51 protein-coding genes are annotated in these 56,376 nt (G+C 68.0%); 27 read left to right on the forward strand and 24 right to left on the reverse strand.

Annotated features, from left to right (window positions below; all coding sequences use genetic code 11):
• The first annotated feature begins 419 nt into the window (after window positions 1–419).
• Window positions 420–752, forward strand: a complete 333-nt coding sequence (locus tag MMB92_RS08270; RefSeq protein WP_006496978.1) for a hypothetical protein — start codon at window positions 420–422, stop codon at window positions 750–752.
• A 21-nt stretch (window positions 753–773) separates the two neighbouring features.
• On the opposite strand, the gene MMB92_RS08275 is transcribed toward MMB92_RS08270, so the two are convergent.
• From MMB92_RS08275 to MMB92_RS08285, 3 genes are all read right to left on the reverse strand, one after another.
• Entirely contained in the window at window positions 774–1,646 is an 873-nt protein-coding gene (locus MMB92_RS08275; RefSeq protein WP_006483527.1) for a LysR substrate-binding domain-containing protein, read from the reverse strand.
• A gap of 106 nt (window positions 1,647–1,752) precedes the next feature.
• Entirely contained in the window at window positions 1,753–2,652 is a 900-nt protein-coding gene (gene bla, locus MMB92_RS08280) for a class A beta-lactamase (RefSeq protein ID WP_034202207.1), read from the reverse strand.
• 211 nt (window positions 2,653–2,863) lie between these two features.
• A complete protein-coding gene (locus MMB92_RS08285) occupies window positions 2,864–3,733 on the reverse strand; it encodes a peptidoglycan DD-metalloendopeptidase family protein (protein ID WP_006489809.1) in 870 nt (289 codons plus the stop codon).
• A gap of 499 nt (window positions 3,734–4,232) precedes the next feature.
• On the opposite strand from MMB92_RS08285, the gene MMB92_RS08290 reads away from it, so the two are divergent.
• From MMB92_RS08290 to MMB92_RS08300, 3 genes are all read left to right on the forward strand, one after another.
• Window positions 4,233–5,129 (forward strand): LysR substrate-binding domain-containing protein, encoded by an 897-nt coding sequence (locus MMB92_RS08290; RefSeq protein WP_006496975.1) that lies wholly within the window; start codon window positions 4,233–4,235, stop codon window positions 5,127–5,129.
• A 46-nt stretch (window positions 5,130–5,175) separates the two neighbouring features.
• Window positions 5,176–5,562: an ester cyclase gene (locus MMB92_RS08295; RefSeq protein WP_077021519.1), complete on the forward strand. Its 387-nt coding sequence runs from the start codon at window positions 5,176–5,178 to the stop codon at window positions 5,560–5,562.
• Between the two features lie 510 nt (window positions 5,563–6,072).
• Window positions 6,073–8,223, forward strand: coding sequence for a hypothetical protein (locus MMB92_RS08300; protein ID WP_277562642.1), 2,151 nt, complete (start codon window positions 6,073–6,075; stop codon window positions 8,221–8,223).
• Window positions 8,224–8,306: 83 nt separating this feature from the next.
• On the opposite strand, the gene MMB92_RS08305 is transcribed toward MMB92_RS08300, so the two are convergent.
• Together MMB92_RS08305 and MMB92_RS08310 are read right to left on the reverse strand one after the other, a co-directional pair.
• Window positions 8,307–9,047, reverse strand: coding sequence for a sulfite exporter TauE/SafE family protein (locus MMB92_RS08305; RefSeq protein ID WP_006496972.1), 741 nt, complete (start codon window positions 9,045–9,047; stop codon window positions 8,307–8,309).
• 131 nt (window positions 9,048–9,178) lie between these two features.
• Window positions 9,179–10,180: an aldo/keto reductase gene (locus MMB92_RS08310; RefSeq protein WP_058903229.1), complete on the reverse strand. Its 1,002-nt coding sequence runs from the start codon at window positions 10,178–10,180 to the stop codon at window positions 9,179–9,181.
• 141 nt (window positions 10,181–10,321) lie between these two features.
• Between MMB92_RS08310 and MMB92_RS08315 the strand changes: the two genes are divergently transcribed.
• Entirely contained in the window at window positions 10,322–11,233 is a 912-nt protein-coding gene (locus MMB92_RS08315) for a LysR family transcriptional regulator (protein WP_034202203.1), read from the forward strand.
• 43 nt (window positions 11,234–11,276) lie between these two features.
• Here the strand turns inward: MMB92_RS08315 and MMB92_RS08320 are convergent, their stop codons facing one another.
• Window positions 11,277–12,431, reverse strand: a complete 1,155-nt coding sequence (locus tag MMB92_RS08320; protein WP_006489833.1) for a porin — start codon at window positions 12,429–12,431, stop codon at window positions 11,277–11,279.
• A 380-nt stretch (window positions 12,432–12,811) separates the two neighbouring features.
• Here MMB92_RS08320 and MMB92_RS08325 point away from each other — a divergent pair, with 380 nt between their 5' ends.
• Window positions 12,812–13,909 (forward strand): OpgC domain-containing protein, encoded by a 1,098-nt coding sequence (locus MMB92_RS08325; protein WP_006489829.1) that lies wholly within the window; start codon window positions 12,812–12,814, stop codon window positions 13,907–13,909.
• A 61-nt stretch (window positions 13,910–13,970) separates the two neighbouring features.
• Window positions 13,971–14,909, forward strand: a complete 939-nt coding sequence (locus MMB92_RS08330) for an alpha/beta hydrolase-fold protein (protein WP_006489813.1) — start codon at window positions 13,971–13,973, stop codon at window positions 14,907–14,909.
• Between the two features lie 64 nt (window positions 14,910–14,973).
• Here the strand turns inward: MMB92_RS08330 and MMB92_RS08335 are convergent, their stop codons facing one another.
• The 3 genes from MMB92_RS08335 to MMB92_RS08345 are packed head-to-tail and all read right to left on the reverse strand — an operon-like array spanning window position 14,974 to window position 18,404.
• Window positions 14,974–16,575 (reverse strand): GMC family oxidoreductase, encoded by a 1,602-nt coding sequence (locus MMB92_RS08335; protein WP_006489815.1) that lies wholly within the window; start codon window positions 16,573–16,575, stop codon window positions 14,974–14,976.
• Window positions 16,576–16,601: 26 nt separating this feature from the next.
• Entirely contained in the window at window positions 16,602–17,135 is a 534-nt protein-coding gene (locus MMB92_RS08340) for a sugar dehydrogenase complex small subunit (RefSeq protein WP_277562643.1), read from the reverse strand.
• 15 nt (window positions 17,136–17,150) lie between these two features.
• Window positions 17,151–18,404: a c-type cytochrome gene (locus MMB92_RS08345; protein WP_227739699.1), complete on the reverse strand. Its 1,254-nt coding sequence runs from the start codon at window positions 18,402–18,404 to the stop codon at window positions 17,151–17,153.
• Between the two features lie 342 nt (window positions 18,405–18,746).
• Between MMB92_RS08345 and MMB92_RS08350 the strand changes: the two genes are divergently transcribed.
• On the forward strand, window positions 18,747–19,505 hold the full coding sequence (locus MMB92_RS08350) for an SDR family oxidoreductase (RefSeq protein ID WP_069351879.1): 759 nt from the start codon (window positions 18,747–18,749) through the stop codon (window positions 19,503–19,505).
• A gap of 264 nt (window positions 19,506–19,769) precedes the next feature.
• Here the strand turns inward: MMB92_RS08350 and MMB92_RS08355 are convergent, their stop codons facing one another.
• The gene (locus tag MMB92_RS08355; protein ID WP_062910421.1) at window positions 19,770–20,642 is read right to left on the reverse strand and encodes an NmrA family NAD(P)-binding protein; all 873 of its coding nucleotides are present in this window, start codon (window positions 20,640–20,642) and stop codon (window positions 19,770–19,772) included.
• 95 nt (window positions 20,643–20,737) lie between these two features.
• On the opposite strand from MMB92_RS08355, the gene MMB92_RS08360 reads away from it, so the two are divergent.
• Window positions 20,738–21,658, forward strand: coding sequence for a LysR family transcriptional regulator (locus MMB92_RS08360; RefSeq protein ID WP_277562670.1), 921 nt, complete (start codon window positions 20,738–20,740; stop codon window positions 21,656–21,658).
• Window positions 21,659–21,712: 54 nt separating this feature from the next.
• On the opposite strand, the gene MMB92_RS08365 is transcribed toward MMB92_RS08360, so the two are convergent.
• On the reverse strand, window positions 21,713–22,807 hold the full coding sequence (locus MMB92_RS08365; protein WP_012493390.1) for a potassium channel family protein: 1,095 nt from the start codon (window positions 22,805–22,807) through the stop codon (window positions 21,713–21,715).
• 61 nt (window positions 22,808–22,868) lie between these two features.
• Window positions 22,869–24,203 carry an FAD-binding oxidoreductase gene (locus tag MMB92_RS08370; protein WP_048988016.1) on the reverse strand — a complete coding sequence of 445 codons (1,335 nt, stop codon included), beginning with the start codon at window positions 24,201–24,203 and terminating at the stop codon, window positions 22,869–22,871.
• A gap of 200 nt (window positions 24,204–24,403) precedes the next feature.
• Here MMB92_RS08370 and MMB92_RS08375 point away from each other — a divergent pair, with 200 nt between their 5' ends.
• On the forward strand, window positions 24,404–25,051 hold the full coding sequence (locus MMB92_RS08375; protein WP_058903236.1) for a hypothetical protein: 648 nt from the start codon (window positions 24,404–24,406) through the stop codon (window positions 25,049–25,051).
• Between the two features lie 118 nt (window positions 25,052–25,169).
• On the opposite strand, the gene MMB92_RS08380 is transcribed toward MMB92_RS08375, so the two are convergent.
• Window positions 25,170–25,445: a hypothetical protein gene (locus MMB92_RS08380; protein WP_012493391.1), complete on the reverse strand. Its 276-nt coding sequence runs from the start codon at window positions 25,443–25,445 to the stop codon at window positions 25,170–25,172.
• A 177-nt stretch (window positions 25,446–25,622) separates the two neighbouring features.
• Window positions 25,623–25,832 carry a hypothetical protein gene (locus MMB92_RS35255; RefSeq protein ID WP_011547465.1) on the reverse strand — a complete coding sequence of 70 codons (210 nt, stop codon included), beginning with the start codon at window positions 25,830–25,832 and terminating at the stop codon, window positions 25,623–25,625.
• A 486-nt stretch (window positions 25,833–26,318) separates the two neighbouring features.
• Here MMB92_RS35255 and MMB92_RS08390 point away from each other — a divergent pair, with 486 nt between their 5' ends.
• Together MMB92_RS08390 and MMB92_RS08395 are read left to right on the forward strand one after the other, a co-directional pair.
• On the forward strand, window positions 26,319–27,173 hold the full coding sequence (locus MMB92_RS08390) for a helix-turn-helix domain-containing protein (protein ID WP_006485970.1): 855 nt from the start codon (window positions 26,319–26,321) through the stop codon (window positions 27,171–27,173).
• A 118-nt stretch (window positions 27,174–27,291) separates the two neighbouring features.
• Window positions 27,292–28,959, forward strand: coding sequence for an ATP-binding domain-containing protein (locus MMB92_RS08395; protein ID WP_275524298.1), 1,668 nt, complete (start codon window positions 27,292–27,294; stop codon window positions 28,957–28,959).
• Window positions 28,960–29,023: 64 nt separating this feature from the next.
• Here MMB92_RS08395 and MMB92_RS08400 read toward each other — a convergent pair whose 3' ends face one another.
• Window positions 29,024–30,583 (reverse strand): methyl-accepting chemotaxis protein, encoded by a 1,560-nt coding sequence (locus MMB92_RS08400; protein WP_006496958.1) that lies wholly within the window; start codon window positions 30,581–30,583, stop codon window positions 29,024–29,026.
• 236 nt (window positions 30,584–30,819) lie between these two features.
• Between MMB92_RS08400 and MMB92_RS08405 the strand changes: the two genes are divergently transcribed.
• Window positions 30,820–32,334 (forward strand): MDR family MFS transporter, encoded by a 1,515-nt coding sequence (locus MMB92_RS08405; RefSeq protein WP_105866439.1) that lies wholly within the window; start codon window positions 30,820–30,822, stop codon window positions 32,332–32,334.
• Window positions 32,335–32,398: 64 nt separating this feature from the next.
• Here the strand turns inward: MMB92_RS08405 and MMB92_RS08410 are convergent, their stop codons facing one another.
• The gene (locus MMB92_RS08410) at window positions 32,399–33,397 is read right to left on the reverse strand and encodes a quinone oxidoreductase (RefSeq protein WP_060211204.1); all 999 of its coding nucleotides are present in this window, start codon (window positions 33,395–33,397) and stop codon (window positions 32,399–32,401) included.
• 131 nt (window positions 33,398–33,528) lie between these two features.
• Between MMB92_RS08410 and MMB92_RS08415 the strand changes: the two genes are divergently transcribed.
• The 5 genes from MMB92_RS08415 (at window position 33,529) to MMB92_RS08435 (ending at window position 36,981) form a co-directional block, all read left to right on the forward strand.
• Window positions 33,529–34,401, forward strand: coding sequence for a LysR family transcriptional regulator (locus MMB92_RS08415; protein WP_059720759.1), 873 nt, complete (start codon window positions 33,529–33,531; stop codon window positions 34,399–34,401).
• Between the two features lie 80 nt (window positions 34,402–34,481).
• The gene (locus MMB92_RS08420) at window positions 34,482–35,042 is read left to right on the forward strand and encodes a GNAT family N-acetyltransferase (protein WP_062884803.1); all 561 of its coding nucleotides are present in this window, start codon (window positions 34,482–34,484) and stop codon (window positions 35,040–35,042) included.
• 9 nt (window positions 35,043–35,051) lie between these two features.
• Window positions 35,052–35,891, forward strand: coding sequence for a MerR family transcriptional regulator (locus tag MMB92_RS08425; protein ID WP_006485961.1), 840 nt, complete (start codon window positions 35,052–35,054; stop codon window positions 35,889–35,891).
• A gap of 381 nt (window positions 35,892–36,272) precedes the next feature.
• Window positions 36,273–36,476, forward strand: a complete 204-nt coding sequence (locus MMB92_RS08430; protein WP_006485974.1) for a cold-shock protein — start codon at window positions 36,273–36,275, stop codon at window positions 36,474–36,476.
• A 280-nt stretch (window positions 36,477–36,756) separates the two neighbouring features.
• Window positions 36,757–36,981 (forward strand): hypothetical protein, encoded by a 225-nt coding sequence (locus MMB92_RS08435; RefSeq protein ID WP_006485967.1) that lies wholly within the window; start codon window positions 36,757–36,759, stop codon window positions 36,979–36,981.
• A gap of 95 nt (window positions 36,982–37,076) precedes the next feature.
• On the opposite strand, the gene speB is transcribed toward MMB92_RS08435, so the two are convergent.
• Window positions 37,077–38,039, reverse strand: a complete 963-nt coding sequence (speB, locus tag MMB92_RS08440; protein WP_062910418.1) for an agmatinase — start codon at window positions 38,037–38,039, stop codon at window positions 37,077–37,079.
• 361 nt (window positions 38,040–38,400) lie between these two features.
• Here speB and MMB92_RS08445 point away from each other — a divergent pair, with 361 nt between their 5' ends.
• The 5 genes from MMB92_RS08445 (at window position 38,401) to MMB92_RS08465 (ending at window position 43,683) form a co-directional block, all read left to right on the forward strand.
• Window positions 38,401–39,072 (forward strand): lysoplasmalogenase, encoded by a 672-nt coding sequence (locus MMB92_RS08445; protein WP_077189433.1) that lies wholly within the window; start codon window positions 38,401–38,403, stop codon window positions 39,070–39,072.
• 246 nt (window positions 39,073–39,318) lie between these two features.
• A complete protein-coding gene (locus MMB92_RS08450; protein WP_277562644.1) occupies window positions 39,319–40,902 on the forward strand; it encodes an NAD(P)/FAD-dependent oxidoreductase in 1,584 nt (527 codons plus the stop codon).
• 21 nt (window positions 40,903–40,923) lie between these two features.
• A complete protein-coding gene (locus MMB92_RS08455; RefSeq protein WP_006496951.1) occupies window positions 40,924–41,862 on the forward strand; it encodes an SDR family oxidoreductase in 939 nt (312 codons plus the stop codon).
• Entirely contained in the window at window positions 41,859–42,764 is a 906-nt protein-coding gene (locus MMB92_RS08460) for a metal-dependent hydrolase (RefSeq protein WP_034202192.1), read from the forward strand. Before MMB92_RS08455 ends, MMB92_RS08460 begins: the two co-directional genes overlap by 4 nt.
• Window positions 42,765–42,768: 4 nt before the next feature.
• Window positions 42,769–43,683 carry an alpha/beta fold hydrolase gene (locus MMB92_RS08465; protein WP_277562645.1) on the forward strand — a complete coding sequence of 305 codons (915 nt, stop codon included), beginning with the start codon at window positions 42,769–42,771 and terminating at the stop codon, window positions 43,681–43,683.
• Here MMB92_RS08465 and MMB92_RS08470 read toward each other — a convergent pair.
• Window positions 43,635–44,198, reverse strand: coding sequence for a putative glycolipid-binding domain-containing protein (locus MMB92_RS08470; RefSeq protein ID WP_006496948.1), 564 nt, complete (start codon window positions 44,196–44,198; stop codon window positions 43,635–43,637). The genes MMB92_RS08465 and MMB92_RS08470 overlap by 49 nt on opposite strands.
• Window positions 44,199–44,322: 124 nt before the next feature.
• Between MMB92_RS08470 and MMB92_RS08475 the strand changes: the two genes are divergently transcribed.
• The 4 genes from MMB92_RS08475 to MMB92_RS08490 all read left to right on the forward strand — a co-directional run bounded on the left by MMB92_RS08475 (window position 44,323) and on the right by MMB92_RS08490 (window position 51,254).
• A complete protein-coding gene (locus MMB92_RS08475; RefSeq protein WP_277562646.1) occupies window positions 44,323–45,216 on the forward strand; it encodes an urea transporter in 894 nt (297 codons plus the stop codon).
• Window positions 45,191–45,967 (forward strand): class II aldolase/adducin family protein, encoded by a 777-nt coding sequence (locus MMB92_RS08480; RefSeq protein WP_062884805.1) that lies wholly within the window; start codon window positions 45,191–45,193, stop codon window positions 45,965–45,967. The genes MMB92_RS08475 and MMB92_RS08480 overlap by 26 nt, the downstream gene beginning before the upstream one ends.
• 65 nt (window positions 45,968–46,032) lie before the next feature.
• Window positions 46,033–46,221, forward strand: a complete 189-nt coding sequence (locus tag MMB92_RS08485; protein ID WP_006487223.1) for a 4-oxalocrotonate tautomerase — start codon at window positions 46,033–46,035, stop codon at window positions 46,219–46,221.
• Between the two features lie 191 nt (window positions 46,222–46,412).
• Window positions 46,413–51,254 carry an NAD-glutamate dehydrogenase gene (locus MMB92_RS08490; protein ID WP_109342563.1) on the forward strand — a complete coding sequence of 1,614 codons (4,842 nt, stop codon included), beginning with the start codon at window positions 46,413–46,415 and terminating at the stop codon, window positions 51,252–51,254.
• 22 nt (window positions 51,255–51,276) lie between these two features.
• Here the strand turns inward: MMB92_RS08490 and MMB92_RS08495 are convergent, their stop codons facing one another.
• From MMB92_RS08495 to MMB92_RS08520, 6 genes are all read right to left on the reverse strand, one after another.
• A complete protein-coding gene (locus tag MMB92_RS08495) occupies window positions 51,277–52,140 on the reverse strand; it encodes a class I SAM-dependent methyltransferase (protein WP_006487235.1) in 864 nt (287 codons plus the stop codon).
• Window positions 52,141–52,147: 7 nt separating this feature from the next.
• Window positions 52,148–52,498 (reverse strand): glyoxalase/bleomycin resistance/dioxygenase family protein, encoded by a 351-nt coding sequence (locus MMB92_RS08500; protein WP_058903245.1) that lies wholly within the window; start codon window positions 52,496–52,498, stop codon window positions 52,148–52,150.
• 1 nt (window position 52,499) lies between these two features.
• Window positions 52,500–52,676 (reverse strand): ribbon-helix-helix protein, CopG family, encoded by a 177-nt coding sequence (locus MMB92_RS08505; protein ID WP_006487211.1) that lies wholly within the window; start codon window positions 52,674–52,676, stop codon window positions 52,500–52,502.
• A gap of 100 nt (window positions 52,677–52,776) precedes the next feature.
• A complete protein-coding gene (locus tag MMB92_RS08510) occupies window positions 52,777–53,607 on the reverse strand; it encodes an arylamine N-acetyltransferase (RefSeq protein WP_012493396.1) in 831 nt (276 codons plus the stop codon).
• A gap of 132 nt (window positions 53,608–53,739) precedes the next feature.
• Window positions 53,740–54,426, reverse strand: a complete 687-nt coding sequence (locus MMB92_RS08515; protein WP_012493397.1) for a hypothetical protein — start codon at window positions 54,424–54,426, stop codon at window positions 53,740–53,742.
• A 337-nt stretch (window positions 54,427–54,763) separates the two neighbouring features.
• Window positions 54,764–56,248 carry an amidase gene (locus MMB92_RS08520; protein ID WP_006487199.1) on the reverse strand — a complete coding sequence of 495 codons (1,485 nt, stop codon included), beginning with the start codon at window positions 56,246–56,248 and terminating at the stop codon, window positions 54,764–54,766.
• Between the last annotated feature and the right edge of the window lie 128 nt (window positions 56,249–56,376).

The following is a 56,376-nucleotide window of genomic DNA, read 5'->3' on the forward strand; positions in this document are numbered from 1 at the left end:
AGTGTCTTGGTGCCGGCCTCTCCAGCCAGGTACGCCTGAACCACTCGACGCCGAAAACGTTCGTCGTACTTCGTCATGAAAAACACCCCAAAGGTTGGATCTAGTCCAACTTTTGGGGTGCAGTTCAATCACGAGCGGCCGTTTTGCTTTCCGGACGACGCTAACCGTTGCCGGCGCAACGGTTACCGCGATCGTTCGTCATGCGATCTTGTCCCATCCGGCGTTTCCCCACCTTGCGGATGCGCAGATCCGGCCTACATTGGTTGAAGCACTGCGCGGTCATTTGCTTATTACCTATATTTTCGTTTTTTGATTCAAGAGGTCCGATGGTTTTGCCGTTTACGCAGATAGCATCGCAGCGTTGACGGACTGCCACCCGAGCGGCCCCGCTGCGACGCGCTTCCTCTCTGGAGCCTGTCATGAAGCATCGCGTGTTCGCCTCGTTCGCCCTGGCTGCCTCGCTTCTGGCCTCGTCCTCGTCATTCGCCGCCGGCGCGTCCGGCATCATCTACTTTTCCGGCATGATCGTCGAGCCGCCCTGCTCGTTCGCGCTCGACACGACCAACGCGGTCCGGGCACACGTGCGCCCCGACTGCCCGCGTCCGGCCGCCGGCCAGATCGCGTTCGTCGACGCGGCGACCCAGCGCTCGCTGAAGACCGCGCTCTTTACGCAAGCCTCCCGCGCAATCGTTTTACCTGACCGTCCGGGCAACGACCATGCACCGATGATCGCCGTCGTGACCTACCAGTAAAGCCCGCCGCGGCGCCGCGCGTCAGTCGCGGTGACGCGCGATCCAGTCGCTGAACGCGCGGATCTTCTGCTGGCTGCCGAGGTTCTCGGGGTAGACGAAGAAGTAGCGTGCGCCCGTTTCGAGCACGATGTCGAACGGCCGTTCGAGCCGGCGCGCGCTCACGTCGTCGTCGACGAGCGTCACGTCGCCGATCGCGACGCCGAAGCCCTGCATCGCCGCGTTCGTCGCGAGATCGAGCGTGTCGAACGTCGGTCCGCGCGCGGGATCGACGCCGCGCTCGCCCGCATGGTCGAGCCATGCACGCCAGTCGCGGTGGTCACGCGTCGGGTGCAGCAGCGTGTGATGCGCGAGATCGCCGACCGCGCCGAGCGGCGACGCCTGCCGCAACTCGGGCGCGCAAACGGGTGTCAGCCGCTCGTCGAACAGCGGCAGCGCGACGACGCCCGGGCCCGGCGACGTCCCGTAGACGATCGCCGCGTCGAACGGCTCGCTCGAGAAATCGACGACGTGCTGCCACGTGGTCGTGATCTGCACGTGGAGATCGGGATGTTCGCCCTGGAAGCGCATGATGCGCGGCAGCATCCAGCGCATCACGCAGGTCGGCACCTTCAGCGCGAGATCGGTGCGCTGCCGCGTGAGCTTCATCGAGATGTCCTCGATCCGCGCGAAGCTCTCGTCGACCACCGGCAGCAACTGCTCGCCTTCGGCCGTCAACGTGAGGCCTTTCGCGTGCCGCCTGAACAGCGGAAAACCGTAATGCGCCTCGAGCGTCTGGATCTGGCGGCTCACCGCACCCTGCGTGATGCACAGCTGCTCGGCCGCGCGCGTGAAGCTGCGGTGGCGGGCCACCGTCGAGAAGATCTGCAGCGCGTGCAGGGGCGGAAGTCGGCGCATGGCGAACGGGAAACGGAAAACGGCGCGGAAGGACCGCGCGCCGACGCCGGCGCGCGCTGACCGACACGATAAGCCAAACGCCGGCTTTGCGCGAGACGCCGGGTACTCAGGCCGTCGCGGTGAGCGCGCCCGCCGCGATGCGCGCCGCCGAGGCGACGACGTCCGCGCGCGCCGCGGCATCGGCCTGCGGCTGCGTGAACGACACGGCCATCACGATCGGTGCGCGCGCCGGCGGCCACAGCACCGCGACGTCGGTCGTCGTGCCGAAGCCGCCGGTCCCGGCCTTGTCCGCGACGCGCCAGCCGGGCGGCACGCCCGCCGCGATGCCGGTCGCGCCGCGCGCGCCGCCGACCATCCACTCCGTCAGTTGCGCGCGCTGCGGTTCGCGCAGCGCGTCGCCGAGCAACAGCCGCTGCAGCGTGTCGACCATCGCGACCGGCGTCGACGTGTCGCGCTCGTCGCCGGGCGCGGCCTTGTTCAGTTCGGGTTCCCAGTGATCGAGGCGGAAGGTGGTGTCACCGCTTTCGCGCGCGAACGCGGTGACGGCCTGCGGGCCGCCGAGCACGCCCATCAGCAGGTTGCCCGCGCCCTTGTCGCCCGACTGCAGCATTGCGGCGCACAGCTGCGCGATCGTCATGCCGGTGTCGACGTGGCTCTCCGTAATCGGCGAGCCGGACACGATTTCATAGCGGCGATACAGGATGCGACGCGGCAGCAGCGATGCGTCGAGCGAACCGCGCGCGAGCATCGCGGCGGCCGCCATCACCGCATACGTACCGCACAGCGGGAAGCGTTCGCGTGCGTGATGCGCGATGCGTACGCCGTTCGACGTATCGAGCGCGGCGACGCCGAGCCGCCCGTTCGAGGCCTTTTCGAGCGCGGCGAGTTCGGCTTGTGCGGTGTGGGCGCGCCCCTGGTCGGCGACCGGCGCGGACGTGCACGCGGCAACGAACGGTGCGGCAACGGCGGCAAGCAACAGCGAGCGGCGTGTCGGAGAGTGTTCCATGAATGAGGTCTGTTCTGTCGGAAACGGTGGCTCGAAGCAACGCGGCCGCGCATCCGCGACGCGCGACCGTTCACGCCGACGGCCGGCCCGCGACGGCATTCGCCGCGCATCCCCGAAAGACGCCCGTCGGCCCCGCGCGATGGCGGGATTCGCATGAACAGACCCTAGCGTAGCAGCGACCGCCGTCGCGTTCCAGCGAAACGGCCCCGCCTCACCCTTGCGACGAAGGCAGGTACGGCATCGGATTCACCGGCTTGCCGTCGCGTCGCACCTCGAACAGCAGCGCGACGCGCGAGTTGTCGAGATCGCCCATCTCGGCGATCGCATCGCCCTGATGCACGATGTCGCCCGTCTTCACGAGCAGCTTGCGGTTGTGCGCATAGGCGGTCAGGAAATCCGCGTTGTGCTGGACGATGATCAGGCTACCGTAATCGTTCAGGCCGGTGCCCGCGTACATCACGCGGCCGTCGGCCGCGGCGCGAACCGGGTCGCCCGGCCGGCCGGCGATCTGGATGCCGCGGTTCTGGCCGGGCCGGAACCCGTCGACGATCTTGCCGGTTGCCGGCCACTTGAGCGCGACGCCGCCCGCATGGCGACGGGTTTCCTTGACGACCTGACGGTCGCTCGCGCTCGATGCGCCGGCCTGCGAAGTGGCTTGCGCGGTTGTCTGCGAATTGCCCTGACTACCCGCCGCGCCATTGCTCGCGACGGCCTGCGTGGCGGCCGCTCCCGCGGGCGGCAACGGCTGCTGCCTGACGATGCGCAGCACCTGCCCCCTGCGCAGCCTGCCGTTCGCGGCCAGCTTGTTCCAGGTGCGCAAGTCGGCCACGCTGCAATCGTTCGCGGAAGCGATGCCCGTCAGCGTGTCGCCGCGTTTCACGACGTACTTCTGCGCGACGAGAATCGGCGCGGGCGGCATCGCGGCGGCCGACGGCGCGGCAGGCGGGCTCGAATCAGCGGGTTTTCCCGCCAGCGTGTCGCTCGGCGGAACGGACTGCGGACTTGCACAACCGGCCATGACGAGCACGGCGGCCAGGCCCGACAGCCACGCCGCCTTGCGGTGAATCTCGCGCGTTTTCATGGACGATCCGACTCCGGTTTGACAATCTTTCAAGCATCTCAAAAACGGAACGGCCGACGTGTAACCGGATGCAAACAATGATGACAAACGATCACGGACCGGATGCCGGCCGGCATTCGCTACCGGTAATACGGTCCGATCCGGAAAAACTTGATGGTGTTTTCGCAGAAAAACGGAAGAATTTTCGTCGCAAAAAACTATGGCTCATTTATTTCAATAGACATGCACCACGACGTTCATCGCCACCACGCGACAAGTTCGGCACCGGCCCACGCGACGCCGATGCACAGGAACAGCAGATGCAGCGCGATCTTGAACGACACGCCCCATGACGAATCGATCTGCATGACAGGCTCCCGGTTGATGTGCGTCCATGATCGACCATCGATCGCGCCCCGAAAATGCGGAAGCGGCGAACCGGGTCTCAGGCCAGCCCTGAGACCGGCGCCGCGGTTCCTGCTAACTTATCGGCCATTCCCCACCCATCGCTCCGCCCATCATGCGCTTCGACCTGACCGACCTGCGGCTCTTCCTGAACATCTGCGAAGCCGGCACGATCACGAGCGGCGCCGAGCGGACACACATCACGCTGCAGGCCGCGAGCGAGCGCATTCGCGGAATGGAGGACGAGCTCGGCGTGCCGCTGCTGCACCGGACCAAGTCGGGCGCACAGGCCACCGATGCGGGCCGTGCGCTCGAACACCACGCGCGCACCGTGCTGCAGCAGATCGATCACATGCGCGGCGAACTGCAGCAATACGGCCAGGGACTGCGCGGCCATATCCGGCTGCTGTGCAACACCGCGTCGCTGAGCGAATACCTGCCCGACGCGCTGGCCGATTACCTGCCGCGCCATCCGAAGCTGTCGATCAGCGTCGAGGAGCGTTCGAGCCAGGAGATCGTCCATGCGATCCGCAACAAGACGGCCGAGGTCGGCATCGTCGCCGATTCGGTCGGACTCGGCGGGCTCGAGCAGAAGCCGTTCCGCGAAGACTGGCTGATCGTCGTCGTGCCGGTCGCGCATCCGCTCGCGTCGCGCGACAAGGTCGCGTTCGACGACATCGCCGGCGAGGACTTCATCGGCCTCACCGACGGCAGCGCGCTGCAGGTGCATCTCGCCGACCAGGCGCGCGCGCTCGGCAGGCGGATCCGCTATCGCGTGCAGTTGAAGAGCTTCGACGCGATCTGCCGCGTGATCGCGAGCGGCGTGGGCATCGGCATCGTGTCGCGGCATGCGGCCGAGCGCGCGATGCAGACGATGGACGTGCGGCTCGTCGAGTTGTCCGATCCGTGGAGCCACCGGAAACTGACGCTCTGCGCGCGATCGTTCGACGCGCTGCCGAAGTACACGCGCGAGTTCGTCGCGTTCCTGTCCGGCGACGCCCCGCCGCAATGACGCGCGTCGCGTTCGACCTGCCCCATCGACTGACGGAGACATGACCATGACCGACACCGATCTCGCCACCCGCTATCGCGCGTATATCGACTGCCTGAACCGGCAGGACTGGTCGTCGCTCGGCGAGTACGTGTCCGACGACGTGATCCACAACGACCGGCCGCTCGGCCTCGCCGGTTACCGCGCGATGCTGGAACAGGACTTCCGCGACATTCCCGATCTCCGCTTCGACATCCGGCTGCTCGCGTGCGAGCCGCCGCACGTCGCGTGCCGCCTTCGCTTCGCGTGTACGCCGACGGGAACGTTCATGGGGCTCGCCGTCGACGGCCGCAAGGTCACGTTCGCCGAGAACGTGTTCTACGAATTTCACGAAGGCAAGATCCGCCAGGTGTGGTCGGTGATCGACAAGGCGGCGATCGAGCAGCAACTGTAGCGCCGTCGAAACGGCGGGTCGGCGCGCACGGCGGGCGGTGGCTGACAGCCCGCCGTGGCAGGTCGAACGCACCTCGACCCTTATGGATAACGTTTTCTTTCAGAAGGCGTCGGAGACCCGCCTCCATCCGATGCGCTCGCCCGCCGCTTCAAAGCCCTTCTCGCGTGCAATGACAGCCCAGCCACCGAGAAAAATCCCCGAGATTTTCGCGTAATTCCGATTTACCGTCCGCACCATTCCCTCCCGTCATTCGGGTTTCTACCGGCGCATCCGATGTGAAAGTTCATTGACATCGCGTCGATCGATGCCTAAATTTGGAAAACGTTTTCCACTACTGGAGCGCGACGCCGGTGACGGCCCGCGCAGGGGGAACGCTCGCGCGCTCGATTTGTGATTCAGGCCGTCCGTCTTCAGGGATCAGGGTTGCAAGGCGGAGGCCGGGTACGGGCATCGTGCGCCGCATCGGCTACATGTGCCCGGCCCTCACCACTATTCAAAACTGGAGACACCATGCATCCGCGCAGCAGATTCACGCTCGGCGCCCTTTCCGTCGTGTTCGTCAGCGCCTGCGGCGGCAACGACGTGACCGATACGCCGCAGCCACCTCCTTCGTCCAGCACGCCCGCGCTCGCGGCGAACTCGCTGCAGGCGCTCGTCTACGGCGCGCCCGACACCAGCGTGCCGGCCGGCACGAACATCCCGGTCACGATGATGGGCCAGATGCGCGCGCTGTTCGACCTGATCCGGAAATCGCCCGATTTCACGCAGGTCGTGATGGATCTCGGCGACGGCACGCCCGTCCACGTGCTCGACACGAATACCGGCGACAAATTCCTGCCCGGCAAGCTCGCGCTCGGCCTGTCGTACATCCTGACCGACATGAAGTCGAAGAACGACCCGCAATACGCAAGCTACCTCGCGACGTACCAGACGATCACGACCGCGATGATGGCGCAGTCGGGCAGCAACTACACGTATGCGAACACGTCGTGGGGCGAGTACTACTACCTCGTCGCGCTGAACAACCTGAAGGCGCACGGGATGCTCAACGAAGTCTTCAGCGACGCGATGCTCGCGACGCTGCAGCAGCGGCTCACCTTCTGCGACATGTTCGGCCCCGATGCAAGCGGCAAGACCAGCACGTGCCCGGCCGCCGGCACGCCGATCGACATCGCGTCACTCAACACCGCGCAGAACTACTATGCGGTGTCCTACGGCATTGCCGGGCTGCGCCAGAAGCTCGGCTGGAGCAGCCCGTCGTTCGCATCGAAGACCGACCCGGCGGTCGCGACGATGAACGCGCGCGACGCACTGCTGTACACGCTGACGAACCACATTCGCAACGACTCGTCGGGCGGGTTCTCCGACGAAGCATCGAACACGCACACGACCTACTACGACCAGGCGCGCTTCGACCGCTACAGCACGCTGCTGTTCGGCGAAGTGGTCGAGCGCACGTTCGAGATGGGCAACGAAGCGAACCTCACGCCGGAGCTGAAGGGCTATCTGCGCAAATCGGTCGACCTGATCCTGCCGCAGCTGAACCCCGACGGCCAGGGCTTCAACTACGGCCGCTCGATCGGCCCGTACGGCGATTCCGCGTTCATGGAGGTGCTGACGGCCGCGGCCAATGCCGGCGTGCTGACCGACCGGGAGAAACAGGTTGCGTACGCATTCATCTACCAGGCCGCGCGTCGTTTCGACACGTACTGGTACGACCCGTCGCTGCCGACGCCGTCGGTGAACATGTGGGTCAAGGGTCGCGGCACCGACACGTATCGCGGCAAGCCGCGCGTGATGGGCGAGAACTTCAGCCTGTTGCACCAGTACCTGTACGTGAACGCGTGGTGGAACAAGCTCGGCTTCGGCGGCCAGGCGCCGATGGCCGATGCCGACTACCGCGCGTGGCTCGACGCGCTGCCGCGCTACACGCTCACCTGGTACAACCAGCCGGGCGATGCCGCGCATCCGTACAGCGCCGCGCTGCTCACAGTGCGCGACGGCCGTCGCGTGATCAACCTGAATCTCAGCCAGGCGCCCGACTACAACTCGTACACGCCGTATTACCCGGTGCCGTTCTCCGACAAGCTGATCTACGGCACGACCGACCTCGGCTATGCGCTGCTGGTGCCGCAGGTGACGTACAACGCGAAGACCTACATTCCGGTCACGTACTACAGGAACCTGAACGTGCAGCAAGGCAACGGCCAGGTGATCGTGTCGTTCGATACGACGAAGTTCCGGCTCGCGTCGAAGAACGCCGCGTACACGACGGATCTCGACCTGCAGGTGCACACGGTGCTGACCTTCGCGCACGGCTCGGTCTCGCGCAGCGATACGCTGAGCTCGGGCACGCTCGCGGGCAACCTCGCGGTCGAGACGGATTTCACGTCGTTCGCGGATTTCGCGTCGACGCAGGCCAATGGCGACGGCGTGTCGGTGACGTACGCGAACAGCGCCGCGACCGGCTATGCGGCATCCGGGTTCGACACCTGCGCGCTGTCCGCCTTCGACACGGTGAACGGCGCGACGAATCCGTTGTCGACGACGCCGGTCGGGCAACTGCATTCGAACTTCGCGTGCACGACGAAGCCGTTCGCACTCGGCGCAGGCGCGACCCGCACGGTCGGATGGACGCTGAAGTACGCCGATCCGGCGTGAGCAGGGCAAGCACCATCCCGTGACCGTTCCCGAAGCCGGTTGCCGAAACCGGCTTCGGGATCATTCAGCATCCGGGCGCGCGCTCACCACCACCCCGACCCCGCCATATACGCGCCGAGCGCGATCAGCCCGACGAAGAAGCAGCGCTTGAACGTCTTCTCGCTCATCACGCGCCGCGCATATTGCCCGCCGGCCATCCCCGCCAGCGCGGGCACGAGCGCGAGCGCCGACACGCCGAGATCGACCGTCTGCAGCGCGCCCGTCACGCGCAATTGCAGGCCGAGCACGATCGTCGACGCGGTAAACGACAGCCCGAGCGCCTGGATCAGATCGTCCTTCGACAACCGCAACGCCTGCAGGTACGGCACCGCCGGTACGACGAACACGCCGGTCGCGGCCGTCACGACGCCCGTCAGGTAGCCGACCACGGCCGACAGCCATTTTTCGTGGCGCCCCGGCGCGGGCAGCCGCGCGGCCGCCAGCCCCCACAGCCCGTAAAGCACCAGCACCACGCCGAGCGCCGCGTGCGTCCACGTGCTGCCGGCCGCGAGCGCCGGCAACCCGCCCGTCAGCGTGCCGACCGTCAGGCCCGCGAGCAGCGGCCACAGCCGGCGCAGCAGCGCGCCGAACGACGGGCCGAGCCACAACTGCCACACGTTGGTGATGAACGACGGCACGAGCAGCAGGCTCGCCGCGGCCGACGGCGGCATCGCGAGCGTCAGCAGCCCCATCGCGATCGTCGGCAGCCCGAGCCCGATCATGCCCTTCACCGCGCCGGCCAGCAGGAAGACCAGCACGATGATCGTCAGCGTATGAATTTGCATGGCAGGCATTCCGTCCGTTGAGTACGGCGCCGATGGTGCCTGCCCGCCATGCCGCCCGCCATCTGGTTTTGCCTGAGGCTGGCTCGGGCCCGCCCGCCGGGTCTGTCAGCCCGGCGATTCGACCCCGTGGATCACCCCCGGCCCTGCTCGCTGTCGAGGTGGGCCATCTGAGCGGCCGGATAACGCTCGCCGGCAGCCGCCCCGGCGGGAACCGCCGCTTCGATGCGGATGAGATCATTGACCGTTAGTTGCAACTCAGTCGCCAGCAAACCGTCCTGCAGTTGCGAGCGCTTGCGGGCGCCGACCAGCGGCACGATGTCGGTTCCGCGCGACAGCGCCCAAGCGATCGCGACCTGCGCCGGATTGCTGCCTTTCTCGTCGGCGATCGCGCGTAGCGCGTCGACGAGCGCGAGGTTGTGCGCGAGGTTTTCGCCCTGGAAACGCGGGCTCGCCGCGCGGAAGTCGCGCTCGCCCTGCCGCGCCGCGGTCCAACGGCCGCCCAGCAGCCCGCGCGACAGCACGCCGTAGGCCGTCACGCCAATGCCGAGCTCGCGGCATACGGGCAGGATCTCGGCCTCGATCCCGCGCGACAACAACGAGTATTCGATCTGCAGGTCGGCAATCGGCGCGACGGCCGCCGCGCGGCGGATCGTGTCCGCGCCGGCTTCCGACAGCCCGATATGGCGCACGTAGCCGGCCTTCACGAGATCGGCGATCGCGCCGACCGTTTCCTCGATCGGCACCGCCGGATCGACGCGGGCCGGGCGATAGATGTCGAGGTAGTCGGTGCCGAGCCGCTTCAGCGAGTACGCGACGAAGTTCCGGATTGCCGCGGGCCGCGCGTCGTAGCCGGCAAACCCGCCGGCCGGATCGCGCAATGCGCCGAATTTCACGCTGATCCGCACCTGGTCGCGCGTGCGGCCGCGCAGCGCGTCGCGAATCAGCATCTCGTTGTCGCCCATGCCGTAGAAATCGCCGGTATCGAGCATCGTGATCCCGTGGTCGAGCGCCGCGTGCAGCGTCGCGATGCTTTCGTCGCGGTCGGCCGGCCCGTAGAAATCCGACATCCCCATGCAGCCGAGTGCGATCGCCGATACCTGCGGGCCCGTGCGGCCCAGTTGACGCCTGTCCATGTCCGTTTCCTTCAAATGGTGAGTGGATGAAACGGATTCTGGACGCGCGACGCCGCGCGATAAACGCGAAACGCTCCACCAAACCATTCGACGCTGATTAACAATGGAGCCTGGTTTCCTCCCGCCAAGGTTCTCGCCCGCATGGATCATCTGCAAGCAATGCGCATCTTCGCGCGCGTCGCCCATCTCGGCAGCTTCACGAAGGCGGCCGAGCAACTCCAGTTGCCGCGCCCGACGGTCAGCAACGCCGTCCAGTATCTGGAAAAACACCTGAAGATCCGGCTGCTGCAACGCACGACGCGACGCGTCGCGCTGACCGCCGAGGGCGCGACCTACTACGAACGCTGCGTGCAGTTGCTGGCCGATCTCGACGACGCCGAAACGCTGTTCGAGGATGCCGGCGCGTCGCCGCGCGGCGTGATCCGCGTCGACCTGCCCGAACGGTTCGCGCTGAACCAGGTGATTCCGGCGCTGCCGGATTTCCACGCGCGCTACCCCGACCTGCGCGTCGCGATCAGCACGACCGACCGCTTCGTCGATCTCGTCGCGGACGGCATCGACTGCGCGGTGCGGGTCGGCGCGCTGTCCGACACGTCGCTCGTCGCGCGGCGCGTCGGCGAGATGGCCCAGATCAATTGCGCGTCGCCCGCCTATCTCGCGCGCCACGGCACGCCGCGCTCGCCGGACGATCTGCCGGACCACGTCGCGGTCGGCTATTTCTCGAGCCGCACGGGCCGCGAGCTGGACTGGGAATATGCGGACATGGATTCAGGCGAGATGCATACGGTGAAGATGCACAGCGTCGTGTCGGTCAACAGTTCGCAAGCGTATCTCGCGTGCTGCCTCGCGGGCCTCGGGCTGATCCAGGCGCCGCGCGACGGGCTCGCGCCGCTGCTCGCCGACGGCTCGCTGGTCGAGGTGCTGCCGGAATGGCGTGCCGGGCCGCTGCCCGTATCGGTGGTGTTTCCGACCGGCCGGCATCTCGCGCCGCGTGTGCGGATCTTCGTCGACTGGCTCGCGGAAACGCTCGGCGGCCTGCGCCGGGCGGACTGACGACGGTCGTACCGGGGGCCGTGCGCCCCGGCACGACACCCGGTCAGAACTTGTGACGGATCGCGGCGCGCACCGAGAACTGGTTCGCCGACGCGGACGGGCCATCCGTCCCGACGACATAGCCGCCGTCGGCCGCCGTGCCCGTCTTGTCGCCGGCCACCTTCTGCCATGCACCCTGCAGGTACACGTCGGTGCGCTTCGACAGGCTGTAGTCGGCCATCAGGCCGACCGTGTGGTACTTCGGCTTGAACGAGCCGGCCGCCGCATCGTACTTGCCGTCCGTGTACACGTACTGCGCGCCGAGATAGAAATCGGGCGTGAGCTGGTACTTGCCGTTGACCTCGAAATTCTGGAACTTCGTCGCGGTCAGCCCGAGGCCGGCGAACGTCGACGCCGGCAGGTAGACCGTCGATACCGGGTTCTTCACGTCGGTCTTCGTATAGACGAAGCCGACCGTGGCCGGGCCGAACGTGTAGTTGACGCCGCCGCCGAAGATGCGCAGCCGGTCGGCGACGAAGTTCGCGTCGTCGGCCGCGATCGCGCCCGCGCTGCCGATGCCCGGGTTGTTCGCCTGCAGGTACGCGGCCGCGACCTGCAGCCCGGCCAGCGAATACTGCGCGCCGATGCTGTACTGGCGGTTGTTCGAGAAGCCCGTGCTGTTGCTGAAGCTGTACGTGCCGCCGAACGTCAGGCCGTTCCAGTCGGCGCTCGCGTACTTGACCGTGTTGTTGACGCGGAACGAGTTGTCCGTGTTGTCGTTGTCGAACGGGTGCGAGAACAGCGTGCCGCCCCAGTTGCCGTTCGCGGTCAGCGGCGCGAGATAGTCGACGACGGAATCGTACTGGCGGCCGAACGTCAGCGTACCGAAGCGCGATTCGGACAGCCCGACGAACGCCTGACGGCCGAACATGCGGCCGCCCTGGCCGAGCCGGCCGTTGTTCACGTCGAACCCGTTTTCCAGCGTGAAGATCGCCTTCAGCCCGCCGCCCAGATCCTCGCTGCCCTTCAGGCCCCACCGGCTGCCCTGCGCATACCCGCTCGCGAGCTGGTAATTCGTCTTTCCGACCCCATTGACGTTGACGTTGTTCGTGTAATTGAAGCCTTCGTCGATCAGGCCGTACAGCGTCACGCTGGTCTCGGCAAAGGCCGGCGCGGCGAAGGCAGCGAGCGCGGCGGCAAAAATGACGTGCTTCTTCATGACGGATCTCCGGAGCCGAGGGCCGGGCAGGCCGAGCGCCCGGCGAATGTTGGTCTGTTGTATGTGTGGCCCGCAGGGCGGACGACGCGGTGTGCGGCCGCGTGAGGACAAAATGGTGTCACGTCGGAAACCGTCCGTCCATCGGGTGCGGGTCGTCGCATGCAAAGCGTTGCGCTCGCCCAACTGCGCCGTTGCGCGGACAGCCTGACCGGGCTTATCGGCAGCGGCAGGCCGGACCGACATCCGCGTAAACCCGGCAGGCGTCGCTTCGATGGCACAATGCCCATCCGTTCGCCATTTCTTCACGAAGTCATGCTTCACCCCGATTCATGCGCGGCGCGTGCCGGCCGTGCACGCGGCCCGCGCCGGAAGGCGCTCCGATGACCGCGCCGGCCCGGGCCGGCCGCTACGCCGAGCTCGATTTCTTCCGCGGCCTCGTGCTGCTCGTCATCGTCGTCGACCACATCGGCGGCAGCATCCTGTCGCGCGTCACGCTGCACGCGTACGCGCTGTGCGACGCGGCCGAGGTGTTCGTGTTCCTCGGCGGCTTCGCGACCGCCATTGCGTACAACTCGCTCGCCGAGCGGCACGACGAGGCCGCCGCGCGCCAGCGCTTCATCCGGCGGGCGTTCGAGATCTACCGCGCGTTCCTCGTGACGGCCGGCCTGATGCTGCTGATTACCGCCGCGCTGAATGCGTTCGCGATCGACGGCCCGAACATGCCGACCAACGATCTCGACGGGCTGCTGCACAAGCCGCTCGCCGCGCTGCGCGACATCCTGCTGTTCCGCCGCCAGCCGTACCTCGCGTCGGTGCTGCCGATGTACGCGTTCTTCGCGCTGCTCGTCCCGCTCGCGCTGCCGCTCGCCCGCACGCAGCCGTGGCTGATGCTCGCGTTCAGCGGATCGCTGTGGTACGCGGCGCCGCACGTCGCGCGCTTCTTGCCGACCGTCGAAGGCGCGCCGTGGGACTTCAACCCGTTCGCGTGGCAGTTCCTGTTCGTGCTCGGCGTGATCGCGCGCTGCCAGCCGGTCTACCAGACGCTCGCGCCCCGGCCGCAGGGCTGGCTGCTGACGGCCGCGTCGCTCGCGATCGTCGCGGCCGGCGCGTACTACCGGCTGCGCATCGAGCCGTTCCCGACCGATCCGTCGATCAAGCAGAATCTCGGCGCGCTGCGGCTCGTGAACTTCCTCGCGATCGCGTGGCTCGCCGCCAAGCTCGTGCACCTCGGCTGGATGAAGAAGGTCGCGCACGCGATGCCGTGGATCGGCACGATCGGCCGGCAGGGGCTGCTGTGCTTCGTCGCGGGCACCGGCATCTCGCTCGCGGTCGATTCGCTGCTCTACCAGGCGACCGAAGGCTATCTCGACGTGCCGCTCGGCCTGACCGCCGACGCCGTCGCGATGGGGCTGCTGTATCTCGTCGCCAAGCTCTACGGTCCGCTCGTCGCGCGGCTGCCGTTCCGTTCGCGGCCATGACGCGCCGCGCCGTCATGCGCCGCTGCTACGATAGCCGGCGCCTCCCCTGAAACGATTCGCCATGCGCCGACTCGCCCTTCCGTTCGCCCTCGCCCTGATCGCCGGCGCGATCGCCACCGCCCATGCCACGCCGCCGGCACCGGCGCCCGCGGCATCGCCCGCGCAGCCGCCGGCCGTCCAGACCGCGACGACCCCGTCGACCGCGCAAGAGCCGTCCGTCAATCCGGGCAGCAGCGTCGTGCTGCGCACGTTCCGCTCGGCGTCGCTGAAGCGCGACTGGTCGTACACGGTCTACCTGCCGCCCGGCTACAACCCGGAAGGCGCGCGCTACCCGGTGATGTACCTGCTGCACGGCAACGCGGGCAACGCGAACGACTGGGTCACGCAGGGCCGGCTGCAGGCCACCGCCGACACGCTGATCGAGCGCCACGACATCCCGCCCGTCGTGATCGTGATGCCGCAGGGCGGCACCGACTGGTACGTCGACCGCAAGGAGAAGATGCAGAGCGCGTTCCTCAACGACCTGCTGCCGGAAGTCGAAGCGCACTTCGCGGTGTCGAACCAGCGCGCGGGCCGCGCGATCGGCGGCGTGTCGATGGGCGGCTTCGGCGCGCTGCGCTTCTCGCTGCTCGAACCGGGGCTGTTCTGCGGCGCGATGCTGCTGAGCCCCGCGATCTATGCGAACGAGCCGCCGCTCAATTCCGCCGCGCGCTACGTCGGCGTGTTCGGCGATCGGCAGTTCGATTCACGCGTGTGGCACGAGTTGAACTACCCGGCGCTGCTGCGCGGCTATTTCGCGCGCAGCTGGCGCGTGCCGATGTTCATCGCGGCCGGCGACGACGACCTGACGATCCAGGCGGAGTCGAGCGTGCTGTATACGCATTTGCGCCGCGCGCAGAATCCGGCCGAACTGCGCATCGTCGACGGCGGGCATACGTGGGACGTGTGGCGCGGGTTGCTCGGGCAGGGGTTGAGGTATGCGTTGGAGTGTGTGAAGTAAAACGGGGCTGAACGCGCCCGGGCACGGCGCCAGCACGTGCGCGATGCCGGCCGCCCCGCGTGCGTCACACCTCCGCCCCAATCGTCTTTGCCATCCTGAGCGCCAGCGCATACCCGGTCAGCGTCGGATTGACCACCGACGAACTCGGGTGCACGGCCGTGCTCGCGATGAACAGGTTCGGATGATCGTGCGTCCGGCAATCGCGATCGACGACCGAATCGGCCGGATCGTTGCCCATGATCGTCGTGCCCATGATGTGAGAACTCGGCACCCACGCATGGATGTCGTTCACGATCTCCGTCGCACCGAACACCTGCTGGAAATCGCGGTAATCGTCGAGCACTTGCGACGCCGCACGCAACGAATAGTCGTACACGTCGTAGTCGGTGCGCGGCGTCGGCAAACCGAGCGCATCCTTGCGATCGCCGAGCGTCACGCGGTTGCGCGGGTCGGGCAGGATCTCGACGTAGCTCGCGATCTTCAGATAGCGCGCCGCGTCGTGGCGGATCCGTGCATCGAGCGCGTCGCCGACGACACCTTGCGCGATCAGCCGCCGCGTGACGATCTCGTTCGGCACCGTGTTGTCGAGAAAATGCCGGATCGCGCCGTGTTCGCGACGAAACGCGCCGTCGCGCCGCGTGTTGATGCTGCCTTGCTGGGTCGGACCACGCCCGGCCCACAACGGTTCGCGCGCGAGCATCGCAATCGCGCGGCCGGTGTGTCCCATCATGTTGCGGCCCACCTGGCCCGACGTGTTCGCGACATCCGACATCAGCAGCAGCTTCGGAATCTCGACACCGTGCGCCGCGAGCACGAAGGTCCGCGCGGTCAGGCGCGTGCTGTTGCCATCCGGCGTCATGTAGTGGATCGCGGCGATCTTGCGATTCTCGCCGCGCTCGATCTTGTAGACGACCGCATTCGTCAGCAGCCGCGCGCCCTGCGCGACGGCGCGCAGCACCGGACGATCGCCGGAGAATTGCGCGCCGATCGGGCAGATCGGCGCGCAGTTGTTGTTGCCGGCGCAGGTCGGCCGGCCCTCGTAGGGCCGCGTCGCGCGCGCGTTGGGCTCGTCGACGAAACGATGACCGATCGTCGCGACCTTTTCCGCGACCTGCTGCGTCAGGTACGACCACGGCTGCTGACGCATCGGGTAAGGCTTCGAGCGCGGCGGGAACGGCGCACCGCCCTGCCCGCTCTGGTCGTCGGTGTCCGAGCCCGACACGCCGATCTGTTCTTCCGCGAGCTGGTACCACGGCTCGAGCTCGTCATAACCGATCGGCCAGTCGCGCCCCTGCCCGTACAGGCTGTGCAGCCGGAAATCGTTCGGCAGCATGCGCCACGTCGCGCCACCCCAGTGCCACGTCGTACCGCCGACGAGCCGCAGGAACGACGGCTTCTGCAACACCGGGCCGACACTGTCGATGTAGCGATCCGAATAGCGGCCGGTGGACGACTTCGGCGCCCACGGCAGATCCGGATACGGGCCGTTGTAGTCCGACTTGTTGCCGTAGTTGCGGAACGCGCGAACGAGCTCGGCCCGCTTCACGTCCGGCCCCGCCTCGATCACGATGACGGACTTGCGTTGCTGCGTCAGCGACTGCGCCACGGCGCCGCCCAGGATGCCCGCGCCGATGACGATGACGTCCGCGTCATAGGAACTGCTCATGATTTCGATCCTCGTTCGAAGGCGGCTCAGCCGGCGTCGGTGGCCGGGCGTGCGGTCCAGTACTCGGGGCGCGCGCGGATGTAGGTTGGAATGACCGTGACGTCGGAGGTCGGCTCGAACATCAGCGCGGTTTCGTAGCCGACCATGCGCGCCTGCCCGCCGTGACCGACGCTGCCGGTGTAGAAGGCTTCGATGATGGCCAGCGCCGTCGCGCGCAATTCGGGGGCGGCGACGCCCAACGTGCGCACGAACGTATCGACCGGCTGCGTGCCCGTGCCGATCGCGACGGCCAGCGCGCGCAGCCGTGCGGGGAATTCGCGGTCCTGCTCGACGAGGCCGTCGTAGACCGACTGCACGTAGCGCGACGGCAGCGCCGAGCGGCGCGTCAGGTACGCGGCCACTCCGGCAAAGTCCCGCAGCGGCACGGCCTGCGGCGCGGTGGCCGCGCGCGCGATCAGCATGCCGGCCGGCAACGCGGCGGCAAGCGCCGCACCGGCCGACAGCTTCACGAGCCGGCGGCGCTGCACATCCGGTGCGCCGCTCACATCGAAATCGTTCATCGCGTGCCTCTCCTGTCAGTGGGCGGGCGCCGTGCGAATCTTCGCGACCTCGGCCGCGCTCACGCGGGCCCGGCCGTTGCCGAATCGTTCGCTCAGGTAGTTCACCAGCGTCACCACTTCGTCATCGTCGAGTTCGGTCTGGAACGCCGGCATGAAATAGTGCGTGGCGCCGTTGTTCACGCTCGCGCCATGCATGACGACCTGCAGCAGGTTCGACGCGGTGGCGGTGCCGACCGCGCTATTGGCGAACAGCGACGGGAAAAAGCCGTCCGTCGTGCCGGCGCCCGTCATCCCGTGGCAGCTCGCGCAATGATCGAGGTAGAGCGACGCACCGGCCGGCGTCTGCCCGCCCGCGGCGGCCGCGGCGCGGATCGCGAGGTAGTCGTCGGCGGGACGCCCCTGGGTCGAACGCGGTGCGGTATCGGCGCCCTTCGCGGCGGGCACGGTCGACAGATACACGGCGATCGCGTTCAGATCGCGTGCGCTCATCCGGCTGAAGCTGTGCTCGACCGCCTCCGCCATCGGGCCCGCGGCCTGCGCCTTGCCCGGGACGTTGCCGGTACGCAGGTACTGGACGATTTGCGCGGTCGTCCACGTGCCGATGCCCGCGTCGCGATCGCGCGTGATGTTGAACGCCTGCCAGCCGGCGAGCGGCGCGCCGGCGAGATAACCGACGCCGGTTTCGTCGTACGCCAGCTCCTGCATCCCGATGCCGCGCGGCGTATGGCAGGTACCGCAGTGCGCGGCGCCCTGCACGAGGTAGGCGCCGCGATTCCACTCGGCGTCGCGCCCGGGTTTCGGCACGTACGCGCCTTCGCGCAGATACAGCGCGTTCCAGATCTTCAGCGGCCAGCGTACGGTCAGCGGCCACGGGAAATCCGGCGCGCGGTTCGGCTGACGCACCGGCGCGACGCCCTGCATGAAGTACGCGTACAGGTTCGCGATGTCGTCGTCGCTGAACTTCGTGTACGACGGGTACGGCATCGCCGGGTACAGGTTGCCGCCGTCGCGCCGCAGCCCCTTGCGCAGCACGTTCGCGAAGTCCTGCTCCGAGTAGCGGCCGATCCCCGTTTGCCGGTCCGGCGTGATGTTGGTCGAGTAGATGTTGCCCATCGGCAGCGGCATCGCGAGACCGCCCGCGAACGGCTGACCGCCCTGCACCGTATGGCACGCGACACAGTCGGCCGCGACGGCCAGCGCCTTGCCCGCGGCGACGCGATCGGCCGCCTGCCCGGCCGCCGACGCGGAGGTCGCGATGAGGAAAAGCACGACAAGGGCGGAAAGGCCGGGCAAACGCATGGAAATCGTTCCTGGAGGAATCCGGTGGAAAAAGCGGTTTCGGGCGCTTTTGCGATGCGGCCCTCTATTCATTCGAAGGCACCGACCGCTTGGCGTGGCCGCACTATATCATCTTCTGTATCGATACACTAAATCGATACAGACTTGCCATTCGGGTAATAATCAGCGAGTGCTCGACCAGTGCCGCGGGATCGATCGCGCTTTGCAAGCGTGCGCGAACCGGCGCGGCGCGCATTTCGACTACATTGCCGAAGTGGCGATGACATCGGTCATCGCCGGCCTCCCCTTACTCGACCCGCAGGAAACCCAGCCATGTCTGTCTCGAAGAAATTCGCCGCCGTCACGGGCGCCGGCTCCGGCATCGGCCGCGCCGCGGCCCTCGCGCTTGCCCAGGCCGGCTTCACCGTCGCGCTGCTCGGGCGCACGGAGGCGTCGTTACGCGAAACGCAGGACGCGATCCGCGCCGCCGGCGGCGACGCGCAGGTGTTTCCGGTCGACGTCACCGACGAAGCGTCGGTCGACCACGCGTTTGCACGGATCGCGCAACAATTCGGCCGGCTCGATGTCCTGTTCAACAATGCCGGCCGCAACGCCCCGGTCGTTTCCCTCGATGAATACGAGCTCGACGTGTGGAACAGCGTCGTCGCGACGAACCTGACCGGGGTGTTTCTGTGCGCGCGGGCCGCATGGCGGATGATGAAAGCGCAGACGCCGCAGGGCGGCCGAATCATCAACAACGGCTCGATCTCGGCGCACGCGCCGCGCCCCGACACGATCGCGTACACGGCCACCAAGCACGCGGTGACCGGGATCACGAAGTCGCTGGCGCTGGACGGCCGCCGGTACAACATCGCATGCGGCCAGATCGACATCGGCAACGCCGCGACGTCGCTCACGGAACGGATGACGCAAGGCGTCCCGCAAGCGGACGGCAGCCTGGCGCCCGAAGCGCGGATGGACGTCGCGCATGTCGCGAACGCGATCGTGCAGATGGCGAATCTGCCGCTCGACACCAACATCCTCAACATGACGATCATGGCGACGGCGATGCCGTTCGTCGGTCGCGGATAGCGGGCGCCGAGGTCGTACCGGGAGGCCTCGTCCACGAACGGATGCAATGCCTCCCGTCGCTCGATGCGCGTCACCGGTCGGGCCGGTGCAGCACGCCGCGCCGCGCGTGTTCCGTCAACGTATCTTCTTTTTCTCGCCGGTCGACGGCGGCTTACATACGACGAACCGACGACGGTCCTGCCCCTGAACGACATAGGCACGGCGCGGGTACGAAAGGATTGAGCGGCCCCGCAATAGAGCCGGATGGAATGCGAACGCGCGGCGTTACGCCCGCAGGATATCCTCGGCGACATGCTCGAACGGCACGCGCCCGTGGCGAAGTTCCACCGTTGCGTCGCTTTCGAAGCCGATATGGCCGTTGTTCAGCCCGCGATTCAGTTCGATGAAACCATCGATCGCGGCAGTCGAGAACGGGTTCATCGCGAGCACCCCGGCCCATGCGGACGGCTCGAGCGCCACCGGTCGCACCGGCCGATTCAGCACGCGCGCAAAGGCATCCGCGATGTCGGCCGGTGAATACGCGCTCGGCCCCGCCAGCCCGACCTTCCGGACACCGTTCCAGTCTTCCTGCAGCATTTCCGCCGCAACGCGGCCGATGTCTTCGGTCGCGACCATCGGGATCGCCCGTTCGACCGGCCCGAGCAGACTCGGCAGGATACCCTGCACGCGGACCGGCTCGACGACGCGCGCCCAGTTCTCCATGAAGTAGGCGGCCCGCAGGAACGCGACCGGTATGCCCAGTTCGGCCAACCGCTGCTCGGCCGTCCGGTTGGTCGCAATCACGCCGGTGCCGGCCGACCGGTCCGCGCCGACCGACGACAGCAACACGAGTTTCGGCAAGCCCGTCGCGCGAACCGCCGCGGCGACGGCACGCGCCGTCACGTCCGCGTGCTCGAACAGATTTTCCAGCGCATAGTTGGGCGGCTTGACCAGATATGCACCGCGCGCGCCGGCGAACGCCTGCATCAACGCAGCGGAATCGGCCAGATCGGCAACCACCACTTCCGCACCCAGCTCCGTCCAGCGCACCGCCTTCGCTCGATCGCGCACGACCACGCGAACCGGAACCCCTGCATCGATCAGCACCCGGGCGGCGACGGCCCCCGTGCGTCCTGTGACACCCGTGACAACGTACATGTGTTCTCCCAATAGCCGCTCCACCGGTTGGAGCGATGGTTTCGATGATGTACGCTGACCTCACATAACTCAAATGCATACCGATCATGTCAAACATGCACGAAGCGGATTTACGGTCCGTCGATCTCAACCTGCTCAAGCTGCTCGACGCATTGCTCAAGGAACGCAGCGTCACGCGTGCCGGCATGCGGCTCGGCCTGACCCAGCCCGCTGCGAACCGCGCGTTGGGCCGGCTGCGCACGCTGCTTCACGATCGTGTCGTCGTGCGCACGCCGAAGGGGCTGGAATTCACGCCGCGCGCGGCATCGCTTGCGCAGCGCGTGTCGCGTGTACTGACGGAAGCGGCAGGCATCGTCGCGCCTGCGGTGTTCGACCCGGCCACCGCGCGCGGACTGTTCTCGATCGCGAGCCTTGATCACATGGCGTTGACGCTGATTCCGGATGTGAATGCGCGGCTGGAACGAAGCGCGCCGGGACTGGATCTCGATGTTCCGCCGTCACGCAGCAATAACGTCGAACTCGTGACGGATGGCACCGCAGGTATCGCGCTCGGCGTATTCGACGACGATACGTTGCCCGCCGGCATCTATCGTCGAAAGCTCTATGACGACAATCTGGTCTGCATCGTGCGGAACGGGCATCCAGCACTGTCGGCGCGGCTGACACCGAAGCGTTTCGCCGCGCTGTCGCACGTGCTGGTGACGATCGGCGGCCGGGGTGGAGAACTCGTCGACGCAGCGCTCGCGCGGCAAGGGCTGCACCGGCGGATTGCAATGCGGCTACCGCATTTCCTGGTGGCGCCGATGGTGGTCGCGAAGAGCGACATGACGCTAGTGCTGCCGCAACGGTTGGCGCGGCATGTCGCGTTGTCGATGCCGGTCACACTCGTGAAGTTGCCGGTCGAGGTGCCGTCTTTCTCGCCGTCGATGATCTGGCACGAACGCACACACGACGATCCCGCGCATGGTTGGCTGCGGCAGCAGATCGTGGAAGTTGCGCGGGAGATGGGGCGCTAGGTATGGCCAGCAGGCGTATGCGACGCATCGCGCTCGGCGCAACCCGCTTCTCTGTCACACATCCGGATCCGGAATCCGCGCCGACTGAATCACCACCAGCGTATCGCCCGCCTCGATCCGGCACGGCGGATCCTCGTAAAACGAATGAATCTTCCCGCAACGGTCGAGCCCGACCACGATCGCTCCGGGCACGACGTTCGTCAGGCAGCCGATTTCATGCGGCAACGCCTCGCGCTCCAGCAGCGTCGCGCGCCCGCGCGTCGACAGCATGTCGTTCACGAACGGCACGATGTAGCGGCTATGGACGGCGTCCGCCAGCAACAGCGCGCCGATCTTCGTCGACGACACGATCACGTCCGCGCCGGCCTGCCGCAGTTGCCGCTGGTACAGGTTCTCCTGGATCCGCACGACGATCTTCGTATCGGGCGCGATGCTGCGCACCGACAGCGTCAACAGGATCGCAGTCGGATCGTCCGTCACCGAAATGATCACGGCCTTCGCCGCGCGCACCTGCGCCTGCTGCAGCAGATCCTCGTGCGCCGGATCGCCGAGCAATCCCGTCACGCCGAGCGACGTCGCCGCCTCGAGAGCCTGCTGCTGCGAATCGATCACGATGATCGTCGCCGGATCGACGCCGCTCTCCAGCAACTCGCGCACCGCGATCGACCCCGACAGGCCATAACCGCACACGACGATGTGATCGGACAGTTGCTTCTGCAGGCGTTTCATGCGGAATTCCTCGATGACGCGCTGGATCACGAACTGATACGCCGTGCCCAGGAAAATGAACCAGATGCCGATGCGGATCGGCACGATGAAGAACGCATCGAGCAGGCGCGCCCGCGCCGTGACGGGCACGATATCGCCATAGCCGACCGTCGCGACCGTGACCATCGTGAAGTACACGAGATCGGCCACGGTCATCGGCGTGCTCTTGGTCGAATCGCGCAGGCCGTCGCGATCGAGATACAGCACGAGGAACGCGAGCGTGCACAACAGCACGACCGCACCGAGGCGGAACAGCAGCGTGCGCCGCGGCGAGGTCGCCGGGCGCGTGAACAGCGTGCGCGCACGCGGCGCCTGCCACGGATTGCGGGCGCGGCGCAGGCGCATGCGCAAGGAGCGGCGCTGATCGGATGGCGTGGCCAACGGGGGAATCTCCTGAAGGATGCGGGCTCGATTCTACGACGGGAACGCGTGCGCCCGGCCGTCACAGCATGCTGCGCGGCCGCACCATCGTGCCGTCGACGAAACGCCGTGCGCGAAACGCCGACAGGTCGAGTGACGGCGCGCCCGTGTCGATCCATTCGGCGAGCAGCCGGCCGACGATCGGCCCCATCGCGAAACCGTGACCGCAGAACCCCGTCGCGATCGCGAGCCCCGACGGCGTGCCGGGCGCATCGATCACCGGAATGCCGTCGGGCAGCACGTCGATCAGGCCGGCCCACGCCTCGACGATCTGCGCATCCTTCAACGCGGGAAAGATCGCCTTGAGCTTCGCGAGCGCACGCGGCGCATGCGCGCGATTCGGTTGCGGTTGCGGATCGCGCGGCTCGATCGGCCCGGTCGTGCCGTGGATGCGGGCGAGCACGTCGCGCCATGCGGATGCATTCAGGTGCAGCCGGAATTTGTCGCGCTGCGACCAGAACTCCGGCCAGAAGAGGCTCAATCCGCGCAGGTGACCGAGCGTCAGATCGACGTCGACCTGCATGTCGTCGGCGAGATTGATCGCGCCGTTCTTGCGCTGCCGGATGCCGAGACCATGGCCCCACACGGTCGCCGCGGACACCGGCGCGACCACGTTGGTGCGCATGCAGGTGCCGCGCACGGCCTGCTGCGGCAGCCGGATGCCGACGCCGTCGAGCAGCCGGAAACTGGTCGCGCCGGCCGCGCAGATCACGCGCCGCGTGCGGATCGTGCCGCGTTCGGTCGCGACGCCGACGACCGCGCCGCCGGCCGTCTCGATCGCGGTGACGCCGCAGCCTTCGAAGAAACGCGCGCCGGCCTCGGTCGCGCGCGCCGCGAACGCGGCGGCCACGCGGCGCGGCTCGGCCTGCCCGTCGGTCGCCGTATACAAGCCGCCGAGGGTACGCGCCTGCGTCGACAGTCCGCTCACGCGTTCGTCGATCTGGGTGCGCGTCAGCGTGCGCGTGTCGAGCCCGTGCTCGCGCGCGACGGCGAGCCATGCCTGGAACGACGCCCAGTCGTCTTCGTTGTCGGCCAGGTACAGGCAGCCGCCCTGCCGCCATTCGAGATCGAAGCCGAGTTGTTGCTCCAGGCCTTCCCAGATTCGCATGCCGGCCATCATCAGCGGCACTTCGGCGGATTCGCGCCCCTGCTGGCGCACGAAGCCCCACGCGCGCGTCGATTGCTGGCCGGCGATGCGCGACTTGTCGAGCACGACGGCTTTCAGGCCACGCAGGCCGAGGTAGTAAGCGGCCGCGCAGCCCATGATGCCGGCGCCGGCGATCACGACGTCGGCCTCGACCGGAAACGCCGTAGCGGCGTGGCTCAATGCGTCGTGCAGCGGATAAGTGGTGGTCATTGTTTTCTGTCGGGTATCAATGCATGGCCGGCCAAGCTTATCGCGGCAACGTCGTCACATGAAGCGGGCGGCGCGCGATCCGGACCCCGCCCCATCCCCACATCCAGGCCCGCCCGCCGACCGGCCCCGTTTTTTCGGCTTGACGATCCCGGTTCGGCACGAGATAAACTGTATATCCATACAGTGTCATCGCAGTAAAAATGATCCTCCCCCCATTCGATCCTCCCAAGCTGAACGACCTCACCGAATGGTGGACGCACTGCACCTACGCGGACGTGCAGCGCCTGATACTCGAAGTGCAGCACCTCCGCCTGACGCTGTGGGAATTGAAAGCCCACGTCGCGGACGCATCGCGCCGCATCCGCGTGCTCGATCCGGACATGCTCGCGCATGGGTCCGCGCTTCGGCGGCTCGGCTACCTGCTCGAAAAGGAAATCGAGCGCGCGAATCCGATCGGCCGCACGCGCGACGTGTATGCGCCGTTTTCGGACGAATGGCGTGCCCGCGCGGCACTGCGCGGCGCGTTGCGCGCGCAGCCCGAGCCGGCCGAGGCCGGCACGCTGCCGTGCACGATTCCGGAATTTCAGCGCATCACGTGGGCCGAGCTTCGCGATCGCTGGCGTCACCTGAGCGACAGGAAATCGAATCGGCAGAACGTCGAGCAACGGATGGTGCTCGAGATTGCGCGGCAGCGATCCGTGATCCTGGCGCGGGCGCGCAAGCTGGTCGACGCCGCGATCGCCGAGGCGGCGGCGGACGGCAAGCAACTGTTCGCGCTGGATCAGCTCAAACGGCTGCTGTCCGTCGAGCGGGAAGACGGCGAGCCGTTCCTGTACATGCCGGCGTAGCGCGAACGCGCGACCGATGCATGCCGGCTCGACGACGACATGTCGAACGCTCGATCAGCCACGCGGCGATTCAGCCGGAACTGCGGTCTGCGCGGGAGCAGCCGCTGCCCAAGCGCCGTCAGTGCGAATAGCGCGTTTGAGTGCCTGCCGCGCGGTCGAACGGCTGCAGCCTCGCAAGCTGCTCGATCGACATCGTGACGACTTCGAGCACATGCCGCGCGATTTCGTCGTCGGCCATGCCGGCGTCGACGTACTGCTCGATGCTCATCGTGCGGGGCGGATAGCTGCCGGTTTCGTCATCGACGATGTCGATCCGGGCCGTACGCCGCTCCGGCGACAGCACGACCTGGACAGTTTTGCCGTGAACGACGGTCTGCATGCACAAAGTGGACATTCGCAGTCTCCAATTGCGTTGCCTTCGGACGATCGATATCTCACAACAGGAGTCGTCAATCTACAAATTTCCGGGCGCATTCGCAATATTCAGGCAGGAATTCCAGCCGTTCGGGGCGCCGCGCCGCCGGTCAACCGGAGGCCCGCATTGCACGGGCACGGGCACACGCGGCACTACCTACGCATAGCGGCTCAACCACTCTTCGGAGAATTGTCTCGCGTACGCGACCGCTTCGGCTTCGGTATCGAATTCACCCAGCTTGCGGAACGCAGCCTCACGGCTGAAACCCACCTTCGTGACCTCGACCTGCGCGGCGTATTTGCCGGTCTCCGTCACGCGCGGCTCGCAGTTCATTTCGTATCCGCGCATCAAGAATTTCTTCTGCATCGGTTCAACACTTTTTTGAGACGGCGAAATCGTAGCATGCAGCTTCGTCGACTTCGCAAATGTATCCACGCCGGTTTCACTAGAAGAAACCGTCGATCGATCGCCCTGCCAGCGCCTCCGCCGGCCGTCGCGCGATATCCTGCAAAACGGGTCCGATACCTCGGTTCGGGCGAGCATGCGCCCTGCGTTGGTGCATCGCGCGGCGATTACCTGCCGCCTTGGGTGGAATCGCATCCCGGCCCACCGGAATCCGGACCGACCGGTGTCGAACGCACCGTCGCGCCCGCGCGCTCGGGCCGGTCGAGCGTAACTTCATGACACACCTTTCACACAAACGCACCTTTCACAACACTGAATGACGACCATTTTGCGGTAAAGTTATCTTTTCCGTGCGTGGCCGGTCGGCTCGCCATTGGACGTCATGAAGACTGTCCGCCGAGACTGCCGCAAGGCGTCGTTCTGAACGTCACGATCCGTTCCCGTAGCATGACCACTGAAGCAATCACCACGGATTCCCTCGCGGTTGCCGAGCGCGTGCGCGAGCTGATGACCCGCAACGGCATCGGCAAGCGCCAGCAGACCACCGAGCTGTGCCGCATCCTCGATCTGAGTTTCTCGCAAGGCCACCGCAAACTGCGCGGCAGCAGCCCCTGGACGCTCGCGCAGATCAAGAAAGTCGCCGAAGCGTACGGCGAACCCGCCGCCCAGTTGTTCGGCGCGCAAACGCTCGACCCCGGCATGGTCGGCGCCTATTCCCAGGAAGCCGTCCTGTATGCGGGCGTCGCCGAGATTCCGTGCACCGCCTGGATCGGCGCGCCGCTCGAAGCCGGCGCGCGCCCCGAGTTCGTCGCGTACGAACAGAACGGCCGCTGGCGCGTGCTGCGCCATACCGGCGTGCTGTACCAGAACGCATACGACGTGCACAAGATCGAGATCTACCCGCGCCGCGCGGAGAGCGACAAGCTCGTCGTCGCGGTGATCGACCCGGATCGCGTCAGCGCGACCGAGCTGTGCCGCTATCTCGAACGGCAAGGTTTCGCGACGGCCGCATTCGACGGTCTCGCGCCGTTCGTCGACGCGCTGCAGGGCCAGGCCTTCGACGCGGTCCTGACCGAATGGCTGTTCGACGACAGCACGGCCGCCACCGCGATCAAGGCCGTGCGCACGTCCGACAACCCGGGCGCGCCGATTTTCGTGCTGACGGGCGACCTGCTCACCGGCCGTGCGAGCGAAGCCGACATCAGCGAAGTGATCCGCGCGTTCGACGTGGTGTGCTACGAAAAACCCGCGCGCATGGCGATCCTCAGCGCCGATCTCGCGAAGCGGCTCGCGCGCGGCTGACGTCCGCCGGGCCGGCCGCCCGTCGAATGGCCACCGCCCGCGCCGCGGGCATGAGCGGGTTCCTCAGTACAATAGCCGCACCCGTTCACGCCCACGCCGGCATCCGCCGCCCGACGCCATGGCCCGCCTCATCCCCGACGACTGGAAAAGCCTCGCCGCGACCGGCGCGGCCGAACGCGAGCGCGAAACGCTCGCCGCGCTCGAACACGCGCTGCCCGACGGCTACACCGTGTATCACGGCGTCCACTGGACACGCGCCGATCAGGCGTTCTCGGTGTTCGGCGAAGCCGCGTTCGTCGTCGTGAGCCCGGCCGGCCGCGTGCTGCTGATCGAGCAGAAAGCCGGCTTCCTGCGCGAAACGCCGAAAGGGCTCGTGAAGGTCTACCTGCAGAAGGAGCGCAATGTCCCGATCCAGCTCGCGCGCACGCAGGAGACGCTGCACCGGCGCCTGACGGCCGCGCTCGGCGCGGGCGTCTACGGCGTCGAGGCGCTGCTGTACTGCCCCGACTACTCGATCCGCGACGCGTCGATCGCCGGCGTCGCGCCCGAGCGCATCGTCGATGCGTCGCGCAAGGCGCAGCTCGGGCAGGTGATCCTGCAGATCCTGCCCGAGGCCGACGAACCCTTTCCGAACGCGCCGAAGCTCCACCATTTCCTCGCGGACGAGCTCGCGCTCACGCCCGACACGAGCGCACTCGTCGGCCAGGCCGGCACGCTCGTCACCCGGCTGTCGGGCGGGCTCGCCGCCTGGGCGCGCCAGCTCGAATTCGCGCCGTTCCGGCTGCGCGTCACCGGCACCGCCGGCTCGGGCAAGACGCAGCTCGCGGTGCGGGTGATGCGCGATGCCGTCGCGGCCGGCAAACGGGTGCTGTACGTCTGCTTCAACCGGCCGCTCGCCGATTACATCACGCGCATCGCGCCGCCCGGCGCGAAGATCGCGAACTACCACCAGCTGTGCGACTGGGTCGCGCGCGACGGCGGCTATACGCCCGATTTCCAGGTGCCCGGCGAATTCGAACGGCTGGAGGCGCGCTTCGCGCAAGCGCCGATTCCCGAGCGCTGGCGCTTCGACGTGCTGGTCGTCGACGAAGGGCAGGATTTCCATGCGCCGTGGGCCGCCGCGCTCGAGCGCCTGCTGGCGCCGGACGCCGCATGGTGGTGGCTGGAAGATCCGCTGCAGAACCTGTACATGCGCGAACCCGTCGCACTGCCCGGCTGGGTCACGCTGAAGGCACTCACGAATTACCGCAGCCCGCGCGACCTGCTCGAATTCGTGCGCGACGTCGTCGGCCGGGTCGAGCCGCTCGCGGCCGAACTGCGCTCGGGCAGTCCGTTCGACGGCTCCGATCCGTCGGTGTCGGCCTACGGGGACGATGGCGCGTCGGGCGACGCCTCGGCGCAAGCCTGCATCGACGCGACCAAGCGTGCGATCACGCACGCGTTGTCGCTCGGCTTCCGCAAGCAGGACATCGCGGTGCTGTCGTACCGCGGCCGCGAAGGCTCGGTGCTCGCGCCGCTCGACCAGCTCGGCCCGCACCGGATCAAGCGCTTCACCGGCAAGTACGACCTGTTCGGCAACCCCGAGTATCGCGACGGCGATGTGCTGCTCGATTCGATCTACCGTTTCAAGGGTCAGTCGGCGCCGTGCGTGATCCTCACCGAAGTCGACTTCGACACGCTCGACGCGCGTGCCGCGCGCAAGCTGTTCGTCGGTGCGACGCGCGCGACGATGAAGCTGCTGATCGTCGCGTCGTCGCGCGCGGCCGCGCAACTCGCAACGGGTTGACGCCGCGGGTCGACGCGGTCGGCGAGCGAGCGCCGGCCCGTCATCGCGCCGCCGTCATTTCGGTTCAGGCGACGCGGAACGCGCCGACCGCGCGACGCAGCCCATCCGCCTGTTCCTCGAGCGACGCGGCGGCCGCGGCCGCCTGCTCGACGAGCGCCGCGTTCTGCTGCGACACCTGATCCATCTGCGACACCGCGCGGTTCACCTGCTCGATCCCGTCGCGCTGCTCGCTCGACGCGGCCGCGATCTCCGTCATGATGCCCGTCACGCGGCCGATCGCCTGCTGGATGTCCTGCATCGTCGTGCCGGCCATGCCGACGAGCCGCGAGCCGGTCGCGACCCGTTCGACCGATTCGCCGATCAGCGTGCGGATCTCCTTCGCCGCGGACGCCGAGCGTTGCGCCAGCGTGCGCACCTCACCCGCGACCACCGCGAAGCCGCGGCCCTGCTCGCCCGCGCGCGCGGCTTCCACCGCCGCATTCAGCGCGAGGATGTTGGTCTGGAACGCGATACCTTCGATCGTGCCGATGATGTCGGCGACCTTCTGCGAGCTCTGGTCGATCTCGTTCATCGTGCCGATCACCTCGCCGACGACCGTCGCGCCGCGCGTCGCGATCTCGCTCGCGCTGTCCGCGCAGGCCTGCGCCTCGAGCGCGTGGTCGGCATTCTGCTTCACGGTCGCCGTCAGTTGCTCCATGCTCGCGGCCGTTTCCTGCAGCGCCGATGCTTGCTCTTCGGTGCGCTGCGACAGGTCGGTGTTGCCGGCCGCGATCTGGTGCGTCGCCGTCGAGATCGCTTCCGAACCCTGGCTGACCTGGCGCACCGTATCCGCGAGGCTGCGCTGCATGCCGGTCACGCCCTTGACCAGCTCGGCCATCTCGTCGCGCGACGACCAGCGCACTTCCGACGTGAGGTCGCCCTCCGACAGGCGGCGGAAATGCGACAGCAGACGATTCACCGGCTGCGTGATCGCGAAATGCAGGCCGATCGCGCAGCCGAGGCACGCGGCCAGCCCGAACGCGATCCCCGCGATCGCGCCCATCCGCATCCAGCCGTAATAGGTCTGCGCGGTGTCGTACACGTCCTTGCCGCGCGCGGCCTGGTACGCATCGAGCGCGTCGGTCGCCTGCGTGAGCGCGACCGACAACGGCGGCGCGACGGTCATCAGCAAGCGGTCGGCTTCGTCGCGCCGCCCTTCGCGGATCGCATCGATCATCGGCTTCAGCGCCTGCCCGATCAGCGCCTGGCGCGCGGCATCGAGGCGGCTCGCGAGCGGGCCTTCGTCGTCGCCGTGCGGCATCGCCGCGTAGCTGCGCCACGCCGTGTCGGCCTTCGCGAGATAGCCCTCGGCCTTCTTCACGAGTTCCGATACGTCCGGCGCTTCCGGATGCAGCAGCGCACGGTCGAGCGTGGTGCGCACGATCGTCAGGTTCAGGCTCGCCGCGGACAGCGCGGTCTTCGCGGCCAGTTGCCGCGTATAGGCCTCGTCGAGCGCGCGATTCGAGCTCTGCATGCCCGCGAGGCCGATCAGCCCCGATACGACGAGCAGCACGGCGACGAGGCCGAGCGTGGAGAAAATCCGCGTACGGATCGAGAAACGGGAAAACAGGGCGTTCAGGTTCATGACGGCACGTGAGCGATGAAAAGTGCCGCGGCAATCGGTCCGCAGCACTCTGGATTACGGTTTGCCTGCAAGAAACTTGAGTCCGTCCCCGCTTTCCGGCTGACCGTGGTCAATTTTTCTTTCGGGCGGGCAATCTCCTGTTACGACTGCAACATATCGAGGCTGAGCAGAAATTGACTAGTCAATCATCCATGGCTATATTTCGGTCCAGTTTTCCTGCCATGGCAGATATCTCGATGACAACCGACACCCTCCTCACTCCGCCGGCCGCCGACGCGGCCCGCCGCGACGCGCCGACCGGGCTGATCGTCGCCGCGCTGCTGCTCGTCATGCTGCTGTCCGCGCTCGACCAGACGATCGTGTCGACCGCGCTGCCGACGATCGTCGGCGAACTCGGCGGGCTCGACCAGTTGTCGTGGGTCGTCACCGCGTACCTGCTGTCGTCCACCGTCGTGCTGCCGCTGTACGGCAAGCTCGGCGACCTGTACGGCCGCAAGATCGTGCTGCAGGCCGCGATCGTGCTGTTTCTCGCCGGCTCGGCGTTGTGCGGCGTCGCGCAGGACATGACGCAACTGATCGGGCTGCGCGCGCTGCAGGGGCTCGGCGGCGGCGGCCTGATGGTCGTCACGATGGCCGCGATCGGCGATCTGGTCCCGCCCGATCGCCGGGCGCGCTACCAGGGGATGTTCGGCGGCGTCTACGGCCTCGCGACGATCGTCGGCCCGCTGCTCGGCGGCTTCCTGGTCGAGCACCTGTCATGGCGCTGGATCTTCACGATCAACCTGCCGCTCGGCCTGCTCGCGCTCGCGGTGATCGGCATGGCGTTCCGGCCGCACACCGCGCACGTGAAGCACCGGATCGACTACCTGGGCGCCACGTTCCTCGCGACCGCCCTCACCTGCGTGATCCTGTTCACGAGCGAAGGCGGCTCGCTGCTGCCGTGGACGTCGCCGCAGCTGTGGATGACGCTCGTGCTCGGGCTCGTCGCGATCGGCGGCTTCATTTATGAAGAGCGCCTGGCGGCCGAGCCGATCATGCCGCTCGACCTGTTCCGTCACCGCACCTTCGTGCTGGTCAGCCTGATCGGGTTCGTGGTCGGCATCGCGCTGTTCGGCTCGGTCACGTTCATCCCGCTCTACCTGCAGGTCGTGAAGGGCTCGACGCCGTCGCAGGCCGGCATGCAGTTGCTGCCGATGATGGGCGGGATGCTCGTGACGTCGATCGTCAGCGGGCGGCTGATCTCGCGGCTCGGCTCGTACCGGATGTTCCCGATCGCCGGGACGCTGATCGGCGGCGTCGCGATGGCGCTGCTGTCGACGCTGACGCTCGATACGCCGCTGCACACGATGTACGCGTACATGGCGCTGCTCGGAATCGGGCTCGGGATGGTGATGCCCGTGCTGACGCTCGCCGTGCAGAACACGGTCGAATTCCGGCACATGGGGGTGGCGACGTCGGGCGCGACGCTGTTCCGCTCGATCGGCGGCTCGCTCGGCGTCGCCGCATTCGGCGCGCTGTTCTCGCACGGGCTGCAAGCGCGGATGAGGCACGCGCTGCCGGCCGGCACCGAGCTGCCGCCCGCGCTCGGCCCGGCCGCCGTGCACCAGCTGCCGAACGCCGTGCGCGACGCGTATCTGCACGCGTTCGCCGGCTCGCTGCACGTCGTGTACCTGTCGGCCGCGACGGTGATCGCGATCGCGTTCGTGCTCGCGTGGTTCGTCGAAGATGCGCCGCTGCGCACGCACAACTGAGCGAGCGGCGGCTCGCGACACGGCCGTCGGGTCGAGCCGCGTCGCGAGTCGCCCGCCCCCGCCATCACGCCAACAGCACGACACCGCCCGTCGTCGCGCGCGACTCCAGCAACCGGTGCGCATCGGCCGCCTGTTCGAGCGGCAAGCGCGCGCCGATCTCGACGTGCATGCCGCCTGCCAGCCGGTCGAGCGTCGCCCGCGCGGCGTCCCGATACGCGCCGACGTCGCGCGCGATGAAACCGAGCACGCTCGGCCGCGCGAGCGCGATCGAACGGGCCGGGCCCAGCTCGTCGAGATCGAACGTCTGCCGCGTGCCGATCGCGGCCACCTGCCCGATGCTCGCGACCATCCCGAACGGACGAATCGCGCCGAGCGTGCGGGTCAGCACGTCGCCGCCGATTCCGTCGATCGCGTAATCGACGCCCGCACCGCCGCCGAAGGCACGCGCGGCCGCGACGAAATCCGCCTCGCGATAATCGACCACCGCTTCCGCGCCGTGCGCGCGCACCAGCGCGGCTTTCGCGGCCGATCCGACCGTGCCGATCACCCGTGCGCCGAGCGCGCGCGCCCACTGCGTCGCCAGCAGCCCGACGCCGCCGGCCGCCGCATGCACGAGCACCGTGTCGCCGGCGCCGACCTGCCGCACGCGATGCAGCAGCATGTAGACGGTGATCCCCTTCAGCAGCCCGGCGGCGGCGGCTTCGTCGCTCAGCCCGTCTGGAATCGGCAGCACGCGCTCGGCCGGCATCGTGCGCAGGCTCGCATAGCTGCCGCTCGGCATGCCGGCATACGCGACGCGCTGACCGGGCACGAGCTCCGTCACGCCCGGCCCGACCGCGTCGATCACGCCGGCCGCCTCGACGCCGAGCGCGTCCGGCAGCGCGGGCAATGCATGCGCGCCCGTCCTGAAATAGATATCGACGAAATTCACGCCGATCGCGGTCTGGCGAATCCGCACTTCGCCGGCGCCGGGCGGCGCGACGGGCGCATCGACGCGGCGCAGCACGCCGGCATCGCCGTAACGGTCGATCCCGATCCGGATGGCATTGGCGGTTTGGGTCATGACGTTCCTCGTTATCGAATGAAGTGACACGATCATCCCATCGTGCATAATCGAACGGAATTCACGCTGAACGCCCATCTACTGTGCAAAATTCGACCGATCGTGATCCTGTCGCCTCACCCGCACTGCCGATGAGCTGGGACGACATCCGCTACTTCCTGGCGGTGATGCGCGGCGGCAGCCTGTCGGCCGCCGCGCGGGCGCTGCAGGTCCAGCATTCGACGGTCGCGCGGCGCATCGACGCGCTGGAGTCGGCGCTCGGGATCCGGCTGTTCGACCGGCTGCCGCGCGGCTGGCCGCCGACCGACGAAGGGCTGCACCTCGCCGAGCACGCCACGCGCCTCGAAGCCGACGCGCATGCGTTCGCGCGCGCCGCGCAAGGCGCGGCGGCGCTCGACGGCGTGGTGCGCGTATCGGCGTCGCCGGTGTTCGCGAGCCATTTCCTCGCGCCGCGCCTGGCTCGCGCGCAGCGCGCGTGGCCGGCGCTGCGGATCGACCTGATGGGCGAGATGCATGCGGCCAACCTGTATGCGCGCGAAGCCGACCTCGCGGTACGGCTGTCGCGGCCGAGCGAGCCGGGGCTCGCCGCGCGCCGGCTCGGCACGATGCGCTTCGCGCTGTGCGCGGCGCCGGAATGGGCCGATGCGCCGCCCGACACCTGGCCCTTCATCGGCTACGACGACGCGCTCGCGCAAACGCCGCAGCAGCAATGGCTCGAACGCTTCGCGGCCGGGCGCCGCTTTGCGTTCATCGCCAACGACCTCGCCGCGCAGCATCGCGCGTGCGCGGCCGGGGCCGGCGTCGCGCTGCTGCCGCGGTTTCTCGTCGACGATCCGGCCGCGCATGCCGGCGCGCCGCTCGTCGAGCTGACGGCCGCGCCGCGTTGCGACATCGAGCGCGAAATCTGGCTCGTCGTTCACCCGGACGTGCGCCGGTCGCCGCGCGTACAGCGCGTCGCCGACGCGATCGCCGATGCGGTGCATGCGGCGGACGGCCGGTTGTAAGCCGCCGAACTCGCAAACGGCTTTACCACGCGCGGCGGCGGCCGGCATAGTAGCGTTTTGATTCCGACCGCCCTGCCGCCATGTCCAACACTCCCGCCTGCGTCGTGCGCGACGCGACCGATGCCGACCTCGAGGCGATCCACGCGATCTATGCGCACCACGTTCACCACAGCGTCGCGTCGTTCGAGGAAACGCCGCCCGACGTCGCCGAACTGCGCGCACGCCGCGACGCGGTGCTGAACCACGGGCTGCCGTATCTCGTCGCCGAATGCGACGGCCGCGTGGCCGGCTACGCGTACGCGACGCCGTACCGCACGCGCAGCGCGTACCGCTTCGCGATCGAGGATTCGATCTACATCGACGACGCGCAGCGCGGCCGCGGAATCGGCCGCGCGTTGCTCGCCGCGCTGATCGCGCGCTGCGAAGACGGCCCGTGGCGGCAGATGATCGCGGTGATCGCCGACGGCGGCACCGGCGGCTCGACGTCGCTGCATCGCGCGTTCGGCTTCGAACCGGCCGGCCAGCTGAAAGCGGTCGGCTTCAAGCACGGCCGCTGGATCGATACGGCGCTGCTGCAGCGCCCGCTCGGCGAAGGCGCGAACACGCGCCCCGCCTCGCCCGAGCCTGCCCCGGCGCGCTAGAATGGCCGCATGTCAAAACAGACTCATTCCACGCCCGACGAGGCCACGCCGGATTCCCGCAACGAGTACACGGTCGACGAGCTCGCGCGCGTGTCCGATACCACCGTGCGCAACGTCCGCGCCTACCAGGATCGCGGGCTGCTCGCGCCGCCGGAGAAACGCGGGCGCGTCGGCATCTACGACGACACGCACGTCGCGCGCCTGAAGCTGATCAACCATCTGCTCGCGCGCGGCTACACGCTGTCGAACATCCAGGACCTGATCAAGGCGATCGACGAAGGCCACGACCTGCGCTCGATCCTCGGCCTCGAAAACGCGATCGGCGGCCGCTGGTCGCACGAGCTGCCGAAAACCTACTCACTCGCGCAACTCGCGCAGATGTTCGGCCCGCAGGCAACCACGCAACTGTCGCGCGTGACCGAGCTCGGGCTGCTCGAACGGCGCGGCCTGTCGTTCGTCGCGAAAAGCCCCGCGCTGCTCGAGGCCGCCGCCGCGATGACGAAGGAAGGGATTCCGCCGCGCGAACTGCTCGACGTGATCAGCGTCGCGCGGCCGCATTTCGACGCGATCGCGCGGCTGCTCGTCGATCTCGTCGTGAAGCGGCTCGACCGCTATGACGAAGGCACGCTGCCGCCCGCCACCGACGTGCCGGCGCTCGTCGACGCGATCTGGCGGCTGCGCCCGCTCGCGGCCGTGTTCGTCGAAGGCGAGACGAACCGCGCGCTCGAGAATGCGGCGAGCGCGTATCTGGGCGGCCGCGTCGCGACGATTCTCGACAAGAAACTCAGCGACGAAGCCGCGCGGCAGTCCGGTACGAGCGATACGCAGGGCGACGGCGACACCGCATAAGGCCTTCGCCGTCATGCATGCGTGGGCTTTTCGCGACAACGCGCGCGTGTCCGGCTGGAGGAAAGGCCGACGTCCATTGCAGGTGACGACCGCCGCCAGCATGGGCCGGCAAATGGCCAGCAGCCGCGCCCGCGCGCATTCCAGCCAGACGGCGCCACCGCGCTGCGTCCGTCATCGCAGGCTACGCTGCGAAACAGTTACAAGATAACGGTTGACGCGAGCCCCAGCGACGGTTAGTGTAGGCACCGAAGTCCAAGAAGTCCGATTGCTGTTCATCAATTGCTCGCTCCTCCTCAGCGGTATTCGTTGTCCTCTCCCTCCTTGACGCTTCACGCGCTCTTCCACAGAGCAAATTTCTCTATTTTTTCTCAAGGAATCTTCATGGATACCGGTATCGTCAAGTGGTTCAACGACAGCAAAGGCTTTGGCTTCATCACGCCGGACAACGGCGGCGACGATCTGTTCGCTCACTTCTCGGAAATTCGTGCCGACGGCTTCAAGACGCTGGCTGAAAACCAGAAAGTGAGCTTCGAAACGAAGCAAGGACCGAAGGGTCTGCAGGCGGCGAACATCAAGCCGCTGTAAAGTTTGAAGGGCCCGGCCTCCCACGACGGACGCCGGGTCGCAGCGATATTCCCACGGAGCTTCGTCTCCCCAAGTTGGCGCGACCGGCTTTTTAGCTGCATCTGTTCAGTCAGCAGCTCGCCACGCGCTACACGTCTCGTTGCACTTCATCCCCCCTCTGGCCGCAACGCCTTATTTTCGCTTTCCGACTGCGTCTGATTCGGCTCGCAATGGCTTTGAATCGGCGTAACCGTGCGTATTTCGCACGGCACGCGCGCACTCGAACATCATTAAAATTAAAATGGACAACCAACGAATTCAGCAATACAACGGCTATGCCGTCCAACCCTCGGCGCATCGCCTGCCCGACGGGAGTTTTTCCTCCAACCTGCTGCTCGAACGCGCCGATAGCACGCACGGCGAAGGCCGCTACCAGTTCTATTCGCTCGATTACTTCGCGAGCGAGGCACAGGCGCTCGCGCATTCGGCACGCTGGGCGCGCCACTGGGTCGATACGCGCGGTTGAACGCCGCGCTACTCGCGAGATCCGCGCAGACGGTCATAAAAAAACGGCGGGCAACTGCCCGCCGGCCTTCCGCATCACATGCCCGCTCACCTGCGTCACCGCGCCGCCACCTTCTTCTGCCGCCACAGACACAGCAGATCGCAAGCCACATGCGCGGCCGCGATCGCCGTGATGTCCGCGTGATCGTACGCCGGCGCCACCTCCACCACATCCGCCCCGACCAGATTCACCGCCCCGAGCCCCCGCACGATCGCCAGCGCCTGCGCGGACGAGAGCCCGCCGGCCACCGGCGTCCCCGTTCCCGGCGCGAACGCCGGATCGAGGCAGTCGATATCGAACGTCAGGTACGCAGGCCGCGCACCGACGATCGCGACGATTCGCTCGACCGCCGCCCGCGCACCCTGGTCATGCACCCACGCGGCATCGAGCCGCTCGATCCCGAGAAAGTCGTCGTTCCACGTGCGGATGCCGACCTGCACCGACGTCGCGGGATCGATCAGCCCTTCCTTCACCGCCTTGTAGAACATCGTCCCGTGATTGAGGCTGTCCGGATCGTCGTCGGCCCACGTATCGCAGTGCGCGTCGAAATGGATCAGCGACAGCGGCTGGCCGTAGCGCTCCGCGTGCGCGACCAGCAGCGGATACGTGATGTAGTGATCGCCGCCGAGCGTCAGCATCTTCGCGCCCGAACGCAGGATCGTGCGCGCATGCTCGACGATCGCCGGCTTGATCGACAACGGGTTGTGCGCGTCGAACCAGCAGTCGCCGTAGTCGACGGCCGCGAGGTCGTCGAACGGGTTGAAGCCCCACGGATACGGATTGAGCTCCGCGAGCTGCACGCTTGCCGCGCGAATCGCGGCCGGCCCGAGCCGCGCACCGGAACGATAGGTCGTCGCGAGATCGAGCGGCACGCCGGAGATCGCGACGTCGATGCCGTCGAGCACGCGCGAGTAATTGCGGCGCATGAACGACAGCACGCCCGCATAGGTGTTTTCGATCGAGGAACCGTACGGCGTCGTGCGACGGATCGCGCCGTCGCCGTGAAGAAGTTCGGTCATGGTCGGACCTGTTTTCGTGGGGTGCCGGCGCCGGCCCGCGCGCTCTGAGGGCGCGGGCCGGGCACGGCATGGATTCATCGGCACGCACCGGCTCGCGCATCCGGTCGCGCGGCCAGGCGGGACATCGACAGCGACAGCGGCAATACCGCGGCGATCATAGCAAGCCGAATCGACGCCGTTGCCCCGGTTCGGCCGGGGCAACGCGCGGAAAAATCCGGCGGCGGCACCGCCGCCCGTCGCGGTCGTTTCCTAGAAGGATTCGCCGGTTTTCGCGCGCCCGTTCTTCCGGATAATGGCCGACAGCCGCGCCCTCGACGGCGCGGCGTCCACCGCAGACAACTACAAACCGGAGACACCCGCCTTGATCGCCACGCTTCCCGCCCCCTACCGCCGGCTGTGGCCGCTCGCCATCGCCGCGGCGCTGCTGTACGGCCTGTCGCTCGCCGTCGCGCCCTATCCGGGCCAGGCCGCCGCGAAAGCTGCGATGGGCATCCTGCTGCTCACGGCAGGCAGCACCTGCGGCGCGCCGCGCGAACGCGCGTGGCTGTGCGCGGCGCTCGCGACCGCCGTGCTCGGCGACGTGCTGCTCGCGCTGCCCGACTGGCCGTTGTCGTTCGTTCTCGGCCTCGGCGCATTCCTGCTCACGCACGTGTGCTACTGCGCGATCTTCTTCCGGTGGCGCGCGCGGCCGCACGGCTGGCGCATCGTCGCGCTCGTCGGGCTGTGGATGGCCGCGCCGGCGTTCTACGCGGCATTCTTCCCGCACCTCGGCGAGTTGCTGGCGCCGGTCGCCATCTACATGCTCGTGCTGTGCGCGATGGCGAGCTTCGCGCTCGCCGCCCGCACGCGCGGCCCGCTGGTCGCGATCGGCAGCCTGATCTTCGTCGGCTCCGACACGCTGATCGGCGTCGGCCGGTTCCTCGGCGGCTTTCCGGGCATCGACTATCTGATCTGGGGCCTCTATGCGCTCGCGCAGGTCACGATCGTGGCCGGGGTTTTCCATGAGACGGCCACCCGATCGATCCGTCCCTGATACCGTTTCAAACGGACCGTCGCGCGCCGGTGGTCCCGTTTCTTCCCTGTCTCGCCCTGCCGGCGGCCTTTTCCGCTCATCCCGCATTGCGGAAACCCGACCGTTCCAAACCCCGCTCAGCCTTTTCCCGCCTGGCTTCCGGCCCTTAGAGCGCCGCTTCTAGCCTCTTGCGGTTTCCGGGTTCACCCACTATCGTTACATCAAACAATGTAACATTCAAAAATGAGCCAAATCGGAGACACCCGGATGAATGCTCGCACGTTGCCTTTCGGTCCACCCGGCCATGACGGCCTGGACGAAACCATCGACATCGCCATCATCGGCACCGGCTTCGCCGGTCTCGGGATGGCGATCCGCCTGAAACAGACGGGCGTGACCGACTTCGTCGTCCTCGAGAAGGCCGCCTCGGTCGGCGGCACGTGGCGCGACAATCATTACCCCGGGTGTGCATGCGACGTGCAATCGCACGTCTATTCGTTCTCGTTCGCGCCGAACCCGCGCTGGACGCGCATGTTCGCGCCGCAGCCGGAAATCCGCGCGTATCTCGAAGACTGCGTGCAGCGCTTCGGCGTCGGCCCGCACCTGCGGCTGAATCACGAGTTGCAGCGCGCCGAATACGACGAAGCCGCGCAACGCTGGCGCCTCACGTTCGCGAACGGCAAGCGGCTGTCCGCGCGCGTGCTGGTGTCGGGCATGGGCGGCCTGTCGCGCGCCGCGCTGCCGGCGATTCCCGGCGTCGAAACCTTCCAGGGCCGCGCGTTCCATTCGCAGCAGTGGGATCACGACTACCCGCTCGAAGGCAAGCGTGTCGCGGTGATCGGCACCGGCGCGAGCGCGATCCAGTTCGTCCCGCAGATCGCGCCGCGCGTGAAAGCACTCGCGCTGTTCCAGCGCACGCCGCCGTGGATCATGCCGAAGCCGGACCGCAACCTGACCGGCTTCGAGAAATGGCTGTTCCGCACGCTGCCGTTCACGCAGAAGATCGTGCGCAGCGGCATCTACTGGATGCTCGAATCGCGCGTGCTCGGCTTCGCGATCCATCCGTCGCTGATGAAGAACGTGCAGAAGCTCGCGCTGCGGCACATCCGCAAGCAGATTCCCGATCCGGAGTTGCGCAAGACCGTCACGCCGAACTACACGCTCGGCTGCAAGCGCGTGCTGATCTCGAACGACTATTACCCGGCGCTGTCGCGCAAGAACGTCGACGTGATCACGACCGGCATCGACCATATCGAAGCCGACGCGGTCGTGACGATCGACGGCAAGCGTCATGAAGTCGACTGCCTGATCTACGGCACCGGCTTCCAGGTCGCCGATCCGTACCCGCGCGGCGCGATCATCGGCCGCAGCGGCCTCGACATCGTCGACGCGTGGCGCGACGGCGCGCACGCGTACCTCGGCTCGACGCTGCCCGGCTATCCGAACTTCTTCATGATCGTCGGCCCGAACACCGGCCTCGGCCACAACTCGATGGTGTTCATGATCGAGTCGCAGATCGAATACATCCTCGGCGCGCTGCAGGCGATGCGCCGCGAGCGCGCGGACGCGATCGAGGTGCGCCCGCTCGTCGAGGCGCAGTTCAACAGCGACCTGCAGGGCAAGCTGAAGAAGGCGATCTGGTCGACGGGCGGCTGCAAGAGCTGGTATCTCGATCCGCGCACCGGCAAGAACACGACGCTGTGGCCAGGCTTCACGTGGCGCTTCCGCCAGGCGACCGCGCGTTTCTCGATCGCCGATTACCACGCGTATCGCGCGCCGCAACACGACACGACCGCGCGGCCCGCCGCCGCGCCGGCCGCTTCCGCTTCCACGTCCGCCGAAGCGGCCTGAGCCAGACAAGGAGCCAACGACATGAGAGATTTCGCCAACAAGGTGGCCGCGATCACGGGAGCCGGCTCGGGCATGGGCCGCGCGCTCGCGATCCAGCTCGCGCAGGCCGGCTGCCACGTGTCGCTCGCCGACAAGAACGGCGTCGGCCTCGCGGAAACCGAACGGATCGTCCGCGCGATCGCGCCGAACGTGCGCGTGTCGACGCGCGTGCTCGACGTCGGCGATCGCGACGCGATGTTCGCGTGGGCCGACGACACCGCGAAGGAGCACGGCAAGGTCAACCTGATCTTCAACAATGCGGGCGTCGCGCTGTCGAGCACGATCGAAGGGATGGAATACAGCGATCTCGAGTGGATCGTGAACATCAACTTCTGGGGCGTCGTGCACGGCACGAAGGCGTTCCTGCCGCACCTGAAGGCATCGGGCGACGGCCACGTGATCAACACGTCGAGCATCTTCGGGATCTTCGCGCAGCCGGGCATGAGCGGCTACAACGCGACCAAGTTCGCGGTACGCGGCTTCACCGAATCGCTGCGCCAGGAACTCGACATGATGAAGTGCGGCGTGTCGGCCACCTGCGTGCATCCGGGCGGCATCCGCACGAACATCGCGCAGTCGAGCCGCGTCGCGAAGAACATGGTCGGCTTCATCGTCGAGAGCGAACAGCAAGGCAAGGACAGCTTCGAGAAGTTCTTCATCACGACCGCCGACGACGCCGCGCGCACGATCCTCGCCGGCGTGCGCAAGAACAAGCGCCGCGTGCTGATCGGCCGCGACGCGAAGGGCGCGGACTGGATGGCGCGCGTGCTGCCGGCCGCGTACCAGGCGCTCGTCGTGCTCGCGACGCGCCGCGAGGCGGCGAAAGCCCGCCGTGCCGCGCGCGGCGCGCCGGCGCCGGCGCCCGCCCCGCTGCACGCGACCTACAACAATGCAGGCAATCAGGGAGGTGAACAATCATGACGACCCCGAACATGATGCCCGTGCGGCGCGACATCCGTTTCGCGCTGCCGCCCGAACGCGCGAAGGACTGGCACGTGCAGGGCGTGCCGGTCACGCACTTCATGAACGCGCTGTCGCTGCTGTTCCCGGCCGGCGAACGCTTCTTCATGGATTCGGTGCGCAACTACCGCGACCGGATCGAGGATCCCGAGTTGAAGAAGCAGGTACTCGGCTTCATCGGCCAGGAAGCGATGCACACGCGCGAGCACATCGAATACAACGACCTGCTGCAATCGTCGGGGCTGCCCGCGCACAAGCTCGACAAGCGCCTGTGGACCATCCTCGGCTGGTTCAAGAAGGTGCTGCCGCACTCGATGCAGCTGGCGATCACGATCGCGCTCGAGCACTACACGGCGATCCTCGCGAACCAGTTGCTGTCGGGCCACGAGCACCGGATCGACGGCTCGGTCGAGGGCTACCAGCAGATGTGGATGTGGCACGCGATGGAGGAAACCGAGCACAAGGCGGTGTCCTACGACGTATGGCGCACCGTGATGAAGCCGGGCCTCGGCAGCTACCTGCTGCGCACCGGCACGATGCTGACGACGACGGTGTTCTTCTGGGCCATCGTGTTCGACTTCCACGTACGCCTGATGCGCGCGCACCGTCGCGAACACGGCAAGTTCGGCGGCATGTGGCGCCTCGTGAAGTATCTGTACAGCCCGAAGCACGGCGTGTTTCCGAGCATCGCGCGCGAATGGCTCGACTACTTCCGCCCGGGTTTCCACCCGTGGGATCACGACAACCATCAGTACCTGCAGGAGCTCGACACGCTGCTCGACAACATCGACGCGACCAACGCGCGCTACGCGGCGCAAGCCGCCCCGCGCCGCGTGCCGCTGCACCCGGTGCCGCAGGCATGACGCCATGGCGCGCGCTCACGAGATGCTGACCGTCCAGTCCGGCGACGTGAAACTCGCCGTCTACGTAAGCGGGTCGCGGCGCGCGCCGCCGCTGATCCTCGTGCACGGCTATCCCGACTCGGCGGCCGTGTGGGCGCCGGTCCGCGCGCGGCTCGCGAAGCGCTACCGCGTGATCGCGTACGACGTGCGCGGCGCCGGTGCATCCGATGCGCCGCGCCGCCGGGCCGACTACACGCTCGAACGGCTCGCCGGCGACCTGAAGGCGGTGGCCGACGCGACCTGCGGCGGCCGGCCGTTCCACCTCGTCGGCCACGACTGGGGCTCGATCCAGTGCTGGGAGGCCGTGACCGACCCCGCGTTCCGCGGCCGCATCGCGTCGTACACGTCGATCTCGGGCCCGTGCCTCGATCACGTGTTCCGCGCGAAGCTGCGGCTCAAGCAGAGCCTGAAGTCGTGGTACATCGGGTTCTTCCATCTGCCGCTCGTGCCATCGCTGGTATGGCGGCTCGGCGGCGCCGCGCTGTGGCCGCGCTGGCTCCAGCTCACCGAACGCGTGCGCGCCGAGCGCGATCCCGTGCAACTGAAGAACGCGCTGAACGGGATGCAGATGTACCGCGCGAACTTCATCGCGCGGGCCCGCCAGCCGCGTGAGCGGTATGCGCAGGCGCCGGTGCAGATCCTGGTGCCGGTGCGCGACCGCTACGTGACGCCCGAGATGTCGGTCAACCTCGATCGCTGGCTCGGCGACCACGTGCGCGAGGAAATCGACGGCACGCACTGGATCGTGCTGCGCCATCCGGACCTGATCGCGTCCCGGATCGACCGCTTCGCGTCCGCGCAGGAGCGACCGGCGGCGACGAACGCCGCGGTTCAGCGCGCCGTCGGCGGCGCCGGCAGGCGTCTGAACAGCGTCTCGTAATCGACGACGAGCCCGTCGTCGTCGATGTCCATCTCGGCCGTGAAATTCCGGAAGATCCCTTCGTAGCGGTAGCGCCGGCCCGGTTCGATGCACGCGTAAGCCTGCTTGACCGGCGCGACCGTCAGGTCCGGCGTCGAGATGTACGCGACGTCGATCGGCCGCCGCTCGCCGCGCGCGAGCCCGAGGCGGCCGATCGGCAGCGAATTGGTGAACGGCGTCGCGGCGATGTCGATGTCGATGCAACCGTCGAGCGCCGGCAACGGGCGGCCCGCGCCGTCGCGCCAGTGGCCGGCGCCGTCGCCGCGCAACGCCAGCGTGCCGCCGCCCATCACCTTGAGCACCGCATAAGTCACGCGCCATTGCGCATCGCACTCGACGCGATACGCGAGCCCGTATGCGCGACCGTACCGCTGGCCGACCACCGCGCTTTCGACGACGATCGCGCCGCCGCTGCGGTCGAACGTCAGATGTTCGACCCCGTCGCCTTCGAGCGACGCCCACCGCACCTCGCGCATCGTTCCACCTCCCGGTTTCCCCATTGCGGGGCATCGTCGCACAAATCCTGACTATCCAGAATTCCCTATTCCGGTGCATGGGATTGTGTCCTATGCTCGCGGCTCGTCCTGTTCCGCCGCCATCATGCCTACCGCCCGCCCCGTCCCGCCGTCGATCGACCTGCGCATCCTGCTGCGCGGCATCGGGCAGATCGTGCTGCAGGCGCATGCGCTCACCGGCGCGCTGCTGCTCGCCGCGCTGGCGCTGACCGACCTGCGGCTCGCGTGCGCCGCGCTGGTCGGCTCGGCCGCCGCCAGCATGACGGCCGTGCTGACGGGCGCCGACCGCCGCGACGTCGAACAGGGCCTGCACGGCTTCAACGGCGCGCTGGCCGCGCTGATCGCCGTGCTGTTCGCGCCCCATCCGCTCGCCGCCGTCGCGCTGGCGCCGCTGGTCGCGATCGGCGCGGCGCTCGTGCAACGCGCGATGCGGGTGCCGCTCGCCCGCTGGCGCCAGTGCCCGTATTCGGGCCCGTGCCTGGCCGTCACCGCGCTGTGGCTGCCGTTTGTCGCATTGCAGCATGTGGACGCCGCGGCCGCCGGCCCGGTGCTGACGCTCGCGTCCGCCGCCGACGCGCTGCTGTCGGGCGTCGCCCAGACCACCTTCGCGCAAGGCGCGTGGGCCGGCGCGCTGATCGTCGCCGGCCTCGCCGTCGCATCGCGCCGCGCGGCCGCGTTCGCGCTCGGCGGCGCGGTCGTGTCGACCGTGCTGCTGGCCGCGCTGGGCGCAAGCGGCGCGCTGTTCGCCGACGGCCTGCTCGGCTTCAACGGCGCCCTCGCCGCGCTCGCGCTGATGCCGCGCGGCCCGCGTGCGGCGCTCGCGGCGGCCGCGCTCGCCGCGCTGATCCAGTGGCTCGCGATGCGCGCGGGCATCCCCGCGTTCACGGCCCCGTTCGCGCTCGCGTCATGGGTGACCGTCGCTGTCGCGCGCCGCTTTACCCTCGGAGAACCCGATGTCGTCATTCGCACACCGTCCTGATGCCGTGAAGCCCGGCGGCCCGATCTCGGACGCCGAACGCAAGCTGCGGGTCGACCTCGCCGCCGCGTACCGGCTCGTCGCGCTGAACGGCTGGGACGACCTGATCTACACGCATCTGTCCGCGACCGTTCCGGGCGAACCCGGCCACTTCCTGATCAACCCGTTCGGCCTCACGTTCGACGAGGTTCGCGCGTCGAACCTCGTGAAGATCGACCTCGCCGGCCACCGGATCGGCGACAGCGAGCACGCGGTCAACGTGACCGGCTTCGCACTGCATGCGGCCGTGCACGCGGCGCGCGCCGACGCCGTCTGCGTGATGCACCTGCACAATACGGCCGGCATCGCCGTATCGATCCAGCGCGACGGGCTGCTGCCCGCATCGCAGCACGCGTTGCGTTTTCATGGCGACCTCGCGTACCACGACTACGAAGCGCTCGCGTTCTCGCCGGCCGAAGGCGCGCGGCTGACCGCGAGCCTCGGCGCGAAATCCGCGATGCTGCTGCGCAATCACGGCACGCTGACGGTCGGCCGCACCGTCGCCGAAGCGTACGTGCTGATGGATACGCTGATCAAGGCGTGCGACATCCAGGTTCGCGCGCAGGCCGGCGGCGGGCCGCTCGTGCTGCCGGAACCGGCCGTCGCCGCGCGCACCGCCGAACAACTGCGCGACGGCGGCGCGATCGAAGGCGAACTGGAATGGCCGGCGCTGCTGCGCCGCCTCGACCGGATCGATCCGTCGTATCGCGACTGACGCCACGTCCGCACCCGACCGAATCGTTCATCGTCAATCGTTCAACCTCAACCGGAGCATTTGCCATGCCGACTTTCAATATCCAGCTGTTCGAAGGCCGCACCGTCGACCAGAAGCGCGCCTTCGTCGAAGCGATCACGCGCGTCACGTGCGAGACGCTCGGCTGCGCGCCAGGCTCGGTCGACATCATCCTGACCGACGTGAAAAAGGAGAACTGGGCGACGGCCGGCAAGCTGTGGAGCGACGAGCGCTGAGCGCCGAAGGCGGCGTCGCGCCGGCGTCGCCCGCCCTGCGCTGAACCCTGCACCGCGGCGTCCGCGACGGGCGCCGCAGGCCCGCTCCACCGCCCGCCGCCGTTGTGCGCCCGCACATCGCTTTGTCACGCAATCGGCGCATAATGCCGGACAGACGCAGCCGCCAATGGCCACCCGACGAGGAGACCGCCATGGAAGCGAAGAACGAGGAAGTCGTCGCACACCTGCTCTCCGACGTCGTCGAATTCGCGCGCGCTCGGCTGCCCGAAGCCACGTTCCGGATCGTCGAACCCTTCCTGCGTCATTACTACGATTTCGTCGATGCCGACGATCTGCAGAACCGCAGCATCGCCGACCTGTACGGCGCCGCGATGGCGCACTGGCAGACCGCCCAGAAATTCGTGCCCGGCAGCGAACGCCTGCGCGTGTATAACCCGATCCTCGAACAGCACGGCTGGCATTCCGACCACACGGTGATCGAGATCGTCAACGACGACATGCCGTTCCTCGTCGACTCGGTGACGATGGCCGTCAACCGCCTCGGGCTCGCGCTGCATTCGGCGCTGCATCCGGTGTTCCGCATCTGGCGCGGCGCCGGCGGCGGCATCGAGCGGGTCGACGCGGGCGGCGCGACGTCCGGCGACGGCCAGTCGCAGCTCGCGTCGTTCATCCATTTCGAAGTCGACCGCTGCGGCGACGCCGCATTGCTCGACACGCTGCGCGAGGACATCGCGCGCGTGCTCGGCGACGTGCGCGCGTCGGTCGAGGACTGGCCGAAGATCGTCGACATCGTGCGCGCGACCATCAAGGAGATGAAGGCGCGCGAATCGACCGCGGAGGACATCGAGGCGCGCGCGTTCCTCGAATGGATGGCCGCCGATCACTTCACGTTCCTCGGCCAGCGCGACTACGCGCTCGTATCGGACGGTACGGGCTTCGGGCTGCGCGGCATCGAGGGCTCGGGCTTCGGCATCCTGCGCGAAGCGCTGCGCACGTCCGGCGCGCCCGACGTGACGCCGCTGCCGCAGGCCGCCGCCGACATCATCACCGGCGCGTGGCCGATCTTCCTGACCAAGGCGAATTCGCGCGCGACGGTGCACCGGCCCGGCTATCTCGACTACGTCGGCGTGAAACTCGTCGGCGCCGACGGCAAGGTCGTCGGCGAGCGCCGCTTCATCGGGCTCTACACGTCGACCGCGTACATGGTGTCGACGGCCGAGATCCCGATCGTGCGCCGCAAGTGCGCGAACATCCTGCGGCGCGCGGGCTTCCTGCCGAAGGGACATCTCGGCAAATCGCTCGTGACGGTGCTCGAAACCTATCCGCGCGACGAACTGTTCCAGGCCGACGAAGACCAGCTCTACGACATCGCGCTCGGCATCCTGCGCCTGCAGGAACACCAGCGCACGCGCCTGTTCGTGCGCCGCGACCGGTTCGACCGCTTCGTGTCGTGCCTCGTGTTCGTGCCGCGCGACAAGTACAACACCGACCTGCGCCGCCGCATCGCGAAGCTGCTGGTCGACGCGTACAACGGCGTGAACGTCGAATTCACGCCGCTGCTGTCGGAATCGGCGATCGCGCGGATTCATTTCGTCGTGCATGCCGAACCCGGCACGATGCCCGACGTCGACACGCGCGAACTCGAAACGCGGCTCGTGCAGGTCACGCGCCGCTGGCAGGACGATCTCGCCGACGCGCTGCTCGACGCATTCGGCGAAGAGCAAGGCAACCGCCTGCTGCAGCGCTATGCCGAGTCGTTCCCGGCCGGCTATCGCGACGACTATCCGGCGCGCACGGCCGTGCGCGACATCGAGCTGATCGAGCGCGTGAAGGATTCGGGCCAGCTCGCGATGAACCTGTACCGGCCGATCGAGGCCGAGCCGCGCGCGTTCCGCTTCAAGGTGTATCGCGCGGGCGACCCGATCGCGCTGTCGCGCAGCCTGCCGATGCTCGAACACCTCGGCGTGCGCGTCGACGAGGAGCGGCCATACCGGATCCAGACGCAGGATGCCGCGCATGCATGGGTACACGATTTCGGCCTCGAGCTCGCCGACGATACCGAGTTCGACATCGAGCGCGTGAAAGGCCTGTTCGAGGATGCGTTCGACCGGATCTGGAGCGGCCGGATCGAGAACGACGACTTCAACCGCCTCGTGCTGCGCGCGCACCTGAGCGCCCGCGAAGTGACGATCCTGCGCGCGTATGCGAAATATCTGCGGCAGGTCGGCTCGACCTTCAGCGACGCGTATATCGAGCGCGCGCTGACCGGCAACCCGGCGATCGCGCGGCAACTCGTCGAGCTGTTCGTGCTGCGCTTCGACCCGCGGATCGGCGACACGCGCGACGTGCAGGCCGAACGGCTGCTGAAGGCGATCGAAGGCGCGCTCGACCAGGTGCCGAACCTCGACGAGGACCGCATCCTGCGCCAGTTCCTCGGCGTGATCAACGCGACCGAACGCACGAACTACTTCCTCGCCGACGCGAACGGCGAATCGAAGCCGTACCTGTCGTTCAAGTTCAACCCGGCGAAGGTGCCCGGCCTGCCCGAACCGAAGCCGATGTTCGAGATCTGGGTGTATTCGCCGCGCGTCGAGGGCGTGCACCTGCGCGGCGGGCGCGTCGCGCGCGGCGGCCTGCGCTGGTCGGATCGCCGCGAGGATTTCCGCACCGAGGTGCTCGGGCTGATGAAGGCACAGATGGTGAAGAACGTCGTGATCGTGCCGGTCGGCTCGAAAGGCGGCTTCGTCGTGAAGAACCCGCCGCCGCAGAGCGATCGCGAGGCATGGATGCGCGAAGGCATCGCGTGCTACCAGACATTCCTGCGCGGGCTGCTCGACCTGACCGACAACCTCGCCGGCACCGCGATCGTGCCGCCGCCCGACGTGGTGCGCCACGACCCCGACGATCCGTATCTCGTCGTCGCCGCCGACAAGGGCACGGCCACCTTCTCCGACTACGCGAACGCGATCTCGCACGAATACGGCTTCTGGCTCGACGACGCGTTCGCGTCCGGCGGCTCGGTCGGCTACGACCACAAGAAGATGGCGATCACCGCGCGCGGCGCGTGGGAATCGGTGAAACGGCACTTCCGCGAGATGGGCATCGACACGCAGACGACCGACTTCACCGTGGTCGGCGTCGGCGACATGTCGGGCGACGTGTTCGGCAACGGGATGCTGCTGTCGCCGCATATCCGGCTCGTCGCCGCGTTCGATCACCGGCACATTTTCCTCGACCCGAACCCCGACCCGGCGACGAGCTTCGCGGAGCGCCAGCGCATGTTCGCGCTTGAGCGCTCGAGCTGGGCCGACTACGATACGTCGGTGATTTCGGCGGGCGGCGGCGTGTATCCGCGCACCGCGAAGACGATCCCGCTGTCGCCGGCGGTACAGGCCGCGCTCGGCATCGACGCGCACGCGCTGCCGCCGACCGAATTGATCCGCGCGATCCTGCAGGCGCCGGTCGACCTGCTGTACAACGGCGGCATCGGCACCTACGTGAAGGCGGCGCGCGAAACCCACGCGCAGGTCGGCGACCGCGCGAACGACGCGGTGCGCGTGAACGGCGCGGACCTGCGCTGCAAGGTCGTCGGCGAAGGCGGCAATCTCGGCTGCACGCAGTTCGGCCGCATCGAGTTCGCGCAGCGCGGCGGCCGCATCAACACCGATGCGATCGACAACTCGGCCGGCGTCGATTGTTCGGATCACGAAGTCAACATCAAGATCCTGCTCGGGCTCGTCGTGTCCGACGGCGAGATGACCGAGAAGCAGCGCAACGCACTGCTCGCCGAGATGACCGACGAAGTCGGACTGCTGGTGCTGCGCGACAACTACTACCAGACGCAGGCGCTGTCGATCGCGGGCCGCTATGCGGTCGAGCTGCTCGACGCCGAGGCGCGCCTGATGCGCTGGCTCGAACGCGCGGGCCGCCTGAATCGCGTGATCGAATTCCTGCCGACCGACGACGAAGTCGCCGAGCGGCAGGCCGCGAAGCTCGGCCTCACGTCGCCGGAGCGCGCGGTGCTGCTCGCGTACAGCAAGATGTGGCTCTACGATGCGCTGCTCGAGTCCGACGTGCCCGAGGATCCGCTGGTGGCCGCGATGCTCGTCGACTACTTCCCGAAGCCGCTGCAACAGCGCTTCAGCGAGCCGATGCGCCGCCATCCGCTGCGCCGCGAGATTCTCGCGACGCATCTGACCAACGCGCTCGTGAACCGTGTCGGCTGCGCATTCGTGCACCGGCTGATGGAGGAAACCGACGCGAAGCCGGGCGACATCGTCCGCGCGTGCATCATGGCGCGCGACGTGTTCGATCTCGATGCGGTATGGCGCGACATCGACGCGCTCGACAACCGCGTCGCCGACGACGTGCAGGCGCGCATGTTCGTCGACGTCGCGCGGCTGCTGGAGCGCGCGGCGCTGTGGTTCCTGCGGCATCTGCAGTCGGGCGCGGTGGCCGACGGCGGCGTCGCCGAGCTGATCGCGCGCTGTCGCGACGCGGCGGCGCGGCTCGCCCCGCAACTGCCGTCGCTGCTGCCGGCCGACGATCTCGATGCGTTGTCCGAGCGGCAGCGCGTGCTGGTCGACGCCGGCGTCGACAGCGCGCTCGCGGTACGCGTCGCGAGCGGCGACATCTCGGCCGCGCTGCTCGACATCGCCGAAGTGGCGGCGACCTGCAACCGCAGCCTCGAACTCGTCGCCGGTGTCTATTTCTCGCTCGGCACGCTGCTCAATTACGGGTGGATCGGCGAACGCGCGGCGAACCTGCCGACGCCGACGCACTGGGACATGCTCGCGCGCGCCGCCGCACTCGCGGAGGTCGCGCGGCTCAAGCGCACGCTCGCGACGAGCGCGCTCGCGGAGTCGCCGGATTCGACCACGCCGGAGACGATCGTCGGCGCGTGGCGCGCGCGCCGCGAAGCCGCGCTGGTGCGCTACGAGCACCTGCTCGCGGATCTGCGCGCGTCCGGCGGCGCGAGCCTCGCGGTGCTGCTCGTGGTCGTGCGGGAGATGGCCGTGCTCGAACGCGCGTGACGAGTGTGACGGACGCGACGGGTCAGACCGTCGCGACCAGCAGCTCTTCCGCGCGGTTCGGCGGCCGCAGGCCGTCGGTGCGCTCGGCGAAGTAACGGCGCGTCAGCTCGGCGGCCGACACGTGTTCGGCCTTCGCGAAGCCGGCCTCCCGTGCGAGCGCCTGGATCTGGTCCGGCATGAAGAAGCTGATGAACGGCGTGCCGCTCGCCCGCGCGCCCTTCGCGGCCATTTCCATCCCCGGGCGCACGTCCGGATCCGCGTTCTCCAGCGGCAGCAGGAACGTCATCGCGAACGTCGAGCCCGGCGCGAGCGACGCGACTTCGCGCAGCGCGGCCGCATTCGCTTCGCGCGTCAGGTACATGCTGACGCCGGTGGATACGACGACCGCCGGCTTGCCGGCATCGAAGCCCGCACCGACGAGCGCGTCGCGCCACGACTGCTTCGCCTCGAAATCCACCGGCACGAAGCGCAGCCAGTCGGGCACGCCGAAGCCGAGCTCGACCAGGCGGCGCTGCTTCCAGCGCTGCGGCGCCGGCTGGTCGACTTCGAACACGGTCACGCGCGACGCCATGTCCGGCCGACGCTGCACGAAGCTGTCGAGCCCCGCGCCGAGGATCACGTACTGGCGCACGCCGCGCGCGGCCTGCTCCGCCACGAGATCCTCGATGAAGCGCGCCCGCGCGACGATCGACGCGCGAAACGGCCGCGTGAACTGCGGATCCATGTCGCCGCGCTGCTGCCAGCCGGGTGCCGGCGCGAGCAATTGCAACCCGATTTCGTCCGTGAGCACATGCGGCGGCGCGTCGAGCTCGACGTGCAGCGCGCGCCACAGCGCGACGCGCGCGGCCGTGCTGTCGGGCGCGTCGTCTTCGCGGATAGCCGTCATGTCGACCTCACGCGCCCTGCTTGCCCGGCGCCTGCAGGCGCCACACCCGGCCGTCCGGATCGCGCACCGTCATGTCGCGCGTGCCCCAGTGCGTGTCCTCGAACGGCGTGACGACCTCGACGATCGGCTGCGGCTGCACCGCCTGCTCGTCGGCCACCTTGAGCACGACCTGCATGTCGGGCGTTTCGCTCGGCGGCACTTCGGCGATGAACAGGAACGGACCGTCGCCGCTGCGCAACTGGCCCGAATTGTGGTCGGTTTCGAACTCCAGCCTGAAGCCCAGCGCCTGAAAGAACTTCGCCGACTTGCCCCAGTTGTGGGTGGTCAGATACACGGCTTCGATCCGCTCGGATGACATGTCACTCCTCCTTGTTGGACGGTTCCGCGCCGGACGGCGGCGCGGCCAGGTACGCGCGCAACGCGTCGGCCACCAGCGCGGACAGCGATTGCTCCGTTTCGATGGCGCGATGCTTGACCTGCCGGATCAGGCCGAGCGGCAGGTACACGTTGAATTGCTTCACTTCTTCGTCGGTCATGGGTGCTAGTATGCTAGCAATCTAGCAAAAGTCAACTGAGGGTGATCGCGGGATGGTCGCGGCCCGCGTGCGGGCCGCCGTCGGATGTCGGGTGTTCGCGTTACCGCGCGGGGCGCGCCGCGAGTCGCGCGAACAGCGCGTCGAGATCGAACCCCGCCGTATTGATGCCGATCGTGTCGCGCAGGCACGCGGCCCAGTCGGCAGCATTGTCGAACGTGACCGTGCGCCCGGCCCCCGCCGCGTCGCGCAACGTCAGCGCGGTGTTGAGCAGCGCCGCGCGGCCGTCCGGCAGCACGCGGCACGCGATCAGGTCGTTCACGAAGATCGATTCGGGATAGGTCGACGTGAACCAGTTCGCGGCGTCGTAATCGATCCATTCGGCCGGCTTCAGCGAGAAGCGGTAGGTCGTCTGCCAGCCGTCGGGGATTTCGAACTGCATGTCGAATTCGCCGTCGACCGGCGCGTCGATCACGCGAAACGCGCCGTGCGGCGTCAGTTGCCGCTCGCCCGGCACGAAGCGCAGCGGCGCGGTCAGCGTCGCGCTGCCGAAGCCGATGTCCGCGAGCCACGCGGCCCCGTCGAGGTCGATGCGCAGCAACATGTGCGTCTGCGCGGTGACGATCTCGGGCGGCCGCATCCAGCGCACGCGCGCGATCAGCGGCGTGACGCGAAAACCGATCGTCGTGAGCGCGGTGTAGAACAGCTTGTTGAGTTCGAAGCAGTAGCCGCCGCGGCGGCGTTCGACCACCTTGTCGACGATCGCGGGCAGGTCGAGCGCGACGCGCGCGCCGGTCAGCGGATTGAGGTTTTCGAACGGAATCGCCTGCGGATGCAGCAGATGCAGCCGGCGCAGCACGTCCAGCGTCGGCGCGGCCGGGCCGTCGTAGCCGATGCGGGAGAAATAGCGCGAGAGGTCGAACGAGTCAGTCATGAACCGGCACCGATAAAAGGGACCCGCCACGATAGCATCGCGCGCAATCCCCATGTTGTGCGGGGCGATTGTTCGTGGTCGACGCGCGCGATGCGGGCCGCGCATCGCGCGCACATCCGCGCCACGTTGACGTTACGGCAGCAGCTTCAGCGCGGACGACGCGACCGACGGCACCGAAATGCCCTGGCTCGTCGCGAACTGGACGGCCTGGCCGAGCGTCGCGGCCAGCGACTGCAACTGGCCCGGCGCGCTTTGCGCGATATACGACGCGGCCTGCATGTTCTGCGGATTCAGGCCCGACTGCAGCAACGACGCGGCGCTCGTCGAACCGAGATTGCCGAGCCCCGACTGCAGTTGCGAATACTGCGTGAGCCCCTGCCCGAGCGACGCGAGCCCGTTGCTGAACGCCTGCTTGTCGATCGGGCCGTGCGTGGCGCCGCCGCTCGCGAACGCCTGGCCGAGCGCCTGCGACACCGATTGCTGCGCGCCGCCCATCTGCGACAGCGTGGCCGGCGACAGTGCATCGGCACCGGACAACTGACTCGCGGCCTGCTGCGCCTGCCCGGCCGCCCCCGTCAGACCCATCGCCGATGCGAGCGACGACTGGCCGTTCAGCACCTGCTGGTTCGCCCCGACATAGGCCTGCAGCAATTGCGCGACACCGCCCTGCGCAGGCGCCGCCTGCTGCTGCCCGCCGCCGAGCAGCGACGCGCCGAGCGACTGCAGGTCGAGCTGCGCGTGCGCGGCGCCGCTCACCAGGATGCCGAACGCGATGCCTGCCGAGGCCAGATGCCGGCCCGTCGCGCGAATGTGCTTCATGTGTGTTCCTCGTGCCCGAATTGTCGAGGCGATATTGTCGAAGCGCGTCGCGCGCCGCCGCAACGACTGAAACACATCGAAACGAAATCCGGCGGCGGCGCCGCTTGCAATTCGGCGACCGACGGGCCCCGTCACGCAGATTCGCGCGCGTTTGCCGAGCGATGTCGTGCGCGCATCCCGATTCGTTCTCCGGCTGCATCAATGGCGGATGTCGGGTCCGGCGGGCGCCCGCGAACGTCGCGTCGAGCGATGCAAAACGAAACGGGCAGCTCGTCGCCGCCCGCTCCGTCACCCCGGCAACTGGCTACCGGCTACCGGTTGCCCGCCTGCCGCGGCATCACGCGGCCATCCACGCCGGCACGCGCCGGGCCACCCAGTCGGCCGCCCGCTCGTAGCCGCGCGCAAGCTGCAGCACGGCGAGATCGGCGCGCGGACGCCCGATCAGTTGCATCCCCATTGGCAACCCCGCGTCGTTGAAGCCGACCGGCACGTTGATCACCGGGCAGCCGGCCAGCGTCCACGGCACGACCGTTTCCATCCAGCGGTGGTAGGTGTCCATCGCGCGGCCCGCGATCTCCTTCGGCCAGCGCTGGTCGACGTCGAACGGGAACACCTGCGCGGTCGGCGCCGCGATGAAGTCGTAGCGATCGAAGAAGCTCAGCACTGCCTGATGCCACGCGGTCCGTTCGACGCTCGCATCGAACACCGCCGCGCCCTGCAGCGCGAGCAGCCCTTCGACCTCGTAGATCGCCTCGGGCTTCAGCAGCGCACGGCGCGCCGGGTCGCGATAGTGCGCGAGCAGCCCGCCGCCCGACAGCAGGTGCCGGTGCGCGAGCCACAGACGCCAGATCCGGTCGGGTGCGAACGCCGGCAGCGCGGCATCGACGTCGCAGCCGATCTCGCGCAGCGTCGCCAGCCCGTGCTCGCACTGCGCGAGCACGCCGGCCTCGGTCGCGAGATAACCGTTCCAGTCGCCGACCCACGCGATGCGCTTGCCGCGCAGGTCCGCGTCGAGCGGCTGCGCGAACACCGCCGGATCGTCCGCGAGCGACAGCGGATCGTTGCGGTCGTAGCCGGCCTGGATCGCGAGCAGTTGCGCGACGTCGCCGACGGTGCGCCCCATCGGCCCTTCGATGCCGAGCTGCTGCATGAACACGTCGACGCCCGGCCAGCGCGGCACGCGGCCCTGCGACGGGCGAAAGCCGTAGATGTTGCAGAACGCGGCCGGGTTGCGCAGCGACCCGCCGAAATCGCTGCCGTCCGCCACCGGCAGCATCCGCGACGCGAGCGCCGCCGCCGTGCCGCCGCTGCTGCCGCCCGCGCTCTTCGTCAGGTCGTACGGGTTGCGCGTCGCGCCGTAGACTTCGTTGAACGTATGCGAACCGAGCCCGAACTCGGGCGTATTGGTCTTGCCGATGAAGATCGCGCCGGCCGCGCGCATCCGCGCGACGCCGACGGAATCGGCCTGCGGTACGTTCTCGCGGAAGATCGGCGAGCCGTAGGTCGTGCGCAGCCCCTTCGTCATCGCCAGATCCTTCGGCGCCTGCGGCATCCCGTGCAGCCAGCCGCGATACTCGCCGCGCGCCAGCTCCGCGTCCTTTTCCGCGGCTTCCGCCAGCAGCGCATCGCGATCGCGCAGCGCGACGATCGCGTTGATCGCGCCGTTCACGCGCTCGATGTGATCGAGATACGCACGCATCGTCTCGACGCACGACACCGCCTTGCTGCGGATCGCCGACGCGAGCTCGCCGGCCGACAGGCGTACGACCGGATCGACGGAAATGGAAGCGGGAGCGAGAAACTGCGGGGCGCCGTGCGGCATGCGGGGTCTCCTGGGAAGCGGTAGCGGATGGCGCGCCGCCGGGCGGCGGCCGACGCTCTACTCTACGCGACGCGCCCCGGGCGACCTCCGATATTTTGCGGCGCAATTCATTGCGGATCCGACTGAAT

Origin of the sequence: Burkholderia sp. IO2, from assembly GCF_029522185.1 — a bacterium.
GTDB classification, from domain to species: domain Bacteria; phylum Pseudomonadota; class Gammaproteobacteria; order Burkholderiales; family Burkholderiaceae; genus Burkholderia; species Burkholderia cenocepacia.

Coding starts and splice junctions, on each gene's coding strand:
- MMB92_RS08270 (WP_006496978.1), top strand. CDS start 420: ATGAAGCATCGCGTGTTCGCCTCGTTCGCCCTGGCTGCCTCGCTTCTG.
- MMB92_RS08275 (WP_006483527.1), bottom strand. CDS start 1,646: ATGCGCCGACTTCCGCCCCTGCACGCGCTGCAGATCTTCTCGACGGTG.
- bla (WP_034202207.1), bottom strand. CDS start 2,652: ATGGAACACTCTCCGACACGCCGCTCGCTGTTGCTTGCCGCCGTTGCC.
- MMB92_RS08285 (WP_006489809.1), bottom strand. CDS start 3,733: ATGAAAACGCGCGAGATTCACCGCAAGGCGGCGTGGCTGTCGGGCCTG.
- MMB92_RS08290 (WP_006496975.1), top strand. CDS start 4,233: ATGCGCTTCGACCTGACCGACCTGCGGCTCTTCCTGAACATCTGCGAA.
- MMB92_RS08295 (WP_077021519.1), top strand. CDS start 5,176: ATGACCGACACCGATCTCGCCACCCGCTATCGCGCGTATATCGACTGC.
- MMB92_RS08300 (WP_277562642.1), top strand. CDS start 6,073: ATGCATCCGCGCAGCAGATTCACGCTCGGCGCCCTTTCCGTCGTGTTC.
- MMB92_RS08305 (WP_006496972.1), bottom strand. CDS start 9,047: ATGCAAATTCATACGCTGACGATCATCGTGCTGGTCTTCCTGCTGGCC.
- MMB92_RS08310 (WP_058903229.1), bottom strand. CDS start 10,180: ATGGACAGGCGTCAACTGGGCCGCACGGGCCCGCAGGTATCGGCGATC.
- MMB92_RS08315 (WP_034202203.1), top strand. CDS start 10,322: ATGGATCATCTGCAAGCAATGCGCATCTTCGCGCGCGTCGCCCATCTC.
- MMB92_RS08320 (WP_006489833.1), bottom strand. CDS start 12,431: ATGAAGAAGCACGTCATTTTTGCCGCCGCGCTCGCTGCCTTCGCCGCG.
- MMB92_RS08325 (WP_006489829.1), top strand. CDS start 12,812: ATGACCGCGCCGGCCCGGGCCGGCCGCTACGCCGAGCTCGATTTCTTC.
- MMB92_RS08330 (WP_006489813.1), top strand. CDS start 13,971: ATGCGCCGACTCGCCCTTCCGTTCGCCCTCGCCCTGATCGCCGGCGCG.
- MMB92_RS08335 (WP_006489815.1), bottom strand. CDS start 16,575: ATGAGCAGTTCCTATGACGCGGACGTCATCGTCATCGGCGCGGGCATC.
- MMB92_RS08340 (WP_277562643.1), bottom strand. CDS start 17,135: ATGAACGATTTCGATGTGAGCGGCGCACCGGATGTGCAGCGCCGCCGG.
- MMB92_RS08350 (WP_069351879.1), top strand. CDS start 18,747: ATGTCTGTCTCGAAGAAATTCGCCGCCGTCACGGGCGCCGGCTCCGGC.
- MMB92_RS08355 (WP_062910421.1), bottom strand. CDS start 20,642: ATGTACGTTGTCACGGGTGTCACAGGACGCACGGGGGCCGTCGCCGCC.
- MMB92_RS08360 (WP_277562670.1), top strand. CDS start 20,738: ATGCACGAAGCGGATTTACGGTCCGTCGATCTCAACCTGCTCAAGCTG.
- MMB92_RS08370 (WP_048988016.1), bottom strand. CDS start 24,203: ATGACCACCACTTATCCGCTGCACGACGCATTGAGCCACGCCGCTACG.
- MMB92_RS08375 (WP_058903236.1), top strand. CDS start 24,404: ATGATCCTCCCCCCATTCGATCCTCCCAAGCTGAACGACCTCACCGAA.
- MMB92_RS08380 (WP_012493391.1), bottom strand. CDS start 25,445: ATGTCCACTTTGTGCATGCAGACCGTCGTTCACGGCAAAACTGTCCAG.
- MMB92_RS35255 (WP_011547465.1), bottom strand. CDS start 25,832: ATGCAGAAGAAATTCTTGATGCGCGGATACGAAATGAACTGCGAGCCG.
- MMB92_RS08390 (WP_006485970.1), top strand. CDS start 26,319: ATGACCACTGAAGCAATCACCACGGATTCCCTCGCGGTTGCCGAGCGC.
- MMB92_RS08395 (WP_275524298.1), top strand. CDS start 27,292: ATGGCCCGCCTCATCCCCGACGACTGGAAAAGCCTCGCCGCGACCGGC.
- MMB92_RS08400 (WP_006496958.1), bottom strand. CDS start 30,583: ATGAACCTGAACGCCCTGTTTTCCCGTTTCTCGATCCGTACGCGGATT.
- MMB92_RS08405 (WP_105866439.1), top strand. CDS start 30,820: ATGACAACCGACACCCTCCTCACTCCGCCGGCCGCCGACGCGGCCCGC.
- MMB92_RS08410 (WP_060211204.1), bottom strand. CDS start 33,397: ATGACCCAAACCGCCAATGCCATCCGGATCGGGATCGACCGTTACGGC.
- MMB92_RS08415 (WP_059720759.1), top strand. CDS start 33,529: ATGAGCTGGGACGACATCCGCTACTTCCTGGCGGTGATGCGCGGCGGC.
- MMB92_RS08420 (WP_062884803.1), top strand. CDS start 34,482: ATGTCCAACACTCCCGCCTGCGTCGTGCGCGACGCGACCGATGCCGAC.
- MMB92_RS08425 (WP_006485961.1), top strand. CDS start 35,052: ATGTCAAAACAGACTCATTCCACGCCCGACGAGGCCACGCCGGATTCC.
- MMB92_RS08430 (WP_006485974.1), top strand. CDS start 36,273: ATGGATACCGGTATCGTCAAGTGGTTCAACGACAGCAAAGGCTTTGGC.
- MMB92_RS08435 (WP_006485967.1), top strand. CDS start 36,757: ATGGACAACCAACGAATTCAGCAATACAACGGCTATGCCGTCCAACCC.
- speB (WP_062910418.1), bottom strand. CDS start 38,039: ATGACCGAACTTCTTCACGGCGACGGCGCGATCCGTCGCACGACGCCG.
- MMB92_RS08450 (WP_277562644.1), top strand. CDS start 39,319: ATGAATGCTCGCACGTTGCCTTTCGGTCCACCCGGCCATGACGGCCTG.
- MMB92_RS08455 (WP_006496951.1), top strand. CDS start 40,924: ATGAGAGATTTCGCCAACAAGGTGGCCGCGATCACGGGAGCCGGCTCG.
- MMB92_RS08460 (WP_034202192.1), top strand. CDS start 41,859: ATGACGACCCCGAACATGATGCCCGTGCGGCGCGACATCCGTTTCGCG.
- MMB92_RS08465 (WP_277562645.1), top strand. CDS start 42,769: ATGGCGCGCGCTCACGAGATGCTGACCGTCCAGTCCGGCGACGTGAAA.
- MMB92_RS08470 (WP_006496948.1), bottom strand. CDS start 44,198: ATGCGCGAGGTGCGGTGGGCGTCGCTCGAAGGCGACGGGGTCGAACAT.
- MMB92_RS08475 (WP_277562646.1), top strand. CDS start 44,323: ATGCCTACCGCCCGCCCCGTCCCGCCGTCGATCGACCTGCGCATCCTG.
- MMB92_RS08480 (WP_062884805.1), top strand. CDS start 45,191: ATGTCGTCATTCGCACACCGTCCTGATGCCGTGAAGCCCGGCGGCCCG.
- MMB92_RS08485 (WP_006487223.1), top strand. CDS start 46,033: ATGCCGACTTTCAATATCCAGCTGTTCGAAGGCCGCACCGTCGACCAG.
- MMB92_RS08490 (WP_109342563.1), top strand. CDS start 46,413: ATGGAAGCGAAGAACGAGGAAGTCGTCGCACACCTGCTCTCCGACGTC.
- MMB92_RS08495 (WP_006487235.1), bottom strand. CDS start 52,140: ATGACGGCTATCCGCGAAGACGACGCGCCCGACAGCACGGCCGCGCGC.
- MMB92_RS08500 (WP_058903245.1), bottom strand. CDS start 52,498: ATGTCATCCGAGCGGATCGAAGCCGTGTATCTGACCACCCACAACTGG.
- MMB92_RS08505 (WP_006487211.1), bottom strand. CDS start 52,676: ATGACCGACGAAGAAGTGAAGCAATTCAACGTGTACCTGCCGCTCGGC.
- MMB92_RS08510 (WP_012493396.1), bottom strand. CDS start 53,607: ATGACTGACTCGTTCGACCTCTCGCGCTATTTCTCCCGCATCGGCTAC.
- MMB92_RS08515 (WP_012493397.1), bottom strand. CDS start 54,426: ATGAAGCACATTCGCGCGACGGGCCGGCATCTGGCCTCGGCAGGCATC.
- MMB92_RS08520 (WP_006487199.1), bottom strand. CDS start 56,248: ATGCCGCACGGCGCCCCGCAGTTTCTCGCTCCCGCTTCCATTTCCGTC.